Source organism: Pseudomonas morbosilactucae (genome assembly GCF_023241715.1).
Taxonomy (GTDB): Bacteria; Pseudomonadota; Gammaproteobacteria; order Pseudomonadales; family Pseudomonadaceae; genus Aquipseudomonas; species Aquipseudomonas morbosilactucae.
In genome coordinates, this window is the sequence record NZ_JALQCW010000062.1 from 1 (window position 1) to 54740 (window position 54740).

44 protein-coding genes and 6 pseudogenes are annotated in these 54740 nt (G+C 63.5%); 26 read left to right on the forward strand and 24 right to left on the reverse strand.

Annotation, left to right across the window (positions count from 1 at the left end; genetic code table 11):
• Nucleotides 1–169: 169 nt before the first annotated feature.
• From M1B34_RS21925 to M1B34_RS21940, 4 genes and pseudogenes are all read right to left on the reverse strand, one after another.
• Nucleotides 170–1611, reverse strand: a pseudogene (locus M1B34_RS21925) (curlin).
• 24 nt (nt 1612–1635) lie between these two features.
• Complete coding sequence (locus M1B34_RS21930; protein ID WP_268266203.1) at nt 1636–2109, reverse strand: curlin; 474 nt, start codon at nt 2107–2109, stop codon at nt 1636–1638.
• A gap of 63 nt (nt 2110–2172) precedes the next feature.
• Entirely contained in the window at nt 2173–4404 is a 2232-nt protein-coding gene (locus M1B34_RS21935; RefSeq protein WP_268266204.1) for an Ig-like domain-containing protein, read from the reverse strand.
• A 35-nt stretch (nt 4405–4439) separates the two neighbouring features.
• A pseudogene (locus M1B34_RS21940) lies at nt 4440–5785 on the reverse strand (hypothetical protein).
• Nucleotides 5786–6050: 265 nt separating this feature from the next.
• Between M1B34_RS21940 and M1B34_RS21945 the strand changes: the two are divergent.
• The 5 genes and pseudogenes from M1B34_RS21945 to M1B34_RS21965 all read left to right on the forward strand — a co-directional run bounded on the left by M1B34_RS21945 (nt 6051) and on the right by M1B34_RS21965 (nt 14548).
• Nucleotides 6051–7505 carry a sensor histidine kinase gene (locus M1B34_RS21945; RefSeq protein ID WP_268266233.1) on the forward strand — a complete coding sequence of 485 codons (1455 nt, stop codon included), beginning with the start codon at nt 6051–6053 and terminating at the stop codon, nt 7503–7505.
• Nucleotides 7506–7677: 172 nt separating this feature from the next.
• A pseudogene (locus M1B34_RS21950) lies at nt 7678–10475 on the forward strand (multicopper oxidase domain-containing protein).
• Nucleotides 10472–11557: an SCO family protein gene (locus M1B34_RS21955; RefSeq protein WP_268266205.1), complete on the forward strand. Its 1086-nt coding sequence runs from the start codon at nt 10472–10474 to the stop codon at nt 11555–11557. The pseudogene M1B34_RS21950 and the gene M1B34_RS21955 overlap by 4 nt, the downstream one beginning before the upstream one ends.
• Before the next feature lie 104 nt (nt 11558–11661).
• Complete coding sequence (locus tag M1B34_RS21960; protein ID WP_268266206.1) at nt 11662–13152, forward strand: sensor histidine kinase; 1491 nt, start codon at nt 11662–11664, stop codon at nt 13150–13152.
• Nucleotides 13121–14548 carry a sigma-54-dependent transcriptional regulator gene (locus M1B34_RS21965; protein ID WP_268266207.1) on the forward strand — a complete coding sequence of 476 codons (1428 nt, stop codon included), beginning with the start codon at nt 13121–13123 and terminating at the stop codon, nt 14546–14548. Before M1B34_RS21960 ends, M1B34_RS21965 begins: the two co-directional genes overlap by 32 nt.
• A gap of 6 nt (nt 14549–14554) precedes the next feature.
• Here M1B34_RS21965 and M1B34_RS21970 read toward each other — a convergent pair whose 3' ends face one another.
• From M1B34_RS21970 to M1B34_RS21980, 3 genes are all read right to left on the reverse strand, one after another.
• Nucleotides 14555–14923 carry a hypothetical protein gene (locus tag M1B34_RS21970; protein ID WP_268266208.1) on the reverse strand — a complete coding sequence of 123 codons (369 nt, stop codon included), beginning with the start codon at nt 14921–14923 and terminating at the stop codon, nt 14555–14557.
• Nucleotides 14924–15094: 171 nt separating this feature from the next.
• Nucleotides 15095–16867: an acyl-CoA dehydrogenase C-terminal domain-containing protein gene (locus tag M1B34_RS21975; RefSeq protein ID WP_268266209.1), complete on the reverse strand. Its 1773-nt coding sequence runs from the start codon at nt 16865–16867 to the stop codon at nt 15095–15097.
• 189 nt (nt 16868–17056) lie between these two features.
• On the reverse strand, nt 17057–18679 hold the full coding sequence (locus M1B34_RS21980; protein WP_268266210.1) for an acyl-CoA synthetase: 1623 nt from the start codon (nt 18677–18679) through the stop codon (nt 17057–17059).
• 314 nt (nt 18680–18993) lie between these two features.
• On the opposite strand from M1B34_RS21980, the gene M1B34_RS21985 reads away from it, so the two are divergent.
• On the forward strand, nt 18994–20883 hold the full coding sequence (locus M1B34_RS21985) for a PAS domain-containing sensor histidine kinase (RefSeq protein WP_268266211.1): 1890 nt from the start codon (nt 18994–18996) through the stop codon (nt 20881–20883).
• Nucleotides 20880–21515: a response regulator transcription factor gene (locus M1B34_RS21990; RefSeq protein ID WP_123331177.1), complete on the forward strand. Its 636-nt coding sequence runs from the start codon at nt 20880–20882 to the stop codon at nt 21513–21515. The genes M1B34_RS21985 and M1B34_RS21990 overlap by 4 nt, the downstream gene beginning before the upstream one ends.
• A 3-nt stretch (nt 21516–21518) precedes the next feature.
• Here the strand turns inward: M1B34_RS21990 and M1B34_RS21995 are convergent, their stop codons facing one another.
• Entirely contained in the window at nt 21519–22115 is a 597-nt protein-coding gene (locus tag M1B34_RS21995; RefSeq protein WP_123331180.1) for a TetR/AcrR family transcriptional regulator, read from the reverse strand.
• Entirely contained in the window at nt 22108–22959 is an 852-nt protein-coding gene (locus M1B34_RS22000; protein ID WP_268261854.1) for a 3-hydroxybutyryl-CoA dehydrogenase, read from the reverse strand. The genes M1B34_RS21995 and M1B34_RS22000 overlap by 8 nt, the downstream gene beginning before the upstream one ends.
• Nucleotides 22960–23132: 173 nt before the next feature.
• On the opposite strand from M1B34_RS22000, the gene M1B34_RS22005 reads away from it, so the two are divergent.
• A complete protein-coding gene (locus M1B34_RS22005) occupies nt 23133–24149 on the forward strand; it encodes an AraC family transcriptional regulator (RefSeq protein ID WP_268261853.1) in 1017 nt (338 codons plus the stop codon).
• A gap of 122 nt (nt 24150–24271) precedes the next feature.
• On the opposite strand, the gene M1B34_RS22010 is transcribed toward M1B34_RS22005, so the two are convergent.
• Complete coding sequence (locus M1B34_RS22010) at nt 24272–26131, reverse strand: sigma-54-dependent Fis family transcriptional regulator (protein ID WP_268266212.1); 1860 nt, start codon at nt 26129–26131, stop codon at nt 24272–24274.
• A 359-nt stretch (nt 26132–26490) separates the two neighbouring features.
• Here M1B34_RS22010 and M1B34_RS22015 point away from each other — a divergent pair, with 359 nt between their 5' ends.
• The 6 genes from M1B34_RS22015 (at nt 26491) to M1B34_RS22040 (ending at nt 32750) form a co-directional block, all read left to right on the forward strand.
• The gene (locus tag M1B34_RS22015; RefSeq protein ID WP_268266213.1) at nt 26491–27603 is read left to right on the forward strand and encodes an ATP-NAD kinase family protein; all 1113 of its coding nucleotides are present in this window, start codon (nt 26491–26493) and stop codon (nt 27601–27603) included.
• Nucleotides 27581–28558 (forward strand): thiamine pyrophosphate-dependent dehydrogenase E1 component subunit alpha, encoded by a 978-nt coding sequence (locus tag M1B34_RS22020; RefSeq protein WP_123331190.1) that lies wholly within the window; start codon nt 27581–27583, stop codon nt 28556–28558. Before M1B34_RS22015 ends, M1B34_RS22020 begins: the two co-directional genes overlap by 23 nt.
• Before the next feature lie 33 nt (nt 28559–28591).
• Entirely contained in the window at nt 28592–29608 is a 1017-nt protein-coding gene (locus M1B34_RS22025; RefSeq protein ID WP_123331191.1) for an alpha-ketoacid dehydrogenase subunit beta, read from the forward strand.
• Entirely contained in the window at nt 29608–30720 is a 1113-nt protein-coding gene (locus M1B34_RS22030) for an acetoin dehydrogenase dihydrolipoyllysine-residue acetyltransferase subunit (protein WP_268266214.1), read from the forward strand. The genes M1B34_RS22025 and M1B34_RS22030 overlap by 1 nt, the downstream gene beginning before the upstream one ends.
• Nucleotides 30721–30808: 88 nt before the next feature.
• Nucleotides 30809–31873, forward strand: coding sequence for a 2,3-butanediol dehydrogenase (locus M1B34_RS22035; RefSeq protein ID WP_268266234.1), 1065 nt, complete (start codon nt 30809–30811; stop codon nt 31871–31873).
• Nucleotides 31874–32024: 151 nt separating this feature from the next.
• Entirely contained in the window at nt 32025–32750 is a 726-nt protein-coding gene (locus tag M1B34_RS22040) for a hypothetical protein (RefSeq protein ID WP_268266235.1), read from the forward strand.
• 64 nt (nt 32751–32814) lie between these two features.
• Here the strand turns inward: M1B34_RS22040 and M1B34_RS22045 are convergent, their stop codons facing one another.
• Both M1B34_RS22045 and M1B34_RS22050 read right to left on the reverse strand, forming a co-directional pair.
• A complete protein-coding gene (locus M1B34_RS22045; RefSeq protein ID WP_123331197.1) occupies nt 32815–33237 on the reverse strand; it encodes a type II toxin-antitoxin system HicB family antitoxin in 423 nt (140 codons plus the stop codon).
• A 27-nt stretch (nt 33238–33264) separates the two neighbouring features.
• Entirely contained in the window at nt 33265–33447 is a 183-nt protein-coding gene (locus M1B34_RS22050; protein ID WP_123331199.1) for a type II toxin-antitoxin system HicA family toxin, read from the reverse strand.
• A 586-nt stretch (nt 33448–34033) separates the two neighbouring features.
• Here M1B34_RS22050 and M1B34_RS22055 point away from each other — a divergent pair.
• The 5 genes from M1B34_RS22055 to M1B34_RS22075 all read left to right on the forward strand — a co-directional run bounded on the left by M1B34_RS22055 (nt 34034) and on the right by M1B34_RS22075 (nt 39551).
• Nucleotides 34034–34465, forward strand: a complete 432-nt coding sequence (locus M1B34_RS22055) for a hypothetical protein (RefSeq protein WP_268266215.1) — start codon at nt 34034–34036, stop codon at nt 34463–34465.
• Between the two features lie 157 nt (nt 34466–34622).
• Entirely contained in the window at nt 34623–35144 is a 522-nt protein-coding gene (locus M1B34_RS22060) for a sigma-70 family RNA polymerase sigma factor (RefSeq protein WP_123331203.1), read from the forward strand.
• Nucleotides 35141–36103, forward strand: coding sequence for a FecR family protein (locus M1B34_RS22065; protein ID WP_268266216.1), 963 nt, complete (start codon nt 35141–35143; stop codon nt 36101–36103). Before M1B34_RS22060 ends, M1B34_RS22065 begins: the two co-directional genes overlap by 4 nt.
• 116 nt (nt 36104–36219) lie before the next feature.
• Nucleotides 36220–38676, forward strand: coding sequence for a TonB-dependent siderophore receptor (locus tag M1B34_RS22070; protein ID WP_268266217.1), 2457 nt, complete (start codon nt 36220–36222; stop codon nt 38674–38676).
• A gap of 320 nt (nt 38677–38996) precedes the next feature.
• Nucleotides 38997–39551, forward strand: coding sequence for a hypothetical protein (locus M1B34_RS22075; RefSeq protein WP_268266218.1), 555 nt, complete (start codon nt 38997–38999; stop codon nt 39549–39551).
• Between the two features lie 112 nt (nt 39552–39663).
• Here M1B34_RS22075 and M1B34_RS22080 read toward each other — a convergent pair whose 3' ends face one another.
• Together M1B34_RS22080 and M1B34_RS22085 are read right to left on the reverse strand one after the other, a co-directional pair.
• The gene (locus M1B34_RS22080) at nt 39664–40065 is read right to left on the reverse strand and encodes a type II toxin-antitoxin system HicB family antitoxin (protein WP_268266236.1); all 402 of its coding nucleotides are present in this window, start codon (nt 40063–40065) and stop codon (nt 39664–39666) included.
• A gap of 36 nt (nt 40066–40101) precedes the next feature.
• A pseudogene (locus tag M1B34_RS22085) lies at nt 40102–40281 on the reverse strand (type II toxin-antitoxin system HicA family toxin); the annotation flags it as partial.
• Between the two features lie 278 nt (nt 40282–40559).
• Here M1B34_RS22085 and M1B34_RS22090 point away from each other — a divergent pair.
• The gene (locus tag M1B34_RS22090) at nt 40560–41042 is read left to right on the forward strand and encodes a VOC family protein (RefSeq protein ID WP_268261843.1); all 483 of its coding nucleotides are present in this window, start codon (nt 40560–40562) and stop codon (nt 41040–41042) included.
• Nucleotides 41043–41454: 412 nt separating this feature from the next.
• Here M1B34_RS22090 and M1B34_RS22095 read toward each other — a convergent pair whose 3' ends face one another.
• Complete coding sequence (locus tag M1B34_RS22095) at nt 41455–41736, reverse strand: hypothetical protein (protein ID WP_268266219.1); 282 nt, start codon at nt 41734–41736, stop codon at nt 41455–41457.
• Nucleotides 41737–42506: 770 nt separating this feature from the next.
• Here M1B34_RS22095 and M1B34_RS22100 point away from each other — a divergent pair.
• Nucleotides 42507–43241 carry a DUF5677 domain-containing protein gene (locus tag M1B34_RS22100; protein ID WP_268266220.1) on the forward strand — a complete coding sequence of 245 codons (735 nt, stop codon included), beginning with the start codon at nt 42507–42509 and terminating at the stop codon, nt 43239–43241.
• Nucleotides 43242–43343: 102 nt separating this feature from the next.
• Here M1B34_RS22100 and M1B34_RS22105 read toward each other — a convergent pair whose 3' ends face one another.
• The 3 genes from M1B34_RS22105 to M1B34_RS22115 all read right to left on the reverse strand — a co-directional run bounded on the left by M1B34_RS22105 (nt 43344) and on the right by M1B34_RS22115 (nt 44471).
• Nucleotides 43344–43589, reverse strand: a complete 246-nt coding sequence (locus M1B34_RS22105) for a site-specific integrase (protein WP_268266221.1) — start codon at nt 43587–43589, stop codon at nt 43344–43346.
• Between the two features lie 147 nt (nt 43590–43736).
• Nucleotides 43737–43979 carry a hypothetical protein gene (locus tag M1B34_RS22110; RefSeq protein WP_029294865.1) on the reverse strand — a complete coding sequence of 81 codons (243 nt, stop codon included), beginning with the start codon at nt 43977–43979 and terminating at the stop codon, nt 43737–43739.
• Nucleotides 43980–43991: 12 nt separating this feature from the next.
• Nucleotides 43992–44471, reverse strand: coding sequence for a hypothetical protein (locus tag M1B34_RS22115; protein ID WP_268266222.1), 480 nt, complete (start codon nt 44469–44471; stop codon nt 43992–43994).
• Nucleotides 44472–44621: 150 nt separating this feature from the next.
• On the opposite strand from M1B34_RS22115, the gene M1B34_RS22120 reads away from it, so the two are divergent.
• From M1B34_RS22120 to M1B34_RS22130, 3 genes are all read left to right on the forward strand, one after another.
• Nucleotides 44622–44984, forward strand: a complete 363-nt coding sequence (locus tag M1B34_RS22120) for a DUF2388 domain-containing protein (RefSeq protein ID WP_268266223.1) — start codon at nt 44622–44624, stop codon at nt 44982–44984.
• A 171-nt stretch (nt 44985–45155) separates the two neighbouring features.
• Nucleotides 45156–45338, forward strand: coding sequence for a DUF1289 domain-containing protein (locus M1B34_RS22125; RefSeq protein WP_268266224.1), 183 nt, complete (start codon nt 45156–45158; stop codon nt 45336–45338).
• A gap of 141 nt (nt 45339–45479) precedes the next feature.
• The gene (locus tag M1B34_RS22130) at nt 45480–46049 is read left to right on the forward strand and encodes a DJ-1/PfpI family protein (protein WP_268266225.1); all 570 of its coding nucleotides are present in this window, start codon (nt 45480–45482) and stop codon (nt 46047–46049) included.
• Between the two features lie 665 nt (nt 46050–46714).
• Here M1B34_RS22130 and M1B34_RS22135 read toward each other — a convergent pair.
• From M1B34_RS22135 to M1B34_RS22160, 6 genes and pseudogenes are all read right to left on the reverse strand, one after another.
• A pseudogene (locus M1B34_RS22135) lies at nt 46715–47504 on the reverse strand (amino acid ABC transporter ATP-binding protein).
• A gap of 17 nt (nt 47505–47521) precedes the next feature.
• Nucleotides 47522–48763, reverse strand: coding sequence for an NAD(P)/FAD-dependent oxidoreductase (locus tag M1B34_RS22140; protein ID WP_268266226.1), 1242 nt, complete (start codon nt 48761–48763; stop codon nt 47522–47524).
• Between the two features lie 50 nt (nt 48764–48813).
• A complete protein-coding gene (locus M1B34_RS22145; protein ID WP_123331227.1) occupies nt 48814–49524 on the reverse strand; it encodes an ABC transporter permease in 711 nt (236 codons plus the stop codon).
• Nucleotides 49521–50240 carry an ABC transporter permease gene (locus M1B34_RS22150; protein WP_268266227.1) on the reverse strand — a complete coding sequence of 240 codons (720 nt, stop codon included), beginning with the start codon at nt 50238–50240 and terminating at the stop codon, nt 49521–49523. The genes M1B34_RS22145 and M1B34_RS22150 overlap by 4 nt, the downstream gene beginning before the upstream one ends.
• Before the next feature lie 107 nt (nt 50241–50347).
• Entirely contained in the window at nt 50348–51103 is a 756-nt protein-coding gene (locus tag M1B34_RS22155) for a transporter substrate-binding domain-containing protein (RefSeq protein ID WP_268266228.1), read from the reverse strand.
• A 12-nt stretch (nt 51104–51115) separates the two neighbouring features.
• Nucleotides 51116–51993: pseudogene (locus tag M1B34_RS22160) on the reverse strand (MurR/RpiR family transcriptional regulator).
• Nucleotides 51994–52126: 133 nt separating this feature from the next.
• Here M1B34_RS22160 and M1B34_RS22170 point away from each other — a divergent pair.
• Nucleotides 52127–53158: an Ldh family oxidoreductase gene (locus tag M1B34_RS22170; protein ID WP_268266231.1), complete on the forward strand. Its 1032-nt coding sequence runs from the start codon at nt 52127–52129 to the stop codon at nt 53156–53158.
• Between the two features lie 204 nt (nt 53159–53362).
• On the forward strand, nt 53363–54547 hold the full coding sequence (locus M1B34_RS22175; RefSeq protein WP_268266232.1) for a porin: 1185 nt from the start codon (nt 53363–53365) through the stop codon (nt 54545–54547).
• Nucleotides 54548–54740 lie beyond the last annotated feature (193 nt).

Genomic DNA, 54740 nt, shown 5'->3' on the forward strand with positions numbered 1-54740 from the left:
CGGCTTGCCGGCGATGGGGGCCTCAAGCCCTGCGCTGCCTACAAATACGCGATCGCTGGCAAGCCAGCTCCTACATCCACGCCATCACCCGTAGCCACCCGGCGCATAACGGCCAGGCAAAAAAAGACCGTGGTGCACGGGGGCGCCACGGTCCAAGGGGAGCTCGGGGTTATTGCTGGATGACGCTGGCCTGGTTGGCCGAGCCGAACTGTTGCACCACCGCGGTCTGGGCCTGGCGCCCTGGTCGACGCTGGCGATGTTGCCGGTGCCCGCCTGGGTGACATAGGCCAGGTTCAGGTTGTCGGCCTGCTTGACGCTGATCTGGTTGCCGTCGCCTTGCTGGGAGGTGTACGCCCGGTTGTCGCTGCCTTCCTGATTGAACTCGACGCTGTTGCCGCTGCCGTTGCTGCTGCCCTGGGCCAGGTTGGCGGTGCCGCGCTGGTCGGCCACCAGCAGGTTGTCGCTGCCGTTCTGCTCGAAATACAGCTCGTTGTAGCTGTCAGCCTGGCTAGTGCTGGCCTGGTTGCCGGCGCCGTTCTGGTTCAGTTGCAACTGTTGGCCGACGCCATCCTGGGTCAGGTTGGCCACGTTCTGTTCGCCTGCCTGTTGGATCACGGCACGCTGGGCCGTGCCAAACTGGCCACCGCTCTGCGGGCCTTTCCAGTTGCTGGCGTAGACCTTGTTGCCGGTGCCGCTGGCTTGGGCGCTGAGGCTGTGCTGGGTGCCACTCTGGTAGGTGTAATGCACGTTGCCGCTGCCGCTCTGGTAGAGCGCCAGGGCCGAGGCGGTGGATTGGTACTGGTCGGCATACACCAGGTTCTGGTCGCCGCTTTGCAGCACGTGGGCGACGTTGTCGGCGCCGAAGCTCTGGTCGATCACCCCTTCGTTGCTGGTGCCGTACTGCTGGAGGGTGGCCAGGCTCGCGGTCTGGCCGTCTTGCCAGACCTCGGTGGCGTTGTAGTGCCCACTTTGGTTGATCGCCACCTCGCCCCCCAGGCCGGCGCTCTGCTGGCTGTAGGCGTAGTTGCCGTCACCGGCCTGGTACACGCCGATCTGCCCGTTGACGTGGCCGATCTGCTCCGCGGTGCCGTAGTTGAGGTTGCCGAACTGCATGACCATCGCGTTGTTGGCCATGCCTTCGGCCAGTTGCTCGATATTCGCCTCGTTGCCGTCGCCGAACTGCAGGGTCTTGCCCTGGCTGCCTGACTGGGATTCCTGATAGACGAAGGAGAAGTTGCCGCTGCCTTGCTGCTGTTGCTGCACCAGGTTGTTCTGGCCCACAGACTGGCTGGCATGGGCCGTGTTGAAGCTGCCGGCCTGTTGCTGGTCGATGTGGCTGGTGCTCTCGAACAACTGCTCGGCGTACCCGGCGTTGTACTCGCCGCCTTGCAACTGCTGGATGCTGGCGGTGGCGTTGTCTTGCAGCGCCGCTGCGTCATTGCCTTCACCTTGCTGCACCTGCACGGCGCTGCTCTGGGGGGCGCTGAACTGTTGCACGTCACCGATATTGGCCGTGCCGCTCTGGTCCTGGGTGGACAGGCTGTCGTCCGCCAGGGCCTGGGCGCTGATCACCACCAGGATGGCGGCGGCGAGGGGTTTCAAGCTGAACATGGTGTGACCTCCAAGGGGTTTGGCTTAGCGATACTGCTGAACCGAAACGCTCATACCGTTGCCTGACTGAATCACGGCGCTTTGCAGCCCCGAGCCGGCCTGATCGATGCTGGCGTTGTTGTTATTGCCGTTCTGGGAAATCTCGGCGCGGTTGCCGCTGCCGCTCTGGGTAATGGCGGCGCTGTTGCCGTAGCCCTGCTGGTTGATCAGGGCCATCAGGTCGTTGCCGCTTTGCAGGATGTAGGCTTCCTGGTTGCTCCCCGACTGCACGATGCGTCCCAGCAGCGACTGACCGTCCTGCTGCACCCGCGCCTGGTTGGCCTGGCCGTTCTGCAGCACCAGGGCCTGCTGGCCGGCGGTCAGCGCGGGCAGTTCACCGAGGTCGGCGCCCTGCACCAGGTCGTCGTTGTCCATCAGGTCGTCGGCCCGGGCTGCCCCACAGGACACACCGGCCAGCAACATCAGGCACAGCAGGGCGGGGCTCATCAGGGCATGCATGGCAGGCTCCTTGATCGGGACGCTGGGCTGGCCCCGCCGGCAGTCAGCCGGCGGGGCCAGGGCTCAGAGGGACGTGACCGGTACCGTGCGCTGGGTCCCCTGGGAGGTGCGCAGGGTCGCGGTGGGGTTGGCCGACGGCACGATCGCGGTGGTGTTGTTCACCTGCAGCCGCCAGCGTCCGGTCACCGGCACCGTGGTGCTGCCCAGGGTCACCACGCCGCTGGGGGTGGTCACCTGGATGGTCACGGTGTTGCCGGTGGTCACTGACGAGGTGCCGGCAAAGTCCCAGTTGAAGCGGTTGTTGGAGCGCGCCTGGACCGTTGCGGTGGTCACCGTGAAGGTTTCCGCCACCGGCCTTGGCGAGACTTGCACCGTCACCGTGGCTGGGGTGGAAAGGGCGCCGAAAGCGTCCCGGGCGATGTAGGTGAAGCTGGTGGTGAAGGCCGTGGTCACGGTTGCCGGCGGGGTGTAGGTGATCGCCGTGCCGTTGTTGGCCACGGTGCCGCGCCCGGCCGGTGGCTGGGTCAGGCTGGCGACGGCCAGGGGCACGTTGGCTTCCGGATCGGTGTCGTTGGCCAGCACGTTGATCGACAGGGCCACACCCAGGGTCGCTGCGCTGTCATTGACCGCCACCGGTGGCCGGTTGGGCGCGATGTTGACCGTCACCGTGGCGGCCGTGGAGGCCAGGCCTTTGATGTCTTGGGCCTTGTAGGTGAAGGTCGCCACCAGCGGCGTATTGACCACGGCCGGCGGGGTGTAGACCACCGAGGTGGTGCCGTTCAGGGTCACCGAGCCAAGCCCGCTGGCCGGCTGCGTCAGGGCGGTGATGGCCAGCGGCGTATTGCCGTCCGGGTCACTGTCGTTGCTCAGCAGGTTGAGGGTGATGGGCACCCCGAAGCTGGTGCTGCCGCTGTCGGCCACGGCGATCGGCGCCTGGTTCGGGCCGATGTTGGGCGCCGTACCGACCACCACCACCGGTTCGCTGTCGCTGCCGCCGGCGGCGGATTTGACCGTGACGCTGGCGGGTGGCTGGGTCAGGCCGGCCACGGTGAGGCGTTGCAGGGTGCCGACCTTGGACAGCCGACCGTAACCCTGGGCGACCATGTCCGGCACCAGCACTTCATCGCTGGAGCTGGCTTCGATCAGCAGGCTCTGGTTGCTCCAGCTGTAGCGCGCGGTCTGGATTTTCACCAGGTCGGTGAGCTTGCTTGAGGCCGAGGTCGGCCGGGTGCTGCCCCCCGGGTTGCTGGCGGTGACCACCACCACCGGCGGTGGCGCGCCATTGATCAGGTGCTGGGCGAAGAACAGCCCATTGTTGTCACCCGTGAGCGGGGTCAGGCAGGGCGAAGGCGGGGTGCCGGGCACCAGGGCCACGGTCTCGCGAAAGCACAGGCTGGCACCGACGCCGGCATTGGCGAACACCTCCAGGCGGGTGCCGGCGGACGTCCGGCGGTAGCTGGTGCGGCCGATGTCCACCGGGGTCTGGGCCCGGTTGTCGAGGACCTTGCCAGACACGTTGAACAGGCTGGTCTCCAGGGTGCCGGCCGGGCCCTGGATGCGGATGAAGTTGGTGCCGTTGGGGCTGCCGGTCACGGGTTCGGTGAGGTTCGGGTCGCCGACGTAGGTTTCCACCGCGCCGGTGTCCGGGTTGACCTCGGTGTAGGGCCCGTTGAGGCTGCGCAGGAAGGGCCCGATGTCTCCGGCCACGGCGCCGCTGAAGTTGCCCGGGGCGCCGATGCCGATGTCCCGGGTCATGTTGATGGCCCGCCGCCCGGGGGTGGTGACGTTGAAGGTCTCGACGCCATAGGGGTGGGTCACGGTGTAGGTGCCGGCCACCGGCACCGAGATGCGGATGCGGATCCGCGCAAAGCTCTGCTGGTCACCGTCCACGGGGTTTTCGGAGGCGAACGCAGCTTCGATCCCGGCGACGTAGGCGTCCAGTTCATAACCGCTGTTGCCCACCGCAGGGATGCTGGTTTCTGCGAGGAACCAGAATGCTTCCGGCGGCCAGTTGTCGGGGAAGACCATGGGTTGGGTGTCGTCGAAGATGTCCGGTTCCGGCAGCAGGGTGCACATGTAGGCCGGCGGCACGCTGGGCGCCACCCGCGAGCTGGCGGCCCGGGACTGGCACAGTTCCATGGACAGCTGATTGGTGTCCCGGTACCACATGGGGAAACGTCCAGTGGCGGCGGTGTAGGGGCCGGGGTCGACGGCGTCGAGGGTGGCAAAGGCGCTGCCGGACAGCGAGAGAGTCAGTCCCAGGGCGTTGAGCGCCAGGCGTGGCCAAGTATTCATGATGCCTCCTGATGGGTATCCGGGCCGTGGGCGAGTCATGGCAGGATGACCACTTCTTCGATATCGCTGCCGCCGTTGGACGAGGTCACCTTGACCTTGGCGGCGGGATCGGCGAGAGGCCGGTGGCCAGGGTTTTCACGGCGCCGCTACCGCTCAGGGCGCCGATCGCCGTGCCGCTGACCGAGGTCGCGGTCAGCACCGGGGGTGAGGTTTCGTCGCTGGTGGAGGCCACCAGGGTCAGTTGTCCGGAACTCAAGCTGTACTCGGCCCGCTGGATCACCACCAGGTCGGTCAGGGCCATGGGCAGGGTGGTGGGGGTGCTGGTGGCGATGGCCAGGTGGTTGTCGGCGGTGACCTGCAAAGTGCTGGGCAGGGTCGGGTTGGCCGACGACTGCACATACCAGTTGCCAGTGGTGTCGGCCTCGGTCAGGGACAGGGCCGGCGTGGCGCTGCTCAGGGTCACTGTGGCGGGGGGCGGCGGGGCCAGGGCGAACACGTCCTGTTGGGCCACCGGCGCACTGCTGCCGGGTTGCCGCGAGTAGGTGCTGCGCTGGGTGATCAGCGGTGTGGGCCGGACCACCGCCGACAGCTTGCCGGACACGGCGAACAGGGTGGTGCGCAGGTCCAGGCCGTTGGGCCCTTCGATGCGCAGGTAGTTGGTGTTGAACGGGCTGCCGGTGACCGCTTCTTCAAGGTTCGGGTCGCCGATGAACTGTTCGCTGGCGCCGGTCTGCGGGTTGATCTCGGCATAGGGCCCGTTGACGCTGCGCAGGAACGGCCCGACATCGCCGCGCAGGGCGCCGTCGTAGGTTTTCGCCGAGCCGATGCCGATGTCCCGGGTCATGTTGATGGCCCGGCGCCCGGCGGTGGTGACGTTGAACACGTCGACCCCGTATGGGTGAGTTACCACGTAGGTGCCGGCGGTGGGCACATCGACGCGAATCCGCACCCGGGCAAAGCTGATCTGCTCGTTGTCGGCCGGCAACCCGCCGCTGAACGCCGCCTCGATGGCGGTGCCGTAGGACAGGTTGATGCCACGGGCCGCATCGACGATGGCGGCGTCGGCGGTAAACCAGAACGCTTCGTCGGGAAAATTGGTGGGAAAGACCAGCGGTTGGTTGTCGTCATAGACCCCCGGGGCCGGCAGCAGCGCGCACATGTAGGACGGTGCACCGGCGGCCCCGGGAACCCGCGAGCTGAGGTTTTTTGACAGGCATAGATCCAGGACTCGACCGTGGCTGTCCTGGTACCAGGCGGCAAACGAGCCGTTGCCGGCCAGGTAGGGACCGGGGTCGACGGCGAACAGGGCCGCCTGCAGCGGTCCCTGGGCGAGGCTGGCCAGGACCAGCGCAGATGCGGTTTTTGACAGTAAAGAGTGCATGGGTGGGCCCTCTGGCAATCGACCTGCCCCGGGGGGATGGGTCAGTTGGGGGGACTTCGGCAACTTCCATACCAAAGCTCGGAAAACACCCCGCAAGGCCCGTAATAGACGCGTTGTCTCGGCGAGCGCCGGGCTGGGCCGGCCCTTGGCAACGGGCCACAACCCCCAGGATTGGGGGCAGGTGGGGGGCGCCGGGCGGTGATGGCAAAGGGCCCGGCTTGGGCTATAACCCAATAGGCAATCTCGAGAGCTGGCCACCATGAACATGCCCCTGAACACGCCGCCGCAGCCACAAGGCACCGCGACCGCGGCTCGCCCTGGCGAGCCGTTCAATTTGCTGCGCTGGTTCTCCCTGATCAGCCTGGGGATCATCGGCACCGTGGCTGTGGCGTTGGGGGCGGTGTCCACGCGTTTCGTGATCCAGGAAAGCGTCGAGCGCGATGCCTTGCTCACTGCCCAGTTCATCCAGGCCATTGCCTCGGCCGAAGTGCGCCATGTCTCGATCCCCAATGTACGGGGCATGGGCGACTTGCTCGACCCGCGCCAGGACAGCGACTTTCCCGAGGTCGACCCCCTGGCCCGGGCGGCGGCCCGAGGTGAGTTCCTTGACCATATCGAGCACCTGCCGGACGTGCTGCTGGCCAATATCTATGCCCCCGACCGCACGGTGATCTGGTCCACCAACCCGGCCCTGATCGGCACCCAGATCCACGCCGATGAAGACCTGGACCGCGCCTTCAGCGAGAAGATTCCGGTTTCGGCCAGTTACCACAACGTCGACAAGGCGCGCATGGAACAGAAGTTCATCACGCCGCCGAACATGCTGTTTATCGAGAACTACATCCCGCTGTTCGATGCCGACGGGCGCAACGTCACCGCCATGGTGGAGATCTACAAGGAGCCCCGGGACCTGATCAACCGCATGCAGCGCGGCCTGGTGCTGATCTGGGTGGCCACGGCCCTGGGCGGCGGCCTGATTTACCTGGGGCTGTACTGGATTGTGCGGCGTGCCGCGATCCTGCTGGCGACCCAGCAGAAGCAACTGGTGACCAACGAAACCTTTGTCGCCCTGGGGGAGATGTCCTCGGCGGTGGCCCACAGCCTGCGCAACCCCCTGGCGACCATTCGTTCCAGCGCCGAGCTGGCCCTGGAGTTCGACAGCGGCGCGGCACACAAGAACATCAACGACATCATCAGTCAGGTCGACCGCATGTCGAACTGGGTGCGTGAACTGCTGCAATCCTTGCGGCCGCTGACCGACGACCCGGAGCCGGTGAACCTGGTGGCGGCGATCCACGACAGCCTGGCGAGCTTTGAAGTGCAGATCGCCCGCTCTGCCACCCGGGTCTGTTTCAAACCGTCGCTCACGCCCCTGGTGCTCAGCCAGCCGGTGCAGCTCAAGCAGATTCTCAACAGCCTGCTGGCCAATGCCCTGGAAGCCATGGGCCGTGAAGGCACCTTGAACATCGAGCTGCAGTCCCTGGACGAGCACAAGGTCAGCCTGACCCTCAGTGACAACGGCAAGGGCATGAGCGAAGAGCAGCGGCGCATGGCCTTCCGCCCGTTCTTCACCACCAAGCAGGGTGGGTTGGGGGTGGGCTTGGTGCTGGTCAAGCGGATCATGGAGCGCTTCGGCGGTGGGGTCGCCCTGGGCAGCGTCGAGGGGCAGGGCACCTGCGTGCACCTGACCTTCAAGCGTGTCCCCGAAAATCGGGTGTGAACTGTCCCCGGTTCCGGGTGCCATTCCCCAGTCGTGAATACCGGGCGCTCTCAATGCTTTTATAAGCAATTGATTAATAACTGAAATTCATCTTTGTAAAATGCCGTTACAAGTCTGGCGAGGTAATTGCTCAAGAGCCTTTACCCCTTTTCAGACTGTGAGGCGGCCAATGATGAACAGCACCCTGCGCAACCCCCTCGGCAGGCTGACGCCGTTGAGCGTGTTTCTGGCGATGACCCTCGCCACCAGCGGCGTTCGTGCCAGCCCCATCGACGACGTCAATCAGCCGGAACCGTCCGACCCATCGGCCTTCCAGGATGAGCCGGCGGATAAACCGGCGGCCCTGAACGCCATCCTGCTGGCCCCGGAGGCCAACGAAGACGCCCTTGACCTGCCGGATGGGGTCAAGGGCAGCAAAGACGTGACGCGCACGGAAAACAGCGTGCCGCTGCAGCAGCAGACCAGTTTCAACTACCCCACCAATGGCCGGCCCAGCCCGATGTTCGGCGCCCAGCCGTTCAGTCAGCAACTGCTGCTGTTCGAGGAATTCGGCCCGGAAAAACTCGACCCTGCGACCCCTGCCGCGCCCCTGGCATTTCCGCCTGCGGCGATTGGCCCGGCACCCGAGCAAGACCCCAACAGCGCCGCCCGCAGCGCGCCGCCCAGTGCGGCCCTGGATGCCTTCCTGCGCCAGCCTGGGCTGACGCCGTTCCCCAGCCAGTTCTCCAACGTGGTGGACCGCAACCCCTGGCAGGCGCAGATCGAGTACTTTCTCAACCGGCGCATCGGCTCGTCGGCGGAAGGCCGGCCACCGGGAAAAGGCTGGTCGCACCAGCGCTGGAACGAGTTCTACCCCCAGGCGGCCTACAAGACCGTGCAGACCGGGGTGCGGATCAATCGCGGCCTGCGTGACGCTCGGCAGATGCACGGCTACGCCCTGGGTGAGTTTGGCCCTGGTGGCCTGTACCACAACGTCGCCGGGGTGCCGGTCACCGATGGCACGGCTAAGGGCGTGGACCCGCGCTTCCACCCCAATATGCCGGTGCAGAACCACAACTCGGTGTGGACCTTCGACGGCACCCTGCCGCCCAAGCTGTTGATGGTGCGTTACGGCCAGCCGGTGCTGATGCGCCATTACAACGGCCTGCCCATCGACCCGTCGCCAACAAGGGCTTCGGCCTGCACACCATCAGCACCCACGAGCACAACGGCCATGCCCCGGCGGAAAGCGACGGTTATGCCAACGCCTTTTTCTTCCCCGGGCAGTATTACGACTACCGCTGGCCGATCCAGTTGGCCGGCTACGACAGCATCAACACCAGCGCCCAGGACCCGCGTGCGGCGTTTCCTTGCGCCCCGGGGGAAACCCTGTGGGTCAACGACACCAACCCCGGGCGCAAGACCTGCGACAACGGCAGCATCAAGATCCGCGGCGACTGGCGCGAGACCATGAGCACCCACTGGTTTCACGACCACATGCTCGATTTCACCGCGCAGAACGTCTACAAGGGCAACGCGGCGATGATGAACTACTACAGCGCCCTGGACCGCGGCAACGAGTCGGTGAATGACGGCGTCAACCTGCGCCTGCCCAGCGGCAACGCCTTGCCCTGGGGCAACCGCGACTACGACGTCAACCTGGTGTTCGCCGACAAGGCCTGGGATCAGGATGGCCAACTGTGGTTCAACCCCTTCAACACCGACGGCTTCCTCGGTGACCAGGTGCTGGTCAACTGGCAGTACAAACCCTTCCTTGACGTGCGTGCCCGCAGCTATCGGCTGCGCATCCTCAACGGTTCGGTGTCGCGCTACTTCAAGCTGGCCCTGGTGCGCGAAATCAAGGGCAGCAGTGGCGAGTTTCCCGGGCCCAAGGGCTCGGGCCTGAGCTACAGCCGGGTGCCGTTCCACATGATCGCCAACGACGGCAACCTGATGGAACACGCGGTGCCGTTCGACGGCAGCATGGACCTGGACGCCGACGGCGATAAGCAGAACCACAACGCCATCCTGCCGACCCAGGGCATTGCCGAGCGCTTCGACCTGATCGTCAATTTCGCCAAGAACGGCATCAAGCCGGGCGACAAGCTGTTCGTCATCAACCTGCAGGCCCATGCCGATGGCAAGGGACCCATCGAGCCGATTCCCCTGGCCGATGTGCTCTCGGAGAAATACCTGGCGGTGATCAAGCAGACCAGCAAGGGCCCGATGTGGGACAAGGGCGACCCGGCGGTGGGCAAGTTGCTGCAGTTCAACGTCAAGGCCTACACCGGCCAGGACCTGGCCATGAACCCGGCAGACTACGAACCGGCCAAGCCGGGCAAGGCCGAGGGCAAGGTGATGATCCCGCTGAAGATCCATCGGGCCAACGCCGCCGACATGGCGCTGCTGGCCAAGGCCCGGCACCGGACCTTTGTCTTCGGACGCTCCGACGGCACTGACGCGGCGCCCTGGACGGTCAAGACCGACGGCGGTTTCGGCTACCACATGGACCCTCGGCGCCTGAACGCCTCCACCCAGTTGGCCAACGGCCCCACGGACGCCGGTTGGTCCGGCTTCGGCACCCTGGAAGTGTGGAACATCAAGGCCGGCGGCAAGGGCTGGAGCCACCCGGTGCACGTGCACTTCGAGGAGGGCATCATCCTCAGCCGTGGCGGCAAGGCTCCGCCGGAATGGGAAAAATGGGCGCGCAAGGACGTCTATCGCATCGGCTCCGAAGCCGACGGCCTGGACAGCGTCGAACTGGCGATCAACTTCCGTGAGTTCGCCGGGACCTACATGGAGCACTGTCACAACACCCAGCACGAGGACAACTCCATGCTGCTGCGCTGGGACCTGGAGAAACCCGGGCAGTTGCAGTTGATGCCCACCCCCTTGCCGAGCTGGGATGGCGTGCGCTACGTCAACTCTGCGGCGCTGCCGACCTTCCGCAGCGGCGACGGCCTGGGCCCGCAAGTCACCGTGAAGCCATGAGTGGCCAACGTTCGGCCATGGCCCTGGACCGGGCACCGGGGGGGCTCCTGGGCCTGACTCTGGTGCTGCTCCTGATGCTCTGCCTGCTCAGCAGCGCCCAGCGTCCATCCGCTGCGGCGCCGCCCGTCGGCAGCGCCACGCCCTGGGGGCGGGACTACTTTCCCAACACCCTGCTGACCGACCAGGACGGCCAGACCCTGCGCTTTTTCGACGACCTGATCGCCGGCAAGGTGGTGGTGATCAACTTCATCTTCACCGGCTGCGGCGACTCCTGCCCCCTGGAAACCGCGCGCCTGCGCCAGGTGCAGAAGCTGCTGGGGGAACGGGTGGGCCAGGACATCTTTTTCTACTCCATCAGCATTGACCCGCTGTCCGACACGCCGGCGGTGCTCAAGCAGTACGCCGAGCGCTTCAAGGTCGGGCCGGGCTGGCGTTTTCTCACCGGCGACGTCGAGCAGATCACCGAATTGCGGCACAAGCTCGGGCTGTTTATCGAGGGTGTGGACAACGGCCGCAACAAGGACCACAACCTCAGCCTGATCATCGGCAACCAGGCCAGCGGCCGCTGGATGAAGGCCTCGCCCTTCGAGAACCCATGGATCCTCGCCGACCAATTGGCCAACACCTTGCACAACTGGAAAGAGCCCAGCACCGAACAGAGCTACGCCGATGCGCCGCAGATCCGCCCGCCGAGCACTGGCGAGGAATTGTTCCGCACCCGCTGCGCCTCCTGTCACAGCCTGGGGCCGCAAGACGGCCAGGGCCTGGGCCTGCGTGATATCGGCCCGGACCTGCTGGGGGTGACCGGCCAGCGCGACCCGGATTGGCTGCGGCGCTGGATCAAGGAGCCCGACCGCTTGCTCAAGGAGCAGGACCCGCTGGCCGTGGAGTTGTTCGCCCGCTACAACCGGGTGCCCATGCCCAACCTGCGGCTGGACGACACTTCGGTGACGGCGATCCTGGATTTTCTCCAGGCCGAGAGCCAGCGCCAGCAACCGTCGGTCGGTGCTATGGCCACGGGGGCCGGGGGCGGTGGAACGCGGCCCGATCCCGGTGGGCCGGGAGCGGCTGGGGTGCAGTAGCGGCAAAATGGCATTACAGGCGGTCGCGCCGTTCACAATCCGTCCGACGCGGGTGAACGGGGTGAACTATAAGGTTTTACCAAAAGCATCGAGGAACGCCTCCCATGCAGATGCTCAAGACCGAACAAGGAGCCACGCCGTCGCCGACGGCCGCGCTGCATCGCTGGCATGGACGCTTCAACCTGCTGCGCTGGTTTTCCGTGGTGAGCTTTTTCATCATTGGCGCCGTGGCCCTGGGCTTGGGGTATATCTCCACCCGCTTTGTGGTCACCGAGAGCATCGAGCGCGATGCCTTGCTTACCGCTCAGTTCATCCAGGCGATTGGCGCGGCCGAGGTGCGCCACGCGGCCATCAGCCCCAACCGGACCATGGGCGAGCTGCTGGACCCACGGCAGGACGAGGCCTACCCGGACGTCGACCCGCTGTGGCGCGCGGCGGCGCGCAATGAGTTCCTCGATCACGTGGAGCACCTGCCGGACATTCTCCTGGCCACCGTGTATGCCTTGGACCGCACGGTGATCTGGTCCACCAATCCGGAGTTGATCGGCGTGCGCATCGTCGACGATGACGAACTCGACGAGTCGTTCGAGATGAAGGTGCCGGTGTCCTCCAGCTACCACCAGATCGACGAGGAGCGCCCCGAGCAGCAACTGCTGCGCGAGCCCCAGTACCTGTTTATCGAGAACTACATCCCCATGTTCAACGCCGACCAGAGCAAGGTCATGGCCATGGTGGAAATCTACAAGGAGCCGGCCGACCTGGTGCAACGCATCCAGCGCGGCTTCAAGCTGATCTGGCTGGCGACCCTGCTAGGCGGCGCGCTGATCTACGGCGGCCTGTTCTGGATCGTGCGGCGCGCCGCGCAGATGCTGCAGAGCCAGGAGAAACAACTGATCACCAATGAAACCTTCGTCGCGTTGGGGGAGATGTCCTCGGCGGTGGCCCACAGCCTGCGCAACCCGTTGGCGACCATCCGCTCCAGCGCCGAGCTGGCCCAGGAAGTGGCCAGCCAGCCGGCGCAGAAAAACATCGGCGACATCATCAATCAGGTCGATCGCATGTCGCGCTGGGTGCGCGAGCTGCTGGTGTCGCTGCGGCCGGTGAACGACGAGCATGAAGCGGTGGACCTGGTGCTGGTCATCGACGATACCCTGAATGCCTTCGAACCGCAGATCAAGCGCTCCGGGGTCCAGGTGCGCTTCACGCCCCAGGGCTTCCCGCCGGTGGTCAGCCAGCAGGTGCTGCTGACGCAGATTCTCAATAGTCTGTTCGCCAACGCCCTGGAAGCCATGCCCAAGGGCGGCACCCTGACCATCGACATCGAACCCCAGGCTGGAGGGCGCTTGCTGATGGTGCTCAACGACAGCGGTAAAGGCATGACCGCGCAACAGCAGCAGATGGTCTTCAAGCCCTTTTTCACCACCAAGCAGGGCGGGCTGGGAGTGGGCTTGGCGTTGGTCAAACGCATCATGGAACGCTTTGACGGCTCGGTCGAACTGACCAGCCGCGAGCAGGAAGGAACCCGTGTCTGTCTGAACTTCAAAGTGGCATCGGGAGGGGAATATGGAGCACAGCATACTGCTGGTGGAGGATGATGAAATCCTCGCCGAGAACATCCAGACCTATCTGCAACGCAAGGGCTTCGAGGTCAACGTCTGCCATTGTGTGGAAGACGCCCTGGAGCAGTTGGAAAGCTGCGCGCCGGACGTGGTGCTGACCGACAACTCGCTGCCGGGCATGAGCGGTCACGACCTGATCCAGAAGCTGCGCATCAGCGCGCCGGATCTGAAAGTGATCATGATGACCGGCTACGGCAACATCGAGGACGCGGTGGTGGCGATGAAAGAGGGCGCCTTCCATTACGTGACCAAGCCCGTGGCGCTGCCGGAACTCAAGCTGCTGCTGGACAAGGCCCTGGCCACCGACCGTCTGGAGCGCACCCTGTCGTTCTACCAGGAGCGCGAGGCGCAGAAGTCCGGGGTCCAGGCGTTGATCGGCGACTCGTCGGCGATGCTCGACCTCAAGGGCACCATCGGCCAGTTGCTGGCCGCTGAACGGCGCATGCCCAACAGCGACTTGCCGCCGGTGCTGGTGGAAGGCGACACCGGCACCGGCAAGGAACTGGTGGCCCGTGCCCTGCATTTCGACGGCCCGCGGAGCAAGGGGCCGTTTATCGAATTCAACTGCGCGTCGATCCCTGCCAACCTGCTGGAATCGGAGCTGTTCGGCCATGAAAAAGGCGCCTTCACCGACGCCAAGGACCGCCGCCTGGGGCTGGTGGAGGCGGCCGACGGCGGCACCCTGTTCCTCGATGAAGTGGGGGAGATGGACCTGCTGCTCCAGGCCAAGCTGCTCAAGCTGCTGGAGGACCGGACCATTCGCCGGGTGGGTTCGGTGAAGGAGCGCAAGGTCGATCTGCGGATCATCAGCGCCACCAACTGCAACCTGGAACAGATGGTCCAGCAGGGCAAGTTCCGCCGCGACCTGTTCTTCCGCTTGCGCATCATCGCCATCAAGGTGCCGCGCCTGCAGGCCCGGGGTTCCGACATCCTGTTGCTGGCCCGGCACTTCCTGGCCCAGCACGGCAAGCGCTACGGCAAGCCCAACCTGCGCTTCAGCAGCCAGGCCGAGGACCTGATGCTGGCCTACAGTTGGCCGGGCAACGTGCGCGAACTGCGCAACATGCTGGAGCAGACCGTGCTGCTGGCGCCGAGCGAGGTGATTGCCGCCAGCCAGCTCAATGTCTGCTACGGCCTGGTGGACGAACCGCTGCCCCAGCGCGAAGTGGCCTTTGCCGAGCCACGGCCGGTGTACAACGAGATGGACAGCATGAACCTGCCCGAAGTGGAGCGCGACATGGTGCGCAAGACCCTGGACCGCACCGACTGGAACGTCACCAAGTCCGCGCGGTTACTGGGCCTGAGCCGCGACATGCTGCGCTACCGGATCGAAAAACTGGGCCTGATGCGCCCCGATAAACGTCAGTGGTAGGCGGCGCTACGGGTTCAACTGGGCCTCGCGGCGGCGACAGGTGAGCATGCAACTGGGGTCCGGCACTTCGCTGTCGACGTAAACCCCGCGCTGGCGGTCGTAGGTGCGGATAAACACCCGCAATTGCTGGTCGGCCAGCACCGGCACCCGGGAGTTGGCGAAGTCATGGGGCTCGCTGATCACCACGAAGTTCTCGGGCATCGCGGGTTCGTAGGGTTGGGGCGGTGCCGAGCCCAGGGGCTGGGGCTCGGGGTCCGAGAAAATCGGCGGCAGGCTGTAGTCGGGGCTGTCGTAACGGGCTTCGGCGGCGTGGCCGGTGGCGGCGAACCCCAGGCAGCAGAGCAGGGCCAGCAGCTTCGGATCAAGACGAATCATGGCGCACCTTTGCAGGGTTCCCTGCGGCACAGGCGAGATCACCAATTTAGCAGGCTGGCGCTGAGGCCCCGGGATATCCGCTGGCCGGTGCAGCCATGCCTGCCCGGATGCCGGCGAGGGCGGGGTTGAAGCCGCCATCGCCGATCATCCGGCGGGTGTGCCGTCGACGCCTCAGAACTGCTCGGCGTCCAGCTCGAACAAAGGGTCACTGCCCGCGCGGATGCTCTGTTCCAGGCTGAGGATGCGCGGCAGCAAACGGCTGAAGTAGAACCGCGCGGTGGCCTGCTTGGCGCCGTAAAACGCCGGGTCGGCACTCCGCTGTTGTTCGGCGACCTGGGCCATGCGCGCCCACAGGTAGGCATAGGCCACGTAGCCGAACAGGTGCAGGTATTCCACACAGGCGCTGCCAATGGCGTGGGGGTTGAGGCGTGCCTGTTCCTGCAGCCAGTCGCTGAGGCTTTCCAGGCGCTGCACCGCGTCCAGCAACTTGCTGCTGTAGGCCGCGCCGGCCTGCTGGGCGTAGTCGCGGATTTCCCCGGTGAACAGGCGCAGGGCCACGCCGCCGTTGCCCACCACTTTGCGCCCCAGCAAATCCAGGGCCTGGATGCCGTTGGTGCCTTCGTAGATCTGCGCGATGCGCACGTCGCGCACCAGTTGTTCCTGGCCCCATTCGCGGATGTAGCCGTGGCCGCCAAACACTTGCTGGCCGTGCACGCAGCTGTCCAGGCCGGTGTCGGTGAAAAACGCCTTGGCCACCGGGGTCAGCAGCGCCACCAGGGCTTCGGCGTTGTGCCGCTCCTGAGGCTGGTCGGCGAATTTGGCCAGGTCCAGTTGTTGTCCCACGTAGCTGGCAAAGGCGCGGCCGCCTTCGGTCATGGCTTTCATGCTGAGCAGCATGCGCCGCACATCGGGGTGGACGATGATCGGATCGGCCACCTTGTCCTTGGCCACGGCGCCGGCCGGGGAGCGGCTTTGCAGCCGTTCCCGGGCGTAGGTGCGGGCGTTCTGGTAGGAGGTTTCGGCGCAACCGATGCCCTGGATGCCGATCGACAGGCGCTCGTAATTCATCATGGTGAACATCGCCGCCAGGCCCTTGTTGGCCTCGCCGATCAGCCAGCCGGTGGCGCCGTCGAAGTTCATTACGCAGGTGGCCGAGGCCTTGATGCCCATCTTGTGTTCGATGGAACCGCAGCCTACGGCGTTGGCCGCGCCCAGGGCGCCGTCCTGGTCCACCAGGATTTTCGGCACCAGGAACAGCGAGATGCCCTTGGGCCCGGCGGGGGCGTCCGGCAGCTTGGCCAGCACCAGGTGGATGATGTTTTCGGTCAGGTCCTGCTCGCCGCCGGTGATGAAGATCTTGCTGCCGCTGATGCGGTAGCTGCCGTCGGCCTGGGGTTCGGCGCGGGTGCGGATAATCCCCAGGTCGGTGCCGGCGTGGGCCTCGGTCAGGCACATGGAGCCGGCCCAACGGCCTTCGTACATCGGCGGCAGGTACAGCGCCTTGAGGGCTTCACTGGCGTGGGCGTCGATGGCCAGGCAGGCCCCGGAACTCAGGGCCGAATACAGGGCGAAGCTGGAGTTGGCGGCATAGAGCATTTCTTCGAACTGCACCGCGAGCATCTTCGGCATGCCCATGCCGCCGTAGGCCGGGTTGCCGCTGAGGCCGACCCAGCCGCCCTGGATGTAGGTGCTGTAGGCCTCTTTGAAGCCTTGCGGCGTGCTGACCTGGCCGGCCTGCCACTGCGCGCCTTCCTCGTCGCCGCTGCGGTTGAGCGGGGCGATCAGGTTGGCGGTGACCTTGGCTGCCTCTTCGAGAATCGCATCGGCGGTGTCGGCGTCCACGGTGTCGGCCAGGGCCGGCAAACGGGCCCAGAGCTTGGGCGCGTTGAACACCTCATGCAGAACGAAGCGCATATCACGCAGCGGAGCGTTGAATTCGGGCATTGCAGGAACCTCGGGCAAAAGGGGAGGTTGAGCGGCCGTGGCCGCGTGAATAAAAAACGCAGACCTCGCCACCTGGTAGGAGCCGGCCGGGCGGCGCTCCGCTTGTCGGCGAAGGGGCCCATAAGCCTGGCGTCGCACGGGTGGACACCATCGCCGGCCAGCCAGCTCCTACAGGGGCGTGTATGCAGGCTAGAGGTTTTTCGCCATGTCGCGCAGGACGAATTTCTGGATCTTGCCGGTGGAGGTCTTGGGTAATTGGCTGAACACCACGGTGCGCGGCACTTTGAAGCCCGCCAAGTGCTCTCGGCAGAAGGCGATGATGTCCGCTTCGCGCACCTCCTGGTGATCGGCCTTGAGGGTAATGAAGGCGCAGGGTGTCTCGCCCCATTTTTCGTCGGGCCGGGCCACCACGGCCGCTTCCAGCACCGCCGGGTGGCGATAGAGCACGCCTTCCAGCTCGATGGTGGAGATGTTCTCACCGCCGGAAATGATGATGTCCTTGAGCCGGTCGCGGATCTCAATGTAGCCGTCCGGGTGGGTCACCCCCAGGTCGCCGGTGTGGAACCAGCCGCCCTCGAAGGCCTCGGCGGTGGCGCTGGGGTTCTTCAGGTAACCCTTCATCACGGTGTTGCCGCGCATGAAGATCTCGCCGATGGTCTGGCCGTCCCGCGGTGTCGGTTCAAGGGTTTTCGGGTCGGCCACCATCACCCCTTCCAGCGTGGGGTAGCGCACGCCCTGGCGTGACTTGATCTGCGCCCGCTGCTCCAGGGGCAACTCGTCCCAGGCCGCGTGCCAGGCGCACAGGGTCACCGGGCCATAGACCTCGGTCAGGCCGTAGACGTGGGTCACCTTGATGCCCATTTCTTCCACCGCACCGATCACCTTGGCCGGCGGCGCGGCCCCGGCCACCATGGCGTTGACCGGGTGGTCGATGGCGGCCTTGGCCGACTCCGGCATGTTCACCAGGGCATTGAGCACGATGGGCGCGCCGCACAGGTGGGTGACCTGATGCTCGCGAATCAGGTTGAGGATCTTCTGCGGATCGACCCGGCGCAAAAACACATGCACCCCGGCCAGGGCGGTGACGGTCCAGGGGTAGCACCAGCCGTTGCAGTGGAACATTGGCAGGGTCCACAGGTACACCGGGTGGTTGCCCATGGCCCAGGTCATCTGGTTGCCCAGGGCATTGAGGTAGGCGCCGCGGTGGTGGTAGACCACGCCCTTGGGGTTGCCGGTGGTGCCCGAGGTGTAGTTGAGGGCGATGGCCTGCCACTCGTCATCCGGCCACTGCCAGGCAAACTCGGGATCGCCCTCGGCAAGAAAGGCCTCGTAGTCCAGGTCGCTGACTGGCTGGCCTTCGCCGTATTCCGGGTCGTCCAGGTCGATCACCAGGGGCGGGTGGTCGAGCATGGCCACGGCAGCGTGGATCACCTCGGAGAATTCGCGGTCGGCGATCAGCACCTTGGCTTCGCCGTGGGCCAGCATAAAGGCGATGGCCTCGGCGTCCAGGCGCACGTTGAGGGCATTGAGCACGGCGCCGATCATCGGCACGCCGAAGTGCGCTTCGAGCATCGCCGGGATGTTCGGCAGCATCACCGCCACGGTGTCGTTCTTGCCGATGCCGCGTCCGGCCAGGGCCGAGGCCAGGCGCCGGCAGCGGCGGTAGGTCTGGGCCCAGGTGCGACGGATCGAACCGTGGATCACCGCCGGGTAATCGGGGTAAACCGCAGCGGTACGCTCGATGAAGCTCAAGGGGGAGAGGGCGATATGGTTGACGGCAGTCGGCGCCAGGCCTTGCTCGTAGATGGACATGGTTCGGGTACCCGGTGGCTGATTATTAGCTCTATTGGCCGAGGCTTGGATGGCGTGTGCTGTGTACCTGGGGTACCCACTGTAGGAGCCGGCTTGCCGGCGAAGGCGATCTCACGGGCCCCTTCGCTGGCAAGCCAGCGCCTACGGTCAGGCGTGCCCTACAGGCAGGTACGCAGCACACCCAGCGAAAGCTCGGTGACTTATCCGGGGTCTTTTATATACTGTTTGTCGATTGATATGGAAGTAATACCTGAGTTGTATAGTATTTGTACTATACGAATAATTCACTGTTTTGGCCCACAGGTTGATCGACCATGCCCAGCTCCACCCACTTGAGCCGCTGGCTGCACCTGCAGCGCGAAGGCCGCTTGCCGGACTCACCCTGGCTTGGCCATGACCCGCAACCCAGCCTGTTGCTGGACGCCGAAGCGCGGCCGCTGGACCTCAATCCAGCCTTGCGCCAATGGCTTGAGGGCGCGACCAGCGGCGAGGTCGCGGCGCTGCTGCCGGTCAATCACCCAGCCCTGGTGCGGGCCTGCCTGGAGCAGCAGCGGGCCATCGAACAGGTGGAGGCCCAGTGGGGCGAGCGGATCCTGCTCTGGACCTTTATCCCTGACCCGCACCGGCAACGGGTATTGGCCCGCTGCCAAGAGGCCACGACCCAGGTCCTGGCCGAGCGTGAGTCAGCCAAGGCGCGGCGCCTGTACCGGCTGATCACCGAAAACACCACCGACCTGATTTCCCGGCACACCCCGGACGGCAGCTTTCTCGACGCCTCGCCGGCCTCCTGGACCCTGCTCGGCTATTGGCCCGAAGAACTGCGTGGCCTGCTGGCCCGCAGCCTGTTCCACAGCCAGGACCTGGCCGGGCTGATGCAGCGCACCCAGGATGCCCTGGAGCAGGACGGCTACCACACCATGACGTACCGCATCCGCCATCGCGACGGCCATTACCTGTGGTTCGAGACCGCCTGCCGGGGGATCCGCGACACCTACACCGGCACCGTGGTGGAAGTGGTGGCGGTGTCCCGGGACATCACCGCCCGGGTCCAGGCTGAAGAGAACAAACGGCGGCTGGCGGAAGTGGTGGAGGCCAATCCCGACCCGGTGCTGTTTATCCAGCCGGGCGGCGCGGTGACCTACCTCAACCCGGCCGCCCGGCACACCCTGGGCCTGGGGGCCGAGCAGCCGATGCCCGAGCTGGTCGCGATCCTTAGCCAAGAGGTGCTGGGCCGCTTGCAACGGGAGGGTTGGGAGCGCGCTGAGCGCAGCGGCCGCTGGAGCATCGAGGCGCGCCTGCAACCCCCGGCCGGCGGCGCCTCGGTGCCGGTGTCGCTGATGCTCCTGGCCCATCGCGCCGCCAGTGGCGAGCGCTTCTATTCCCTGGTGGCCCATGACCAGAGCGAGCGTGAATTGCGCGAGGCCCAGCAGCGCCATCACCAGGACGAACTGGCCCACACCGCGCGCCTGGTGACCCTGGGTGAACTGGCCTCGGGCATCGCCCACGAGATCAACCAGCCGTTGGCGGCGGTGGTCAATTACGCCAACGCCAGCCAGCGCTATTTGCAGAACCTGGACACTCAGCCCGAGGCGGCCCGCAAGGTCGCCCAGGGCCTGGAGCGGATCGCCGAACAGGCGACCCACGCCGCCGAAGTGATCAAGCGTTTGCGCGCTTTTCTGCGCAAGGGCAGGCGCCAGGTCCAGGCCCTGGACATGGCCGACGTGGCCCGGGAAACCGTGCGCCTGTGTGCCTGGGAGGCCCAGGCCTGCCAGGTGACGATCGAGCTGCGCCTGGCGGATAATCTGCCGCCGGTGTACGCCGACCGGGTGCTGCTGGAGCAGGTGTTGCTGAACCTGCTGCGCAACGCCATCGAGGCCAATCGCGAGGTGCATCCGCAGCAGGCCTCCCGCATCGTTCTGGGGGCCGAGGCGGCTGCCGGGGGCGGGGTGCAGGTCAACGTCAGCGACCAGGGCCCCGGGGTGTCCGTCGAGCAGTTGCCGCAGTTGTTCACCCCGTTCTTCACCAGCAAGGCCAACGGCCTGGGGTTGGGGCTGTCCATGAGTCGCAGCATCGTCGAAGGTTTCGGCGGCGACTTGCAGGCCCAGCCCCAGGACCGTGGCTTGACGATGTGCTGTCGGCTACCGGCCAGCGCCCCGGCCGACCCCGATTCAACGTCCCACCCAACAACAGGAGCAAGGCAATGACCCCCATGGCGCAGCAGGTGGTGTACGTGGTCGACGACGACCCGGGCATGCTCGACTCCACCGTCTGGCTGCTGGAGTCGGTGGGCCTCAAGGCGCTGCCTTTCACCAGTGGCCGGGCGTTTCTCGAACACTGCGACCCCAGCCTCAATGCCTGCGTGCTGCTGGATGTGCGCATGCCCGGCATGGGCGGCTTGAATGTCCAGGAGGAACTGCGCCAGCGCGATATCCAGTTGCCGCTGATCTTTGTCAGTGGCCACGCCGACGTGCCCATCGTGGTCCGGGCGTTCAAGGCCGGGGCAGTGGACTTCATCGAAAAGCCCTACAACGAACAGCTGTTGCTGGACAGCGTGCAGCAGGCCTTGAGCCGTGCCGACCGCCACCAGAGCCAGAGCGCCGGGCAGGCCCGGGTACACGGCTTGCTGGAGAGCCTGACGCCACGGGAGAAGGACGTGTTGCTGCCGCTGGTGCAGGGCTACACCAATCGGGACATTGCCGAGCAGTTGGGGGTCAGCGTCAAGACCATCGACCTGTATCGCTCACGGGTGATGAAGCGCATGCAGGCCGAGCACCTGCCGGAACTGGTGGGCATGGCCATCGCCGCCGGCCTGGTGGACCCGCTGCAACTGCGCTGAGGCTCAGGCCACCGCACTGCGCACTGGAGCGCCGGCCAACAGGCGCTCGATGGCCCCGGTCAGCAGGTTTTCCAGCAGGGTTTCCCGCTCCCGTTCGGCCAGGGATTGCCCATTGAACCAACTGGGGGCGCTGTTCAACAGGTTGGCCAGCGCATGGCCGGTGGCCCGTCGTGCGCCTTCGCCAAGGTCGGGCGGGGTGTGCAGAAGGTCCAGCAGTTGCTGTTCGTAGCCTTGGCGCAACTGCTCGACCCGCGCTTGCTGGTCGGGGTTCAGGCAGCCGCTGTCGCGCTCCACCAAACGGAAATGCCGCGGCAGTTCCCGGTGCAGCTTGAGGTGGGCGCGGATCAGCGCCGGCAGGCAGTCGCCTTGCCGCTTGCGCCGCTGCAGGCGCTTGAGGGTGCTGTGCAGTTCGTCGTAGAACTCTTCGATCAGGTCCAGCAACAGGTGCTGTTTGCTCGGGTAATGGTGGTACAGCGAACCCGGGGTCAGGCCCAGGTGGCTGGCCAGCTCACGCATGCCGACCTGGCCAAAGCCCTTGCTGGCGAACAGCTCCAGGGCCTTGTCGCGGCTTTCGGCAAAGCGTGAGCAGCGCTCAGCCATAGGTATGGAAGCCTCGTCCGGTCTTGCGGCCCAGGTAGCCGGCGGCGACCATTTCCTTGAGCAGCGGCGCGGGGCGGTATTTGCTGTCGTTGAAGCCGTCGTAGAAGGCTTGGAGGATCGCCAGCAGGGTGTCGAGGCCGATCAGGTCGGCCAGGGCCAGGGGGCCGATGGGCTGGTTGCAGCCCAGGCGCATGCCGGCGTCGATGTCCTCGGCGCTGGCCAGGCCTTCCTGGAACACCAGGATCGCCTCGTTGATCATCGGCACCAGGATGCGGTTGACCACGAAGCCCGGGCGGTTGCCGGCGGTGATTGCGGTTTTGCCCAGGCGTTGGGCCAGGTCCAGGGCCAAGGCGTGGGTCCCGTCGCTGGTCTGCAGGCCGCGGATCACCTCAATCAGGCCCATCACCGGCACCGGGTTGAAGAAGTGCAGGCCGATAAAACGCTCGGGCTGGCTGACGCTGGCGGCCAATTGGGTGATCGACAGCGATGAGGTGTTAGAGGCGATCACGCACTCCGGGCTGACCTGGGCGGCGATCTGTTGCAGCACCCGCAGCTTGAGGTCGAGGTTTTCAGTGGCGGCTTCGATCACCAGTTGCACGTCACGCAGGGCGCTGTAATCGGTGCTGGTGCGGATCAGCGCCAGGGCGGCGTTTTTTTGCGCCTCGCTCAGGGTGTCCTTGGCCACTTGGCGGTCGAGGTTCTTGGCCACGGTGGCCAGGGCCTTGTCCAGGGCACCTTCGGAGATGTCCAGCAGGGTCACGTTGATGCCCGCCTGGGCACAGACCTGGGCGATGCCGTTGCCCATGGTGCCGGCCCCGATAACCGCGATAGTGTGCAGATTCATCTTCAACGCTCTTCCTTTGTTCGACGCCTTCGCAGAGCATGGCGCTTTCGCCAGGCAATGCGCTGTATGGGGGCCGAGTCTAGAGCCCGCCGACGCTTGGCGCCTATGCCGAAAGCGGTCAACCGCGCTGGCGTTTTTTGCCATGTCCACAGCCACTAGAGAGCCCAACCTTGATGCGGGAAAAGGATTCGGTCGCGGTCTATTTCGTCCAGGTGATGACCCACGCCATGCGTGATCAGCCCGAGCGCCTGGCGGCGGTGCTGGCCGAGGCGGGCATCGAACCGGCACTGCTGCAGGACCCGTTGGCGCGGGTGCCGGCCAGCGCCTTTGCAGCGTTGTGGCTGATCCAGATTCGGCAATTGCAGGACGAGTTTTTCCAGCTCGATTCCCATGGCATGCCGCCGGGCAGTTTCGCCCTGATCTGCCGAGGGCTGATCCAGGAACCCACCCTGGAAAAAGCCCTGCGCCAGTGCCTGGCCAATTTCAGCCTGTTCCTGCGCGACTTTAGCGGCAGCTTCAGTGTGCGCGGCAAGCGCGCGGTGATCAGCCTCGACAGCCGGGCCGGCGACCCAGACAGCGGGCGCTATGGCGAAGAAACCTTCCTGGTGCTGATCATCAGCTTGCTGTGCTGGTTGGGCGGGCGGCGGATAGCCATCGACCGGGCGGACTTTCGCCATGGGCGGCCGGCCCTGAGTGACGATCCGCTGCTGTGGGGGCCGAACCTGACCTTTGCCGCCGGGCGCACGGAAATCGAGTTTGCCAGCCGGTTTCTGCGTTTGCCGGTGGTGCAGGATCTGGCCTCGCTGAAAGTCTTTTTGCGCAGTGCGCCGCAGTGGCTGGTGATTCGTTTTCGCAACCAGCACGGGTTGGCGACCCAGGTGTATCAGCGTCTGCGCCAGAGCCATTACAGCCAGTGGCCGACCCTGGAGGCCTTTGCCGCCGAGGTGCAGATCAGCCCCAGCACCTGCCGACGGCGCCTGGAGCGCGAGGGGTGTTCCTTCCAGGAAATCAAGGACGAGGTGCGCCGAGGGTTGGCGGTGGACCTGCTGCGTCGCAGTGGCAGCAGCATCGTCGAGATTGCCGAACGCACCGGCTTCCAGGAGCCCAGCGCCTTCCACCGCGCCTTCAAGAAATGGACCGGCGAAAGCCCCGGCCGCTACCGCGCGCGCTTCCAGCCCGCCCCGCGTTAGCCGGGGGCCATGACGCAGAGCGTCACGGGCTGGCTCGTGTGGGAGCTGGCTTGCCAGCGATGGGGCCCTGAAGCCGCCATCGCCGGCAAGCCGGCTCCTACAGGGTGGGGTTGTTTGGGGTTTCAGGCGGGGCGGCGGCCGGGCATTTCGATGCCGTGCTGGTGCACGCGGCGGTACAGGGTGGCGCGGGAGATGCCCAGGGCATTGGCCGCTGCCGTGGGCTTCCAGCGGTGCCGCACCAGGGCGTCCAGCAGGGCCTGGCGTTCGGGGCTGGCGCCCGGTTCCCGCAGCACCTGTTCCGGCTCGGCGCCGCGCAGTTGTTCGGGCAGGTCATTGAGCTGAATCAGCTCGGCCTCGCACACCGCGCAGGCATAGCGCAGCACATGTCGCAATTGCCGGACATTGCCCGGCCAGCGGTACCCCAGCAGGCACTCCAGGGCCGCGCCGGCCAGTTGCACGGGCACGCCGCACAGGGCCGACTCCTCCTCAAGAATCCGCTGAATCAGGCGCAGCCGATCACTGCGTTCGCGCAGCGGCGGCAACTGAAACCGCGCGCCGCCCAGGCGGAAATACAGGTCTTCGCGAAAGCTGCCTTCCGCCACCTGGGTTTCCAGGTCGCGGTGCGTGGCGCAGATCACTTGGATGTCCACCGCCTTGCGCTGGGACGCGCCCAAGGGCGCCACTTCACCCTCGGCCAACACCCGCAGCAAGCGGGTCTGCAAGGCCAGGGGCATATCGCCAATTTCATCGAGAAACAGGGTGCCGCCATCGGCCTGTTGCAACAGCCCCTGCATGCCTTTGCTGGAGGCCCCGGTAAAGGCCCCGGCGACGTAGCCGAACAGCTCGCTCTCGATCAGGCTTTCGGGAATCGCCGCGCAGTTCACCGCGATAAACGGCCGGTCCCGGCGCTGGCTGGCCAGGTGCAGTTGCCGGGCGAATACTTCCTTGCCGGAGCCGGTTTCACCCTGGATCAGCACCGGCAGGTGACGGTCCTTGACCCGCACCGCCAGGCGCAGGCTGTCGGCCACCCGTGGGTCTTCCTCGCTTGGCAGTAAGTGGTGCTGGCGCGTCGGGTTTGGGCGCCGGGGTGCGCTGAGGCGGGCATGCAGGTCGTTAAGCAGGCACAGCGACGCGTCGCCGGCGCGGTGCAACAGTTGCGGGTCGAACACCTGGCCGATGTGCTGGGGCAGTTGCCCGTAGCGTTGCAGCAGGTAGTGCCGCGCTGCCGGGTTCAGCGCTTGCAGGCAGCCGTCGTCGTCCCAGGCAAACAGGTAGTCCGGCTGGCTGTCGACGTAGCCCGGGCTGCCGTGGGCCCGCAGCACCCAGTAACCCTGGGCGCTGCTCATGAAAAAGGCCTGTTCGATCTCCCGCGCGCTCTGCACCACCATCTGCCGGATCAGGTGTTGGGAGCGACGGTCATCGGGGGAGCGCACGGCCGACACATCCAGTACCCCGAGCAGTTCGCCCTGGGGGTCGAACACCGGTGCGGCGGAGCAGGTCAGGCCGATAAAGGCGGCGCGGAAGTGGTCGCGCTTGTGCACCGTGACCGGCGCCTTGGCAGTCAGCACCGCGGCCACGCCGCAGGTGCCTTCTTCGCCTTCCGACCAGCAGGTGCCCAGGTACAGCCCGGCCTTGCGGCAGTCATTGCGGATGGTGCTTTCCACCCGGTAGTCGATGGTCTGGCCCTGGGCGTCGGTGAGCAGCACGCAGTAGTCGGCGTCGCGCACGCGGCCGTGGAGGCGGGCCACTTCTTCGCTGGCAATGCGCAAGAACAGCTCGGAGCGCTCGCGGCATTCCTTGAGCACGTTGTGGGAAAGGATCCGCGGCCCTTGCAGCGAACCCGGGTCCAGGTGGTGCTGGTCCATGGAGCGGCGCCAGGAATCGAGAATCAGGCTGGGAACAGGCAACTGCGGCAGGTGCGCAGCGTTTTTCAAGACACGGCTGACGCAATCCACATGCGCCTTCGAGTGTGCGGAAAGCATTCAGGCCTCCGGTTCAGCTTCTTATCGTTGTGGGCGCATTAAGCGCCGATCCTCGGGTGGCGACAAGCGCCGCCTGCCCGAACGGCCACCCTGAGACGTCACGTCTCAGGGTCTCGCCGTTGGCCCGTGCAAGCTGACATGCCACGTCTCAGCGGCGGCAGGCATCAAGCGCTTTGCCATCGGCAAGCAACCGCTCTGCAACGGGCTTTTTCAAGTGTTTTTGCGCAACTGGCATCGGCCTTGCTCTAAGCCTGGTAACCCGTTCTGGCCACCCGCCCGACGGGCCACCCAATAATAAAAAAGAGGTGCCCTATGTCCTCCTGCCGAGGCCTGTTTCCTGTCCTGCCCGGGCTTGTGTCATGAGCCGTGTCATCAGCCGCCCGCCCTTGACCGTGGGCATCATCGCCAACCCGGCCTCGGGGCGCGATGTGCGCCGCCTGACCGCCAACGCCGGGCTGTTTTCCAGCACCGACAAGGTCTCGGTGATTCAGCGCCTGCTGGCGGCCTTTGGCGCCACCGGCATCGAGCGGGTGCTGATGCCCACCGACATGACCGGCATCGCCGCCGCCGTGCTGAAGAACAGCACCAGCCGCCAGGCCCGGGACAATCACTGGCCGGCCCTGGAGTTTCTTGACCTGACCCTGCGCCAGACCGTCGAAGACACCCGCCACGCCGCACGCTGGATGGCCGAGCGCGGGGTGTCCCTGATTGCCGTGCTGGGGGGTGACGGCACCCATAAGGCGGTGGCCGCCGAGGTCGGTGATGTTCCGCTGTTGACCCTGTCCACCGGCACCAACAACGCCTTCCCGGAGCTGCGTGAAGCCACCAGCGCCGGGCTGGCTGGCGGCCTCTATGCCAGTGGCCGAGTGCCGCCCGAGATTGCCCTGCGGCGCAATAAACGGCTGCTGGTGCGCGAGCCGGCAAGGGGCCTGTGTGAAGTGGCTTTGGTGGATGTGGCGGTGTCGCCCCTGGCCTTTGTCGGCGCCCGGGCCATCAGCCGCGGGGCGGACCTGGCCGAGGTTTTCGTGACCTTTGCCGAGCCCCAGTCCATTGGGATTTCCGCCCTGTGCGGGTTGTGGATGCCGGTCACCCGCCAAGACCCCCACGGCGCCTGGATGCGCCTGGATCCGAACGCCCCCGAGGCGCTGCTGGTGCCCCTGGCGCCCGGCCTGTTGCAGGGCTGTGGGGTGCTGGACGCCGGCTACCTGGCGCCTGATGTGCCTCAGCCCCTGGCGCTGGCCAGCGGCACCCTGGCCCTGGATGGCGAGCGCGAAATCGAATTCAACGCCCATGACCGGCCCACGGTCACCCTGGATGCCGGCGGCCCGCTGAGCATCGACGTCAACGCGGTCCTGGCCCACGCGGCGCAGCAACGCCTGCTGGCCATCGACCGCCACCACCGGCAACACCCCGTGAACCTTCAGCCCCAAGACACCCTGGAGAATAAAAATGTCGACACCCTTAACCACTGAACAACTGCTGCACGCCTACCAGGTGATGCGCACCATCCGCGCCTTCGAAGAACGCCTGCACGTGGAATTCGCCACTGGCGAGATCCCCGGTTTCGTCCACCTGTATGCCGGTGAGGAGGCCTCCGCCGCTGGGGTCATGGCCCACCTGCGGGACGACGACTGCATCGCCTCCAACCACCGTGGCCACGGCCATTGCATCGCCAAGGGCGTGGACGTGTACGGGATGATGGCGGAGATCTACGGCAAGAAAACCGGGGTCTGCCAGGGCAAGGGCGGCTCCATGCACATCGCCGATTTCGAGAAGGGCATGCTCGGCGCCAATGGCATTGTCGGGGCCGGTGCGCCGCTGGTGGTGGGGGCGGCCCTGGCGGCCCGGCTGCAAGGCACCGACGGCGTGTCCGTGGTGTTCTTCGGCGACGGCGGCTCCAACGAAGGCGCGGTGTTCGAGGCCATGAACATGGCCTCGGTGTGGAACCTGCCGTGCCTGTTTATCGCCGAGAACAACGGCTACGCCGAGGCCACGGCATCCAACTGGTCGGTGGCCTGCGATCACATTGCCGACCGCGCCGCCGGCTTCGGCATGCCCGGGGTCACGGTGGACGGCTTCGACTTCTTTGCCGTGCACGAAGCCGCCGGTGCCGCCGTGGAACGGGCCCGGGCCGGGGAGGGGCCGTCGTTGATCGAGGTCAAGCTGACCCGTTACTACGGTCACTTCGAAGGCGATGCCCAGACCTACCGCGCGCCGGATGAGGTCAAGCATTTCCGCGAGCACCAGGACTGCCTGATGCAGTTCCGCGAGCGCACCGTCCGCTCCGGCCTGGTCCAGGCCAGCCAGCTCGATCAGATCGACAAGGATGTGGACACCCTGATCGAAAACGCCGTGCGCAAGGCCAAGTCCGACCCCAAGCCGAGCGCGGCCGACCTGCTGAGCGACGTTTACGTCTCCTACCCCTGAATACTCCCTATAACAAGAATCGAGACCTCTATCATGGCGAGAAAAATCAGTTACCAGCAGGCCATCAACGAAGCCCTGGCCCAGGAAATGCGCCGCGACCCCAGCGTGTTCATCATGGGTGAAGACGTCGCCGGCGGTGCCGGTGCCCCCGGTGAAAACGATGCCTGGGGCGGCGTGCTGGGCGTGACCAAGGGCCTGTACCACCAATTCCCCGGGCGAGTGCTGGATACGCCACTGTCGGAGATCGGCTACGTCGGCGCCGCCGTGGGCGCGGCCACTCGCGGCGTGCGGCCGGTGTGCGAGTTGATGTTCGTCGACTTCGCCGGCTGCTGCCTGGACCAGATCCTCAACCAGGCGGCCAAATTCCGCTACATGTTCGGCGGCAAGGCGCAGACCCCGCTGGTGATCCGCACCATGGTCGGTGCCGGCTTGCGCGCCGCCGCCCAGCACTCGCAGATGCTCACCTCGCTGTGGACCCACATCCCCGGCCTGAAGGTGGTCTGCCCGTCGTCGCCCTACGACGCCAAGGGCTTGCTGATCCAGGCCATCCGCGACAACGACCCGGTGATTTTCTGCGAGCACAAAATGCTCTACAGCCTGCAGGGCGAGGTGCCGGAAGAGCTCTACACCATCCCCTTCGGTGAGGCCAACTTCCTGCGCGACGGCAAGGATGTGACCCTGGTGTCCTACGGGCGCACGGTCAACACCGCGATGGACGCGGCGCGCAGCCTGGCGGGGCGGGGCATCGATTGCGAGGTCATCGACCTGCGCACCACCAGCCCGCTGGATGAGGACAGCATCCTTGAAAGCGTGGAGAAAACCGGGCGTCTTGTCGTGATCGACGAAGCCAACCCGCGCTGTTCCATGGCCACTGACATCTCGGCCCTGGTGGCGCAAAAAGCCTTCGCCGCCCTCAAGGCCCCGATTGAAATGGTCACCGCGCCCCACACCCCGGTGCCGTTCTCCGACGCCTTGGAAGACCTGTACATCCCCGACGCGGCGAAGATCGAAAACGCCGTGCTCAAGGTCATCGAATGGAGCCAGCGCTGATGAGCCAGATTCATACCCTGACCATGCCCAAGTGGGGCTTGTCCATGACCGAGGGCCGGGTCGATGCCTGGCTCAAGGAAGAAGGCCAGGCCATCACCAAGGGCGATGAAGTGCTGGACGTGGAGACCGACAAGATCTCCAGCAGCGTCGAGGCGCCGTTCTCCGGCATCCTGCGGCGGCAGATCGCTCGCCAGGACGAAACCCTGTCCGTCGGCGCCTTGCTCGGCATCGTGGTCGAGGGCGAGGCCAGCGATGCCGAAGTCGACGCGGTGATCGAGGCGTTCCAGGCGTCCTTTGTGCCCGGTGATGCGGCGGACGAAGACTGCGGGCCGGCGCCGCAGAAAATCGAACTGGACGGCCGGGTGATCCGTTACTTCGAGCGCGGCGAGGGCGACGTCCCCCTGGTGCTGGTGCACGGCTTTGGCGGCGACCTGAACAACTGGCTGTTCAACCACGAAGCCCTGGCCGCCGGGCGCCGGGTGATTGCCCTTGACCTGCCGGGCCATGGCGAGTCGGGCAAGGTGTTGCAACGGGGCGACCTGGATGAGCTGAGCGGGGTGCTGCTGGCCTTGCTCGATCACTTGGACATTCCCGTCGTCCACCTGGTGGGCCACTCCATGGGCGGTGCGGTGTCCCTCAATACCGCGCGCCTGGCGCCGCAGCGAGTGCGTTCCCTGACCCTGATCGGCAGCGCTGGCCTGGGCATGGAAATCAACGGCGGCTACCTGCAAGGGTTTGTCGAGGCGGCCAACCGCAACGCCCTCAAGCCGCAACTGGTGCAGCTGTTCTCCAATGCCGACTTGGTGAACCGGCAGATGCTCGACGACATGCTCAAGTACAAGCGTCTGGAAGGGGTGGACGTGGCCCTCGGCCAGTTGGCCGCGAACCTGTTCGCCGATGGCCGCCAGCAAGCTGACCTGCGCGCCGTGGTGCAGGACGGGCAGCAGCCGGTGCTGGTGATCTGGGGCAGCGACGACGGGATTATCCCGGTCAGCCACAGCGCCGGTCTCAAGGCCCAGGTTGAGGTGCTGCCGGGGCAGGGGCACATGGTGCAGATGGAAGCGGCGGAGCAGGTCAACCGCCTGATTCTCGAGTTTATTCGCCAGCACTGAAGTTCACTGCGGCGGCCAGCGGGCCGTCGCAGCCATACAAGATCCAGGAGAAGCCAAGATGAGTGTTTCCCTCAAATCGACCCAAAGCATGCGTGCCGCCGTGTGGCATGGTCGCAACGATATCCGCGTTGAAGACGTGCCCCTGCCGGGCACGCCACCGGCCGGCTGGGTGCAGATCCGCGTCGAGTGGTGCGGCATCTGCGGTTCCGACTTGCATGAGTACGTGGCCGGCCCGGTGTTCATTCCGGTGGACGCGCCGCACCCCCTGACCGGGATCAAGGGCCAGTGCATCCTCGGCCATGAGTTCTGCGGCGAGATCGTCGAGTTGGGCGCCGGGGTCGAGGGTTTCAGCGTCGGTGAGCCGGTGGCGGCCGATGCCTGCCAGCACTGCGGCACCTGTTATTACTGCACCCACGGCCTGTACAACATCTGCGAAAACCTGGCCTTCACCGGGTTGATGAACAACGGCGCCTTTGCCGAATGGGTCAACGTACCGGCCAACCTGCTGTACAAATTGCCGGCCAATTTCCCGGCCGAAGCCGGGGCGCTGATCGAGCCCCTGGCGGTGGGCATGCACGCGGTGAAAAAGGCCGGCAACCTGCTGGGGCAGAACGTGGTGGTGGTCGGTGCCGGGACCATCGGCCTGTGCACCATCATGTGCGCCAAGGCCGCCGGCGCGGCCCAGGTCATCGCCCTGGAAATGTCCGGCGCGCGCAAAGCCAAGGCCCTGGAAGTCGGCGCCACCCATGTACTCGACCCCAAGGAATGTGACGCCCTGGCCGAGGTCAAGCGCCTGACCGGCGGTTTGGGGGCCGATGTCAGCTTTGAATGCATCGGCAACAAACGCACGGCCAAACTGGCCATCGATCTGATCCGCAAAGCCGGCAAATGCGTGCTGGTGGGCATCTTCGAAGAGCCCAGCGAGTTCAACTTCTTCGAACTGGTGGCCACCGAGAAACAGGTGCTGGGCTCCCTGGCCTACAACGGTGAATTCGCCGACGTGATCGCCTTTATCGCCGACGGCCGCCTGGACATCACGCCGCTGGTGACCGGGCGCATTCAGCTGGAAGAGATCGTTGGCCAGGGCTTTGAAGAACTGGTCAACAACAAGGAACACAACGTGAAAATCATCGTGTCACCGGGTCGCGTGTAGCACGCCCCAGCGGGCGATTTGGCGATGGCCGTGGGTGGCCATCGCACTTTTTTGGTTTTTTGCGTTCTATCACCAGGCCTGGCCGCGTTGATCCCCAATGCCGCCCGTGAATCCAGACCCGGTGCCGATGGCCTACGCTCCCTCTTCTTGCATGATGCAAACCCGACTTCGGCCCCTGTTTCTGGCGGGCTTCTTGATGCTTTGCGCCACCGCCTGCACCCAGCAGCAGGGGCGTGACATTGCCGAGCAGTTCCGCAAGGGCAAGCCCGACGAATTCTTCCAGACCAGCGTCGACCGCATGGCCACCCTGGGCATGCGTGACAACCTGCAGAGCCTGTACCTGTTGATGGGCAAGCTCTACCTGCGTAACCCGGTGCAGTGGCGCAAATCCGGCTACCCCGACGCCACCACGGCCCAGCGTGAAATCCGCAACGCCATCGAACAGCGCAAGCCGCTGCCGTCCCTCGGCGATCGCCGCGACCTGGCGGCCTTGAGCTATTCCCTGAGCCCGGAATTTACCGGCGACCGGGTGGGGGCCTTTATCTACGCCATCGGCAGCATGCTGGTCACCGCCCATGGCGGGCGCACCGAGTTCTACATGACCGATGCGATTGACCCGCTGTTCGTCAACAACGCCGCGCGCAACATTGAAAAGGCCACCTGGTTGCTGGGCCAGCGGCAGGATGCCAATGGGGTGCTGTTGCTGTTTTCCAATGAGATTTCGGAGGAGGGCAGCAACCTGAGTTTTGCGGTGGAGTTTGGCAAGATTGTGGCGCGCTTGGATTTGCTGAGCCAGATGCTGGATGAGCGGTATCGGCGGATTGGGTTGAACTATGCGCAGAGCCTGCTGTTCATGAATTTCTTGCCGGTGCAGTAGAGGGACATAAGCCACACGGGGACCTACTGGCTGGCCTGGTTTTGGCCAGCTTGGGTAGGGGGACCTAGGCGGCTACCACCGAAAGTTCGATGCGCTGACCCAGGGTGCGCAAGGCACGCTCTACGTGTTCGATCTTGGATCGATGGAGCAAATCGACCAAGCGGTCGACTTGCGGCCGGTTCACTCCCAGGCGCTTTGCAAGCTCCGTTTTGCTGACCTGTTGCTTGAGCATCGTGTTCCAGAGGGCCGCTTTGGCGACGGTCAGTGCGGGTAGCCGGACCAGGGGTTGGCCGGGTGCCGCCGGGGAGGGCTGTGGAATGGCCAACCGCTGATCGACGTACAGCGACAGCGCGGACTCCAGGGCGTCGACCGCTTCAGCCAACGCTTGCTCCACGGTATCGCCGGCGCTGGCCATTTCAGGCACATCCGCGCAACTGACCCAAGGGCCGCCCTCTTCCAGGTGTAGGGTCACCGGGTATTCATACATGTTTTTCGCCTCCCATCAGCCTGGGTCTCAATGGTTAAGCCCCAGGTCTTTAATGATCTTCTTTCTCAGGCCTTCGCTTATTTCCTTGGCGCCATGGTCTGGGAAGATCGTTTGACGGTTGCCCAGGTACACCTTGAAGTGGCTGCCCTTGGCCGGTGCAAACGTCACGCCTTGCGCTCGTAACCAGCGTCGAAACTCGCTGTACTTCATGCACAGTCCTTAGTGTCTCGACGGCGGCATTATGCAACATTTTTGTTGCGCATCAATGGCCGTCAGGACAGTCGTCATCCATGGAAAGATCCGGACAGAAAACCGCTGCTGTTGGCCTGTTCGATAGGCAGCGCTTGAGTGTCGAGGTAGCAGCGCAGGTGCTCGACATTCTGTCGTTGGCACTGACGAAGCGATGGCCGGGGTGTTCGCAGGTTAGGCGGCGAGGGCGAACTATAGGAACGACGCCAAGAGGCTGCAACAGACGCTGACCCGCAATGTTTGAGCGGTTATTTCGGGAGGCTGTGGAGGCCCAGGCGGCTAACCCGGCATCCCCGCCGGGGTTACCCACGGCTCAATGCCTGCGTTCGGCCATCCTGGTTAACGAGGCGCTTCAAATCAAAATCAAAAAGCCGGACGGCGACCTGCGTGCGCCCTGTGGCAGTTCCTTCTTCGGCTGCGGTAACGGAACGGTCAAGGGCCGATAGGGGGGCTTGAACACGGCGATTGGGGCCAGCCCTGATCCTGTCTATAGTCACTGTAAAGGCCATCAGCCTTGGCGAATGTCGACGTGCAGGGAGCGTGTGACGTGATAACTCGATTGCAAACACTCAAGTTGCTCCAGATAGCCATCGCCCTTCCGGCCTACACCGTGCCTGCAAGCACGACGGTCGCCTTTACTCTGTGGTTTGTCATCACGTCGACGATGAGTCTGTTCACTGCACATTCCATGACGGGCTGGGGGTGGATTCTGTTATGGCTGGTGTTGTTGCTGTTCTCGCAATGGGCATGCTGGAGCATTTTCGCCGACGCGCTGGAAGACCGCCCCTCCGTACGGCACCTGCCGCTGCTTTTACTGGGGGTTTTGTTGACGCTGGTAGTGGGGCTCAGTGCCTGGATTCTGTTTCATATAGGCCTCATCTGGCTGATGTGCGGATCGCAAGGGATTGCGGCCGGTGTCCTGTTGCTGATCAATTGGCTGCGAAAAAAACCTCAAGCAGGCGATATGTTCAGTCCATGAGTTCGCCCTACTGTACGCCCTGTGTTTGGCGGGAGACTTGGGAGTAGATGATCGCTATTGGCCCGAAGCAGGCCTGTTGCAAACGGCGGCGTTCACGATTGCATTTCGGGCGTTCTATCCTCTAAAGTAGAACAATTCCCATTTGCGAATTATCTCGATGCAAGCTTCTCACTCCTCCCAAGCTGATAGCCTGGACGCCCTTTACAAGGGCTATCACAGTTGGTTGCTGAGTTGGTTGCGGCGTCGTTTGGACTGTCCGCAGAATGCGGCAGACATGGCGCAGGACACCTTCGTTCGTCTGCTTGCCGTCGGCGCTTACACGGTTCCGCGAGAGCCGCGGGCGTTTCTCGCCACCATCGCTCGCCGTTTACTGGTTGATCGCAGCCGGCGTCAGAAACTCGAACAGGCGTACCGCGAAGAGCTTGAACGCCACGCCGAATACATGGAACTGGCTCCCTCTCCCGAACAAGTACTCGCGGCCGTGCAAGCACTGGAGCAAATCGCTCGGGCGTTGTCCCGGATGAGTGCCCGCGCTCAACAGGCGTTCATCCTTCGCCACTTGGAAGGCTATAGCCATGCTCAGATCGCGGAGCAGTTGCAGGTCTCGGTCAAGAGTGTGCAGAAATATCTGGTGCAGGCCCTGCTGCATTGCCACGCAGCGGCGGACCCTCTGTCTTGAGCGCAAGCCCGACATCCCCCCTGACACCCAAAGTGTTGCAGCAGGCGGCCTCGTGGCTGGTGTGCATCGACGGGCAACCGGATGATGCCCAGCTGCGCGAATACAACACCTGGCTGGAGGCTAGCGAGTTGCATCGCGAAGCCGTCCGGCAACTGCAGGGCAGCCTGGCACCCTTGCGTACGTTGCCCCGCGCTCCAACTCGCGCCGCCTTGAGCAGCATTACGCGCAAACCCGCACGCTTCCCGGTAAAAGCCCTGGTGCTGGCACTCACGCTTTTGCTGCCCGCAAGCCTGATGCTACAGCGGGCACCGGCGGCTTACTGGTTTGCGGACATTCGTACGGGCACAGGCCAATGGCACACCCAGCAACTGCCTGACGGTAGCCGTATCAGCCTGAATGGGCGCTCTGCCGTCGATGTGGATTTCGACGCCCACTCACGTACGTTGCATTTGCGTGGCGGTGAAATCCTGGTTGAAGTGGCCAAGGACGCCCAGCGCCCGTTCCTGGTCGTTACAGACGAAGGCAGCATCAGGGCTTTGGGCACGCGGTTTACCGTGGAACGTTTGGGCGATTCGACGCGCTTGGCAATGCTCGAGTCGAGCACACAGGTGATCAGCGCCGGTGACCGTCTGGATGTCCATGCCAGTCAGCAGGTGATGCTGGATGCGGGCGGCATTCATCCATTGAACGACGTCGACGGAGCCGGGATTGAGCAGGCGTGGGAACACCATAAACTGGTGGTCAGGCGCATGCCGTTAGCCCAGGTACTTGAACGCCTGAACCGCTTCCATAGCGGCTGGATGATGTACGACGCCACGGCACTGGCAGGCCTGGAAGTCACCGCCGTCCTCCCGGCGGATGACAGTGAGCGTGCGCTGCGCCTGCTCGCCCGCAGTCTGCCGATCAAGGTCGAAAAAATGACGCCTTGGGTTACCCGTATCGCCCTGAAAAAGCCGTGACCAGAGGCATAGTTTCTGGTCCGCTCAGTGCGCCGATAAAAAATATTCTCCTTTGGTTCCAGTTCTCATTTCTTGGCCGTCCTTGTACTAGCCAACACAACTAGAGACCTAGGAACATGCCTTCATCCACACGCTTTCGTCTTACCCTTGGTCAGCCCCGCGCACTGGCGTTGACCCTTCATTTGGGGATTTTCACTGCCCCCCTGCTCATTGCACAGCCGGTATTGGCGCAGCAGCAGGCCAAGCATTACGCCATACCTGCCGGCACCTTGGGCGATGTGTTAAGCCGCTATGCCCGAGAGGCCGGGGTGGATATTTCCTTTGCGGCTGCCCAGGTGAGCACCCTCAAAAGCCAAGGGTTACAAGGTCACTTTAGTGTCGATGAAGGCTTTGCCGTGCTGTTGCGCGGTCATGCGTTGCGCGCCCAATCCAGTGTCGATGGCTATCTGTTGGTCAGCACGCCGACCACGGGGCTGGAGTTAGGCCCAACCACCATCAGTGAATACCAGGACAGCGGCACCACAGAAGGCACGGGCTCATACACCACCGGTGCCACCCGCACGGCAACCAAGTTGCCTTTGTCACTGCGTGAGACGCCACAGTCGGTGAGTGTCATCACCCGTCAGCTGATGGATGACCAGCAACTGTCGACCATCAACCAAGTGCTGGCCTTTACCCCGGGTATCAGCACCAACCACCGCGACAGTGAGCGTTACACGTTTTATTCCCGTGGCTTTGCGATCCAGAACTTCCAGTACGACGGTGTGCCGTCGCAAGTGGCCAACGAATCCCAGCAGTACACCAGCGCACTGTCAGACATGGCCATCTATGACCGTGTCGAAGTGCTGCGAGGGGCCACCGGCCTGATGAGTGGTGCGGGTACGCCGTCGGCCACCATCAACCTGGTGCGCAAGCGTCCGACCAAGGACTTCCAGGGTTACGTTTCCGGCGAGGCGGGGACGTGGGACAAGTACCGCTCTGAAGTTGACGTATCCGGCCCACTGACGGAAACCGGCAACGTGCGCGGGCGTTTTGTGGCGGCCTACCAGAAGCAGAACTCGTTCATTGATTGGTACAAGCAGGAAAAACGCGTGGTTTACGGTGCGTTGGACATCGAGTTGAGCGACGACACGACGTTGCGTACCAGCCTGGATTACCAGAACAACGATGCCGATGGCACGACCTACGGCCATATCCCGTTGTTCTACAGCACCGGCAAGCAGACTCATTTCTCCCGGTCGTTCAACCCTGCCAGCCGTTGGGCATTCCAGGACAACACCAGCTACAACTTCAGCACCCTGCTGGATCACACGTTGGGTAACGACTGGAGCTGGAAAACCGCCTACAGCCACCAATACAGCTATCGCAAAGGGGAAGGGGCTTCCGCCAGTAATGGCGCGCCTGACCCGGTGACAGGCGCTGGCGCCAACGCCTACATCAGTCGCCTGGATAGCTACCAGACTCAAGACACCCTGGACACCTATGCCTCCGGCCCGTTCACCTTGGGGGGGCGCCAGCATGAGCTGGTGGTAGGTGCCAGCACCTCGCGCACGCACCTGAACTTCCCCGACTACACCAGCACCGGAGCGGATGGCGACTTTGCCCCGGTGGACAACATTTTCACCTGGGACGGTCGTCAGTTCGCTCGACCGAACTTCATAGAGAATGGCGGAACCGTTACGACCATGCAGCAAACCGGGGTTTACACCGCACTGCGTCTGAAACCCATCGATCCGTTGACCGTGATCCTTGGCACCCGCGTCAGTTGGTGGGACCAGGAAGATCGCGTCACCAGCCTTTCAAATCAGACCCAAGCTACCGACAAGACCCGTAAAACCGGGGTGGTCACGCCCTATGCAGGGATTGTCTATGACCTGAACGACACGTACTCGGCGTATGCCAGCTACACCAACATTTTCTTGCCGCAGACGTTCTACAAAACTGTCGACAACAAGTCCCTTGAGCCCTTGCAGGGCGACAACTACGAGATTGGCCTGAAAGGCGAGTTCCTGGACGGTGCGCTGAACGCCAGCATCGCGTTGTTTGATGTCGAGCAGAAGAACAGCCCTCAGGAAGTCGCCAACCCGAACTCCAATAAGGCGGCGTATAAAGCCATCAGCGGTACCAGCACGCGCGGTGTCGAGACCGAGATTTCGGGCGAACTGGCCACCGGTTGGAACATATTCGGTGGCTATACCTACCGTGAGTCCCACGATAAGGATGGCAAGCGTGTCGAGACCAACCAGCCTTTCAACCTCTTCAAGCTCGGTACCACTTACCGCTTGCAGGGAGACCTGGAGCGTCTGACCATCGGCGGCAACGTGACTTGGCAAAGCAAGATATACGCCGAGGGGCAAATTCCTCAGTACACCGGTCCAACTTACAAGGCGACACAGGACCCGTTTGCCGTGGTTGGCCTGTTGGCGAACTACAAAGTGGATGAGCACCTGACGGTCGGCCTGAATGTGAACAACCTGTTCGATCAGAAATATTACGACGGCATAGGTACCTTCGCGTCGGGCTCCTATGGCGAACCCCGCAACGCCGTGGTCAACGCCAAGTGGACCTTCTGAGGCGCTGATAGACCCGGTGTGGGCACTGCTGTCGGGGCCCTTCAGACACAAAAAAACCGCTGGGCGTTTGCCTGGCGGTTTTTTATGGCGCCGATCTCAGCGCGCGGTGGCGCTCGGCTTCTACCGGCCGTGCGCCCAAAGGTTTTGTGCCGCGCGATACTGGCCCGTACCAGGCCCTGTGGCACATCAAAGCTTGATCGGCTTTCCATGGACGCTTCCGTGCCGGTCGATGCAATATTGCGCCGACCGTTCAGTCACTCATCACCCTCTCGTCGAAGGCCGCCCCATCGACGGGTCATGCTAAGGAAGCACCCCGATTTATGACCGTCTCCGAACTGCTCGCCGCCATCCGTAAACCCTATGTGGAGACGCTTGCGCGTATCGCTGCACAGGGCGCGCTGCACCTTGAACCGGCCTATAGAAAAAGCGATGGCTCATTGGCGACAGAAGGTGCAATGGACACCCCCTGCCGGGTCGATGTGATCGCAGCGGAGGGGGAGAGCGCTGGGCAGCCGGTTCAGGTTGACTCCGAGTCCGAGCTGGCATTTGAGCCCATCCGTTTTGAGCTTGGGCAAACGGCGGTGGTCATCTCTCCCTTTGGTTGGGACTGGTTGCCCCTGGACGTGCGTGGCTTGAGTCTGGAGGCGGCCTCGCAGGTTCTCCGCACCTGGTTCTTCGAGTGGTTCGATGGGGAGGACGAGAACCCACCGACCGAAGAAGGACTGCAAGGCGTGGTGCACTTTGTCTCTGACCCGGAGCCAACGGGGGAGGGCTATAAGGTGAAGATTGATTTGGGCTCTGCGCCAGGTGTTGCGGTAGAGAGCCTGCTTTTTGCGTTGGCCGATACCGGCGCGACTGGGGTCTTTCTAGGATAAGGAGGGGGGCGTTCAGAGCGGCCGACCTGATGTCGCACCCGCCCCCCGGTAGGCGCTGGTTTGCCAGCGATGCTCAGCAACGACAACGCAAACCGCAGAATATCCTTAACCTTCAACGCCCCAATTTCTCCATCGCCGCATCCGCCAGAAAAGACGACCGGCTCTTGATATTGTGCTCGCGCACGAACCGGTCGATCCGCTGAATCACGTAGCCGGGCAAGGTCACGTTGACCTTCTCGGTTTTGCCCAGGTAAGGCGCGACGTCGATGTCCAGCATGCCCCAGCCCATCCCCGCAAAATCGGGGTTGGCGCGGTGCTGGCCGATGGAGGTGGGCAGGGGAATGGCGTGTCCTGCACGGGCCAGTTCTTCGAGCATGATGTGGGCGATTTCCATGGCGCCGCCGTACGCGGCCTCGAAGCTGTCGCCAGCGGTGACGGCTCCAGGAATGTCGGGAATCTGGATGCCGGTGGCCGTGTGTTCGTCGCCCCACTCGATGCAGATGGGATATTGCACGGGGATCTCCTCAGTAGATGAAGGCTGAAGGGGCTGCATCAGTCCAGCCAGTTTCCGGATGGCCCTGACCGTGCCCCGTGGCAGGTCCTTCTTCGGGTGCGGCACCGGAACGGTCTCGGGCCGGTAGGGATGCTTGAACAGGTGGTGGCTTCCGGTAACCCGGTCCAGTACCCATCCTGCGGCTTCAAGCTCCTTGATCAGCTGTCTGCTTTGCACCTCCATCTCCTTATCGGGGTCAGAGGCGCTTTATAACTCCAGGCGCATAGTAACGCAGGTTGAATTGTGTGTCTGGAGTTATGTATTGGGCAGTGTCGTTCAGGCATCTTGGCAAGCATGAAAGCGCTTTCGGCCAACGGCTGCCGGTCGCGAAGTACTGCAAGGGGGCGTTTTTTGAAAAAACCGCGCTTTGTACAACACTTAGGGTTCGCCTGTGGTTTTGCCTAGGTTCAGCGCGGCTGGAATGAAGGCATCAGGCCTGATTCTGGAGAAGAAAAATGCTCAACAAAAACACCATCTGCCTCTGGTACGACGGCACCGCGCAAGACGCTGCGCAGTTCTACGCCCAGACCTTCCCGGACAGCGCCGTACTCGCCGTTCATCACGCGCCTGGCGACTACCCGGCGGGCAAGCAGGGCGATGTCATAACGGTCGAGTTCACGGTCATGGGCCTCCCTTGCCTGGGATTGAACGGCGGGGCGGGGATCACGCATAACGAGGCTTTTTCATTCCAGGTGGCGACCGACGACCAGGCCGAAACGGACCGCTTGTGGAACGCGATTGTCACCAACGGAGGCCAGGCAAGCGTCTGCGGCTGGTGCAAAGACAAGTGGGGCGTGTCATGGCAGATCACGCCCCGTGTTCTGACCGCCGCGATCATCGACCCCGATCCCGCGGCGGCCAAGCGCGCTTTCGACGCCATGATGACCATGACCAAGATAGACATCGCCGCCATCGAAGCCGCACTGCGCCCCGCCTGATGGCGCACCCATCCCCCCTGTAGGAGCTGGCTTGCCAGCGATGCAGTCACCTGCTTACCCCGTGCACTTGGAAGCGGGTGGTGTACATAGCCGTTGCTGCGGGTGTGGCTACTGGCGGTTTCGCCCTTACGGCGAGTGACTTTGGGGGCCCCAAGTAACCAAAGGCCTCTGCCCCTGCATCCGGCCCCTCGCTAAGACTCGGCGTTCCCTCACTCCGGCATTGCTCCAGGGGCACGCCGCCACAGGCCATCCATGGCCTGATGGCGGCTAGCTCGGCATCCTTGCCGAGCTGCCCCCTGCGCAACGCCTGCGTTCGGCCTCCTGAAGGGGCAGGCAGATCAAAAGCCAAAGCCAGATCAAAGGCTGAAGCAAAGCCAAGCGTGTTTTACGCGCTTCTTGAACTCAACCCCGCTCAGGACTCCAGCGCCGTACGCCACTGAATCACCTCCAGCACCGCACAACCCTCGCGGGTCAACAGATGCACCCCACGGGTGACCCGCGTCAGATCGCAGTCGGCAATATCTTTCAGGTTAAGCGTGGACAGCGTGTCCATCAGATCCCGCACCACGGTGAAACGATGGGCCGCACTGCTGGCCAGATCGTTCAGAGAGGCTTGGGTGTCGAGGTAGAAAACGGCTTGGTTGGCGTCGTGGGTGTCGACGGCGGTAAAGCGCGAGTGTGCTTGGTCAATCATCGGTGCAGCTCCTGTGAGTGGAGCAATCACCTGAGGTGCCGGCTACAAGGGAAATGACGATTGTGCGGGTGTGTGACGACCGGGGATCCACCGCGCACAGCCGTCATAACATCCTGTCGCGGGCACCTGATAGGCGACTGCAAGAGTGTGTCGAACGCTGATGCTGCGTTGTAATCCCGACCGGCCAAGGTCGTCGCGGATGTTGCTGCGAGGGGGAACTATAGGGGCGGGGAGTGGGGGCGGCAACGGTGTACTGGAGGGGATGTTTGAGTGGGTGTGTCTAGCGGCAGCAGGGGTTGCGGCAATTATGTAAATACGTTTTAGATCGCGCTGTGTTTTTGTATGCAGGTGTGAGAGAACGCTATCGGCCAAAAGCGGACCATCAGCCCTGGTGGCAGTCCAGTGGACGTCTTGGGCTGACAAGCAAAATGGGGCCGGAGAGGGCCGTCTTCGCAAGGAGCGGGAAACCTCCAAATACGCATATGAGCTTTAAGGTAAGTGTGGAAGACTTCGCCGGATCGAAATTTAAGGCAAAAGTGCCGGTGAAGCCTGTTGCCACAAAGGAGAGGAAGACGCCAAAGCGTGTTGATATGCTCGACTCATGGGCGCGCCTGCCGGGTAGCTTTGGACATGGGAGCGGTGAGCCAGCAGATCATTGAATGGATAAGGCGACGTAATTCGTTTTGCTCACTCACGCCATCCGTGACGCTTTGCCTAACGCAATCGGCGGTCTATTTTGATGCGAGAACGAACCTGTTAGTGGAGAGTAGATGAGTACAACGACGGTCCTACAACTTCTCAAAACGGCGGAGCAAATACTTGAAGGTCTACGAAGCCTTATTATTCGTGCGCGCCCCCCATCGGTTTCACCAGATCGTTTGCGGGTCAGCCTTGTGCTAACTATTGCCGAGCAGTTTGAGGCAACGTTACATTTGGCTAATGCCCATATGAGTACGCACGCAGCCACTCATGTGAGGTCAATGATCGAGGCGCTCGTAGCTATGAAGATGCTTGGGACGAGTAACACCTATGTTGACCAGATGCGGTATGAAAAATTAAAAGGTGAGCGACGTGTTTACAAGGGAATACTTGCTGACCCTCATACTCCTGAACAATTGAAAATCTCAATAAAAGAAATGGACGATATCTGTCTTTCCGAGTGTGAGGTTTTTCGTGCTGCCGGCCTCAAACCCAAGAGAATAAGCGACGATATTGGCGCTGCCGGGTTAGGTCATTTAGTTGGACCATATTCGATGCTTTGTGCTTTCTCACATAACGATCTAGCTGCGCTGGCGTTCCGGCATCAGAATGAAACGAACATGGTCTATAAGCAGGCTGACTCACCTAAGTTCGTAGAGTCGATCATTTCCACCTCGTTGATGGTACTGATGGATGCAACTGATCAATTTGGCAGGCTTGCCAAATTTCCTGACAACCACTTCCATACAGTTTTTACGGAGATGAATACGAAGTGGGTTGATGTTCTTTCACGACGCGTGGGGTGAAGGTCTGGATTACGTGGTTGTTTTGAATCGCCTCTGATTTCCTGAAGGCATCCGACGGGCTCCTTTTGGCCGTTTTCTGCCTATCGTACAAGTAGCAACGGGTCATTTCGTAGGCTTCACAATTTCACCAATTCGCCGATATACCTTCTTGGTCATTTCTTCTGTGGAGTGACCTAGTAGGCGGCTCGCGTGTGTCAGCTCGATCTCGCTAGCAGCTTTGGGCCGGATATCCTTGAACTGAAACTGACGAATGCTCGTTGCCAGGGCGGGATCACCGTCAGCTGACGCTTTGATTGCCGCCTTATCTCGTGCGTCGTCCCACCGATTACGCAACATCTGCGGGCTCATCCGAAGTCCAGACGCGTTTGTTATCAAAGTTGACGAACGGAAAAGGGGACGGATCTATTTTCAAAATAAATCCGCCCCCTTTTTACCTCGCGCCCCCTTTTTACTGCAGAGCGCTGGAGCGCCAATCAGCGAATACTCCTCCCACCTTCAACCCACCTGCTCGAACCGCCGCCGCTTCAGGAACAACCCCACCCCCAGTGCAACGGCAAAGATCGACAATAACCCCAGGTCAAACCCAAACAAGCGGGTTTGGCTCGCGGCAACGCAGCCGACTGCGCCTATCGCTATCAGCAGTACCCCTAACCATTTGCGAAGGGGGTACGGCTTAACAAATCGGTCGAGCAGGAAGAACAGCACCAGTGCAACGACCAGTTGGGTAATGTCAGACATGTGTTTCTCCCGTCAGGTCTTGATGATCAGTGTCGAGGCGCTGCGTTGCGGGCCGATGCCGCCATTCACCTGCGCCTCAATGCTCACCAGTACGTCGCCTGCGTGATAGGTGGGCAGGGTTTCATTCACGTACATGCGCACACCGGCGCCGACAGGGGCGCCCACGTAGGGGGAGGCAACATAAGAGGTGGCGCCAGCGAACGCCGAGGCTGCAAGGTTGGCGATTTTGGTGCGTTGGGTGTTGAGAACATCACCCTGTTGCCGGGTCAGCGGCTCGGAGATGCCGATCATCATCAGGCACGGCAGGTTCTTGGCCAGCATCTTGTCGTACACCTCGACGACCTTGCGGTTGATCTCATAGTGAGCGCTTTTCGCCTCGCCAAAATGCAGCTCGCGCAGGCGTCCGCGTTCGCTGTCGATGAGGGTGACCTGCGAGACGTTGAACACGATCCCGTGATTGCCCATGTATTGGAAAGTCCCTTCGAACTTCATCGCACGCATCCTTTCGAGCAAAAGGCGGGGGTTGTCTAGAAAGCGCGCTGGATTCAAATCATTTCACCTGGCCGATCAGCCTGGATGCCCGGCCAGGAACACGTTAGATTCAGCCCCTAAAAGGATGACTCACCCCCATGGAGTAGAATTTTGCGCAAACTGATTGTGGTGCTCATGCTCGGGTTCCCGTGCAGTTTTCCGGTAATCGCGGGTGATGGCAGGGCGGTGGAAGTCTCGGCCTTTGGAGCGGTTGTTTCGTCGAGTCTTGCGGTGACTCTTTTCCCCGTCACGCTGACTGAAGACAGTCAAGGAAGTAGCCGCAATAGCTCAAAGGGAGGCGATTCCAAGATAGTTGCCGCTCGCAATGATGCTGCCGCTTTCGTCGCGAGTGATGGGGTTATTAGAGGCGCGAGCCTGGAGGCGGCGTTCGAGGTTTTGCGGATTGGGGATGAGCCGGCCACAGCCAGCGACATGATGCTGGCTGAAGCCGTTTTGGTTTACGAATCGCGCTAGCGAAACAGGGGGGCGACCACTATTGGCCAACCCGCTCACTGGGCTTTTTGCGTCCTTGTCAGCCCGTCTTGCATAGGTATAGGGGATATGCTTATCCGTCGAGTTTCGACCTTCAGAGGGCGAATGGAAAAATCGCCTGGCTGCATCACCTGCTGCCGAAGGTGGCTGGCAGTGGCTAAAGAAATCGAAAACCCCTGCATCTCGACTTGCCGATTAAATAGTGAGTTATGTGTAAGTTGCGGGCGAAGCAAGGAAGACATCAGAAAGTGGAAGCGCATGAAACGGCCTGAAAAAATGGCCGCTGTGCAAAAGGCGAATGTGCGCTTGAAAGGGCTGAAAAAAGCTCAGAGATAATTACTTGCCTTGGATGACAGCTTTGGGGCGTCTTCAGCCCGTTATGACAGGCAAATAGTCGGCCAGAGTCGATCCAAGGCAGCCCTTGATGTATATGTGTTGTCGCCATAGGTTACTGGCGTTCATGGAGGATTCTGACTGATGGCACGTGTAGGATTGATACTGACACCCGGTTTTGCGGACTGGGAATACGCTTTCATTGCTGGAACTGCGTCTCCGTTTTACGGGATCGACGTCAGGTTTTTTGCTTCTGTTACGGGGCAGTTTCGCTCGCAGGGTGGATTGGCCGTAACGGTCGATAGCAATTTGCAACAATGTCTGGACTGGAAACCGGACGTTGTTGTCGTCATTGGAGGAATGGTTTGGGAGCGTGAAGAAGCACCAGATGTTCGAGAGTTTCTGCATGCTAGTCGCTTAACTGGAGCGACAATTGCTGGCATCTGTGGGGGAACGCTGGCACTTGCCAGGGCTGGCCTTCTCAACACTGTTCCTCATACATCGAACAGCGCTGACTTCCTGCAACAGAATGCCGTAGGTTATGAGGGAGGCACGCTTTATCGAAGCAGTCCAGTAGCTTTGGTTGCAGACCGCATCATAACTGCTCCAGGCCCTGCACCCGTTAGCTTCACCTGCGCAGTGTTCGAAGCTGCCGGGCTATCTTGCGAGATCACTTCTCAATTCAGATCAATGTTGGCAGCGGAACATCGGTGACGGCGTCGTCCTAATAAACAGCCGATCAGGTGATTTGTTCGAGTGGCTGCTCATGGCCGTTTCCTGCCTGTCGTGATCATTGCTGGATGCAATATCTTCGGCCCGTCGACTTACCCTTTTGTTCATCACTGATAACGGTCTATTTAGGCGTTGCTCCAGGTGTTGCAGTGGTTGATTTTCTTTTTGCCCTGGCAGATTCCGGTGTTATTGGGAGGCTTGGATCGAGGTTGATTCCGGTTGTGGATTGAATCCGATAAATAAACGCCACCCTTGAGAACGCTGCGCCCGCTTCGCGGGCGTTCGCAGCCTTCGGCAACTCCTACAGGGACCGCGAACGGCGATAAAACAGGCCGGCAGGCCGCCGTCTTGCTCTTGATTTTGATCTGTAGCGCCCCGTTAACCACGATGGCCGAACGCAGGCATTTAGCCGTGGGTAACCCGGCAGGGATGCCGGGTTAGCCGCCATCAGGCCATGGATGGCCTGTGGCGGCGGCCCACGGATCAATGCCGGAGAGAGGGCATGCCGAGCCTAGGCGAGGCACCAAGTGGAGGGGCAAGAGCCTTTGGTTACTTTGGGCTCTTTCCAAAGTGACTCGCTGTAAGAGCGAAACCATAAGCCGCCACACCCACAGCAACGGATATGTCCCCAATATTCGCGGCCTACCTCAATGCACAATCTGCGCAAGAAACGCCTTAGCCCGCTCACTCTTCGGCGCCCCAAAAAAACGCCTCCGGCGGCGCATCCTCCACAATCCGCCCACCATCCAAAAACAACACCCGCTCCGCCACCTGCCGCGCAAACCCCATCTCATGGGTCACACACAGCATGGTCATGCCACTCCCCGCCAGCTTCACCATCACATCCAGCACCTCACTGACCATCTCCGGGTCCAGCGCCGAGGTCGGCTCATCGAACAACATGATCTTGGGCTCCATGCACAACGCCCGGGCAATCGCCACACGCTGTTGCTGCCCGCCGGACAGCTGGCACGGGTATTTGTCGGCCTGGTTCTCAATCCCCACCTTGGCCAGAAACCCCCGGGCCAGTTCCTCGGCTTTTTTGCGCGACAGGCCGCGGACGGTGATCGGCGCCAGGGTGCAGTTGTCGAGCACGCTCATGTGCGGGAACAGGTTGAAGTGCTGGAACACCATGCCCACTTCGCTGCGCACGCGCGCCGCTTCGCGGGTGGTTTGGGAGAGGTCGGTGTTGTCGATGAGTATCCGGCCTTTCTCGGCGATTTCCAGGCGGTTGATGCAGCGGATCAGTGTGGATTTGCCCGAGCCGGAAGGGCCGCAGAGGACGATGCGTTCGCCCTCGCGCACGTTGAGGTCGATGTCGTGCAGCACGTGGAACGCGCCATAGAATTTGTTCAGGCCGCTGATCTCCACCACCACTTTGCGGGTGTCGGTGGCGATGATCGGCGCGGTGGTCAACGGGGCAGTCTGGGTCAGCATGGTCGGGTCTCCGGCGATCAGTGGAAGCGGTCGGCGCTGTAGGGCGCCGGGTCGGTGAACGGCGTGGCGCCGGTGAGCATTTCCGCCAGCAGGCGGCCGCTGACCGGGCCCAGGGTCAGGCCGTGGTGGGCGTGGCCGAAGTTGAACCACAGGCCTTTATGGCGCGCGGCCGGGCCGATCACCGGGCACATGTCGGGCAGGCACGGGCGACGGCCGAGCCAGGGTTCGGCGTCGACCCGTTCGCCCAGGGGGTAGAAGCGGCGGGCCAGGGCTTCGCAGCGGCGCAGTTGGATTTCATTGATCGGGTCGTCGCGGTCGGCGAATTCAATGCCGGTGGTCAGGCGAATGCCGCCGACCATCGGCGCCAGCACGTAGCCGCCCACCGGGTCCAGCAGCGGGTGCTGCAAGCGGGTGCCCGGCAGCGCCGCGTAGTGCATGTGGTAACCGCGCTTGATCGCCAAGGGGATCTGGTAGCCCAGGGGTTCGAAAATCCCCCGCGCTTCAGGGCCCAGGGCGACCACCGCCTGTTCGGCGGTGATCACGCCGGCCTCGCTCTGCACCTGCCACTGGCCGTCGACCTGGCGCAGGCTCAGGGCATCGCCGATCACGAAGCGGCCACCGCGCTGCTTGAACAATTCGGCGTAGCCGCGGGTCAGGCCGCCCGGGTCGGTGACGGTCTTGGGGTCGAGCCAGTGCAGGCCGCCCACCACGTCGGGGTGCAGCCCGCTTTCCAGTTGATGGATCTGTTGGCGGTCGAGCACCCGGTAGTTCAGGCCGTATTCCGCCAGGGCCAGGGCGTCGGCCTGGGCCTTGGCGAAGGCGGCCGGGTCGTTGAAGGCTTCGATCCAGCCTTCACCCTGGATCAGGCCCTGCATCCCAGCGGGTTCGGCCAGTTGCATATGTTCGCTGACGCAGCGCTCGATCAGCGGCAGCATGGCGCGGGTGGCGCGGGCGAGGCCTTTGGGCGCGGAGTGGCGCCAGTATTGCAGCAACCAGGGGCCGGCCTTGGGCAGGTGGCTGAAGCTGTAGCGCACGTCCGATTGCTGGTTGAGGCCGTAGCGCAGCAGCTTCGATACGTCCCGGGGGAAGGCGTAGGGGATCACGCTGGCGCGCTCGATCAGCCCGGCGTTGCCGTGGCTGGTGCCGTTGCCCGGTGGCTGGCGGTCGAGCAGGATCACTTGCTGGCCGCGTGCTTGCAGGTGCAGGGCGGTGCTGACGCCGACGATCCCGGCGCCCAGAACGATGGTTTGGCAATGCATGGGGTCAATCCTTGGTACGCGGGCCGCCAGGGCGTCCCGCTGGAGTTCGGTCAGTTGAGGTGGCGGCTGAGGCGGCCTTCGAGAAGTTTCAGGCTGCGCCGCACCACTTCAACGATCACCAGGTACAGCACCGCGGCCCAGAGGTAGATCTGGAAATCGAAGCTGCGGGAGAAGGCCAGTTTGGTCACGCCCATCAGGTCGTAGATGGTCACCAGGGAGGCGATGGCGCTGGCCTTGATCATCAGGATCAGCTCGTTGCCCAGGGGCCCGATGGCCACCAGCAGCGACTGCGGCAGGATCACTTTGCGAAAGCTGGTCCAGCGAGACAGGCTCAAGGCCTTGCACGCTTCGCGCTGCCCCTGGGCCACCGCCAGCAGGCTGCCCCGCAGGATCTCGGCCTGGTAGGCGGCGGTGTTCAGGGTGAACGCCAGCAAGGTGCACAGCCAGGCATCGCGGAAGAACCACCACAGCCCCACGTCCTGCCAGAAGCCTTTGAACGAGCCCAGGCCGTAATACAGCATGAACAGTTGGGCCAGCAGCGGCGAGCCGCGGAAGAAGTACACATAGGCGCCGCTGAAGTGGCGCAGCAGGCGGCTGTTGGACAGGCGGGCGAGGGCGATCAGCAGGCCGAGCACGGCGCCGAGGCTGAAGGAGATCGCCACCAGCTTGCCGGTGACCAGCAGGCCGTCGATAAAGCGCGCGCCGTAGCGGTCCAGCAACTCGGGGCTGAGGAACAGGTTGAGCAATTCATCCAGGCTCATGGGCGCACGCTCCGTTGATGACGGTTGAAGTACTGCTCAAGGAAGCGGAACAGTTGCCCGGACAACGCCGAGAAAAACAGATAGCCGAAGCAGGCCACGGCGTAGAACAGCATCGGCTCCTTGGTCACGCGGACGGCCAGGTTGGTCTGGCGCATCAGGTCCACCAGGGAGATGGTCGAGACCAGCGAGGTGTCCTTGAGCAGTGACAGCCAGTTGTTCGACAGGCCCGGCAGGGCGATGCGGGTCAACTGCGGCAGCACCACCTTGGTGAAGGTGGTACGGCGCGACAGGCTCAGGGCCGAGGCGGCTTCGTACTGGCCCTTGGAAATGGTTTTGAAGGCGCCGAGCCAGATCTCGCTGGAGAACGCGGCGAACACCAGGCTGAAGGCGATCATCGCGGCGACAAAGGTGTTGATCGCCACTTCGCCGGGGTAGCCCATGGAGCCGAGGATCTTCTGTGCCGCAATCTGGCAGCCGTAGTAGATGATCAGCAGGGTCAACAGCTCCGGCAGGCCGCGAAATACGGTGGAGAAGGTGGTGGCCCAGGCCCGCACCCAGCGGTTTTTCGAGCGGGCGGCCAGGGCTACGGCGAGCCCCAGGGGCAGGCCGATGGGCACGCAGCTCAGGGCCAGGGCGATGGTGACCAGGGCCCCGGCCAGCAAGGCCGAACCCCAGCCGCCGCTGGCGAACGATAACAGTGACAGATGTTCGAACATGCTCGAACCCTCAGGACAAATTGAGCCTGCACGCCGGCGCCGCACTCAAGGGTGAGTGCAGGGCAGGGGTACTCGAAAGAGGCGGGCCGCCAAGCAGCCCGGGGCGGTCAGTAGATATCGAAGGCGAAGTAGCGGCTGGAGATCTTCTTGTAGGTGCCGTCGGCCACGATCTCGTCCAGGGCCTTGTTCAGGCGCTCGCGCAGGGCGTTGTCTTCCTTGCGCACGGCGATCGAGGCGTCGGCGGTGGTGCCATTGACGTCACCGATGATCTTGCAGCAGTCCTTGCCGGCGGTTTCGGCCCAGGCCAGCAGCGGAAACTTGTCGGCGATCACGCCGTCGACACGGCCGGCGGCCAGGTCGCTGTTGGCTTCGTCCAGGGTCGGGTAGAACTTCACGTCGGCACCGGCCGGGCCGTAATGGTCTTCGGCGTAGATGGCTTGGGTCGAGGACGACTGCGCGCCCACGGTGCGGCCCTTGAAGTCGGTCTGGGCATCGGTGATGTCCGAGTCCTTGGCCACGGCCACCGACAGCGGGGTGCGGTAGTAGTGGTTGGTGAAGGCGATTTTCTTCTTGCGCTCGTCGGTGGCGATCATCGAGGCCACCACGGCGTCGTATTTCTTCGCCAGCAGCGCCGGGATGATGCCTTCCCAATCCTGGGCGACGAGGGTGCATTGGACCTTCATGCGTTCGCACAGGGCGTTGGTGATGTCGACGTCAAAGCCGTGCAGCTTGTTGTCCGAGTCCACGTAGTTGAAGGGCGGGTAGGCGCCTTCGGTGGCGATTTTCAGCACTTCAGCCTGGGCGCCGGTAGCACCGGCGAGGACCATGGCACATGCACTGGCAAAGCGAACGACATTCTTCATTTGGCACCTCGATTATTGTTTTGGTCTGGCAGAGGATGTGTAACCCACGAACTCGTTATGCAGGGCGGCGGTGGCTTCCAGGCGGCGCTCGACGTCCGGGCCCAGTTGCTTGCACACCTCGTTCACCAGCAGGTGCACCAGCGACAGCATGGCTGCGGTGGACTCCCAGAACAGGTTGAACTCGGTGGGCACGCGGAACACTTCATCGGCGTTCTGCTCGGCCCAATCACAGAAGGTGTCGGTGACCAGGGTCACCGCAATGCCAGCCTCGCGGGCCTTGTGGCAGAGGTTGAGGGCGTGGCGCGAATAGCGCCGTGCCTCGAACACCACCAGGGCGCAATCTTCCGGCTGGCTCAGCAGCACCTCGGCGTAGTGCCCGGCGGCACCGTCCACCAAGTGCACGTCATCGCGCAGATACTGCAACAGGTGGACCATGGACGCGGCGATGCCGCGCTCGGTCTGGAACCCGGCGACAAACACCTTGCGCCGGGTCGCCAGGCGCTGGGCCACGGTGAGCCAGGCCGGGGTCAGGCTGTATTCATAGACTTTCATCAGGGCGCCGACTTCCAGCTCGAAGCTGCGGGGCAAACCCTGGGGCGCCTGGTTCGGCTGCTGACGGAATTCCTGCAGCCGATCGCCGACCAGCCACGGGCCTTCGCCGAGGTCGTTTTTTCAGGTCGTTTTTTTAGGTCTTTGAAATGGCTGTAGCCAATGGCACGGCAGAAGCGCCCGACGCTGGATTCGCTGACGCCGAGCTTGTCGGCAATGTCGGCGGCGGTCTGGAAGGGCAACTCGTAGAGGTTGGCCAGCATGTAGCTGGCAATCGCCCGGCCCGAAGCGGTGGCGTTGGGCAAGCTGCTTTCAAGGCGTTGTTTGATGGGCTGGCTCAAGGCTCGGTCCTCTGCTGGGGTGCCACTGGAGAGCGAAAGTGAATGTTTTCTGTCATTAAGTCAATATTTGACAGATAACTGGCGTGACGCGATAGTCAGGCCACTTCCAATAATCACTCCACTGGAGCCCGCGATGTCCGAAGCCACCCCCGTGCACGCCGAAATCGAGCACCTTGAGCTGTCCGAATTGACCCAGTTGTTGCAGCGCATTTTTCTGCGTCACGGCACCCGCGTCGAGGTCGCCCAGGTGCTGGCCGACAACTGCGCCCGGGCCCAGCGGGACGGCTCCCACAGCCATGGGGTGTTTCGTATCCCGGGTTACCTGGCGTCCCTGGCCAGCGGCTGGGTCGATGGCCAGGCGCTGCCGGTGGTGGAGGATGTGGCCAGTGGTTTTATTGCTGTGGATGCGGCCAACGGCTTTGCCCAGCCGGCCCTGGCGGCGGCCCGCGAGGCCCTGATCGAGAAGGCGCGCAGTGCCGGGATCGCGGTGTTGGCGATTCGCAATTCCCACCACTTCGCCGCGCTCTGGCCAGACGTCGAGCCCTTTGCCGAAGCCGGCCTGGTGGCCCTGAGCGTGGTTAATAGCATGACCTGCGTGGTGCCCCACGGCGCCCAGCGGCCGCTGTTCGGCACCAACCCGATTGCCTTTGCCGCGCCACGGGCCGGCGCCGAACCGATTGTGTTCGACCTGGCCACCAGCGCCATCGCCCATGGCGATGTGCAGATCGCCGCGCGCCAGGGCCAGCAATTGCCACCGGGCATGGGGGTGGACAGCCAGGGCCAGCCGACCTGCGACCCCAAGGCGATTCTCGACGGTGGCGCCTTGCTGCCGTTTGGCGGGCACAAGGGCTCGGCGCTGTCGATGATGGTCGAGCTGCTGGCGGCGGCGCTGACCGGCGGCAATTTCTCCTTTGAGTTCGACTGGTCCCAACACCCCGGCGCACAAACCCCCTGGACCGGCCAGTTGCTGATCGTCATCGACCCGAGCAAGTCCGGGGGCGGGCGCTTTGCCAGCCGCAGTGATGAGCTGGTGCGGCAGATGCAGGCGGTGGGGCTGGAGCGTTTGCCGGGCGACCGGCGCTACCGCAGTCGGGCCCAATCCCTGGTCCAGGGCATCCCCCTGGCCGCCGCCGAGCTGGCCAAACTGCGCCAGTGGGCGGGTTGAGCCGCAAGTCGTTCATCCTCTCGGGCCGGGGTCTGTAGGCCTTAAGTTTTGCTCCCGGTAGGGGCCCGGTCTTACGTCGAGTTTGCCGGGCCTTGCCCGCCACTCCAAAGCAGCCGCCGTTTAGCGCCAAGGCAGCATGGGCCGGGCCCCACGTCCTTTTGATAATCGCCTCCGACATCTCGTCCCCCGTTTGCGGAGCGCGCCATGCACAACAATAAGAACTGCCAGCACCGTCTGTTTCCGGCCTTGATCGCCGGCCTGTCTGCCTTTGGCCTGAGCACCGTCGCCGAGGCGGAAATCATGCTCTACGACAAAGACCAGACGACCTTTTCCACCGACGGTTACATCAACGCCTTTTACGTCAACAGCGACGTCGACCGTGCCGGCGACCAATTCGACCGGCGCCAGGCGCGGGTGAAGATGGGCTTTCTGCCCAACTACCTGGGCTTCAACATGAGCAAGCAGGTGGACGACCTCAAGCTCGGCGCCCGGGCGTCGTTCTGGGTGACCATCAACGACAGCGAAACCAACGGCACCGACACCGCCATCGATGTGCGCCAGTTCTATGGCACCGTGGCCAACCCGGAGTGGGGCGAGGTGTTGATCGGTAAGGACTTCGGCCTGTTTGCCCGTTCCAACATCCTGCTTGACGAGTTGCTCGCCGGTTACGGCCAGGTCAGCGACACCCTGGGGCTGGTGGACGGCGGCGGGGTGTCGTTCGGCAATATCGGCAGCGGCTACCCGTACCCGTTCCCCACCTCGCAGATCACCTACCGCACCCCGGTGATGGACGGCCTGCGGGTGGCGGTGGGGATCATGGACCCGGTGGACACCAACGACAGCAGCGCCCTGGGCAAGGCCTACCAGAAGAACCCGCGCACCGAGAGCGAGGTGACCTACCAGTTCGACCTGGGCGGGGCGAAAATCTACAGCTGGCTCAACGGCAGCTACCAGACCTCCGACAACACCGATTCCACCGTGGCCTCTGTGACCTCCAAGGGCCTGGGCTACGGGGTGCAGGCGAAGATGGGCGGCTTGTCCCTGACCGGTTCCGGGTTCCAGGCCAAGGGCATCAACCCGTTCTTCACCAACAACGCCGGCGAGGCCACGTTGCGTAATGTCGACAGCAAGGGCTATCTGCTGCAGGGCTCGTACAAACTCGGCAAGAACCGCCTGGCCCTGTCCTATGGCAAGACCAAGGACGACGGCAACGGCGTGGTCGGCAGCGGCGCTGACTATGAAACCCGCGGCATTGCCCTGTTTCACGACATCAACGACAACCTCAAGTTGGTGGCCGAGTACAACCAGTTCGAGATTGCCGGGCATGAAACCAGCGCCCAGAACGAAAACACCGACACCTTCGCCGTAGGTGCCGTGCTCACCTGGTAACCCCCGCCGTCGGCCCCGGCACGCGCATCGCGCCCGGGCTGGCGGCGTCTGTGGACCCACCGTGTAGGAGCCGGCTTGCCGGCGATGGCGATCTTGCGGGCCTCATCGCTGGCAAGCCAGCTCCTACAAAGACGTCGGCACCAACAGGGCAGGTAGGCCCGGGCTGGCGGCGTCTGTGGACTCACCTTGTAGG

Coding starts and splice junctions, on each gene's coding strand:
- M1B34_RS21930 (WP_268266203.1), bottom strand. CDS start 2,109: ATGCATGCCCTGATGAGCCCCGCCCTGCTGTGCCTGATGTTGCTGGCC.
- M1B34_RS21935 (WP_268266204.1), bottom strand. CDS start 4,404: ATGAATACTTGGCCACGCCTGGCGCTCAACGCCCTGGGACTGACTCTC.
- M1B34_RS21945 (WP_268266233.1), top strand. CDS start 6,051: ATGCCCCTGAACACGCCGCCGCAGCCACAAGGCACCGCGACCGCGGCT.
- M1B34_RS21955 (WP_268266205.1), top strand. CDS start 10,472: ATGAGTGGCCAACGTTCGGCCATGGCCCTGGACCGGGCACCGGGGGGG.
- M1B34_RS21960 (WP_268266206.1), top strand. CDS start 11,662: ATGCAGATGCTCAAGACCGAACAAGGAGCCACGCCGTCGCCGACGGCC.
- M1B34_RS21965 (WP_268266207.1), top strand. CDS start 13,121: ATGGAGCACAGCATACTGCTGGTGGAGGATGATGAAATCCTCGCCGAG.
- M1B34_RS21970 (WP_268266208.1), bottom strand. CDS start 14,923: ATGATTCGTCTTGATCCGAAGCTGCTGGCCCTGCTCTGCTGCCTGGGG.
- M1B34_RS21975 (WP_268266209.1), bottom strand. CDS start 16,867: ATGCCCGAATTCAACGCTCCGCTGCGTGATATGCGCTTCGTTCTGCAT.
- M1B34_RS21980 (WP_268266210.1), bottom strand. CDS start 18,679: ATGTCCATCTACGAGCAAGGCCTGGCGCCGACTGCCGTCAACCATATC.
- M1B34_RS21985 (WP_268266211.1), top strand. CDS start 18,994: ATGCCCAGCTCCACCCACTTGAGCCGCTGGCTGCACCTGCAGCGCGAA.
- M1B34_RS21990 (WP_123331177.1), top strand. CDS start 20,880: ATGACCCCCATGGCGCAGCAGGTGGTGTACGTGGTCGACGACGACCCG.
- M1B34_RS21995 (WP_123331180.1), bottom strand. CDS start 22,115: ATGGCTGAGCGCTGCTCACGCTTTGCCGAAAGCCGCGACAAGGCCCTG.
- M1B34_RS22000 (WP_268261854.1), bottom strand. CDS start 22,959: ATGAATCTGCACACTATCGCGGTTATCGGGGCCGGCACCATGGGCAAC.
- M1B34_RS22005 (WP_268261853.1), top strand. CDS start 23,133: ATGCGGGAAAAGGATTCGGTCGCGGTCTATTTCGTCCAGGTGATGACC.
- M1B34_RS22010 (WP_268266212.1), bottom strand. CDS start 26,131: ATGCTTTCCGCACACTCGAAGGCGCATGTGGATTGCGTCAGCCGTGTC.
- M1B34_RS22015 (WP_268266213.1), top strand. CDS start 26,491: ATGAGCCGTGTCATCAGCCGCCCGCCCTTGACCGTGGGCATCATCGCC.
- M1B34_RS22020 (WP_123331190.1), top strand. CDS start 27,581: ATGTCGACACCCTTAACCACTGAACAACTGCTGCACGCCTACCAGGTG.
- M1B34_RS22025 (WP_123331191.1), top strand. CDS start 28,592: ATGGCGAGAAAAATCAGTTACCAGCAGGCCATCAACGAAGCCCTGGCC.
- M1B34_RS22030 (WP_268266214.1), top strand. CDS start 29,608: ATGAGCCAGATTCATACCCTGACCATGCCCAAGTGGGGCTTGTCCATG.
- M1B34_RS22035 (WP_268266234.1), top strand. CDS start 30,809: ATGCGTGCCGCCGTGTGGCATGGTCGCAACGATATCCGCGTTGAAGAC.
- M1B34_RS22040 (WP_268266235.1), top strand. CDS start 32,025: ATGATGCAAACCCGACTTCGGCCCCTGTTTCTGGCGGGCTTCTTGATG.
- M1B34_RS22045 (WP_123331197.1), bottom strand. CDS start 33,237: ATGTATGAATACCCGGTGACCCTACACCTGGAAGAGGGCGGCCCTTGG.
- M1B34_RS22050 (WP_123331199.1), bottom strand. CDS start 33,447: ATGAAGTACAGCGAGTTTCGACGCTGGTTACGAGCGCAAGGCGTGACG.
- M1B34_RS22060 (WP_123331203.1), top strand. CDS start 34,623: ATGCAAGCTTCTCACTCCTCCCAAGCTGATAGCCTGGACGCCCTTTAC.
- M1B34_RS22070 (WP_268266217.1), top strand. CDS start 36,220: ATGCCTTCATCCACACGCTTTCGTCTTACCCTTGGTCAGCCCCGCGCA.
- M1B34_RS22075 (WP_268266218.1), top strand. CDS start 38,997: ATGACCGTCTCCGAACTGCTCGCCGCCATCCGTAAACCCTATGTGGAG.
- M1B34_RS22090 (WP_268261843.1), top strand. CDS start 40,560: ATGCTCAACAAAAACACCATCTGCCTCTGGTACGACGGCACCGCGCAA.
- M1B34_RS22095 (WP_268266219.1), bottom strand. CDS start 41,736: ATGATTGACCAAGCACACTCGCGCTTTACCGCCGTCGACACCCACGAC.
- M1B34_RS22100 (WP_268266220.1), top strand. CDS start 42,507: ATGAGTACAACGACGGTCCTACAACTTCTCAAAACGGCGGAGCAAATA.
- M1B34_RS22105 (WP_268266221.1), bottom strand. CDS start 43,589: ATGAGCCCGCAGATGTTGCGTAATCGGTGGGACGACGCACGAGATAAG.
- M1B34_RS22110 (WP_029294865.1), bottom strand. CDS start 43,979: ATGTCTGACATTACCCAACTGGTCGTTGCACTGGTGCTGTTCTTCCTG.
- M1B34_RS22115 (WP_268266222.1), bottom strand. CDS start 44,471: ATGAAGTTCGAAGGGACTTTCCAATACATGGGCAATCACGGGATCGTG.
- M1B34_RS22130 (WP_268266225.1), top strand. CDS start 45,480: ATGGCACGTGTAGGATTGATACTGACACCCGGTTTTGCGGACTGGGAA.
- M1B34_RS22140 (WP_268266226.1), bottom strand. CDS start 48,763: ATGCATTGCCAAACCATCGTTCTGGGCGCCGGGATCGTCGGCGTCAGC.
- M1B34_RS22145 (WP_123331227.1), bottom strand. CDS start 49,524: ATGAGCCTGGATGAATTGCTCAACCTGTTCCTCAGCCCCGAGTTGCTG.
- M1B34_RS22150 (WP_268266227.1), bottom strand. CDS start 50,240: ATGTTCGAACATCTGTCACTGTTATCGTTCGCCAGCGGCGGCTGGGGT.
- M1B34_RS22155 (WP_268266228.1), bottom strand. CDS start 51,103: ATGAAGAATGTCGTTCGCTTTGCCAGTGCATGTGCCATGGTCCTCGCC.
- M1B34_RS22170 (WP_268266231.1), top strand. CDS start 52,127: ATGTCCGAAGCCACCCCCGTGCACGCCGAAATCGAGCACCTTGAGCTG.
- M1B34_RS22175 (WP_268266232.1), top strand. CDS start 53,363: ATGCACAACAATAAGAACTGCCAGCACCGTCTGTTTCCGGCCTTGATC.